Source organism: Caulobacter segnis (assembly GCF_003243465.1).
Lineage (GTDB): Bacteria > Pseudomonadota > Alphaproteobacteria > Caulobacterales > Caulobacteraceae > Caulobacter > Caulobacter segnis_A.
Genome location: NZ_QFQZ01000005.1, coordinates 1 through 55,858, shown reverse-complemented (window position 1 = coordinate 55,858; position 55,858 = coordinate 1). Strand labels below are relative to the sequence as shown.

At 67.1% G+C, this 55,858-nt stretch carries 57 protein-coding genes and 4 tRNA genes (1 of these 61 cut by a window edge); 24 read left to right on the top strand and 37 right to left on the bottom strand.

Features of this window, described 5'->3' with window-relative positions; all coding sequences use genetic code 11:
- Positions 1–158: the start of a thioesterase family protein gene (locus DI526_RS02965; RefSeq protein WP_297515753.1), read on the bottom strand. The gene continues 346 nt to the left of window position 1, outside the view; 158 of the gene's 504 nt are visible here — the first part of the coding sequence; its start codon is at positions 156–158; its stop codon lies off the left edge, out of view.
- The gene (locus DI526_RS02960) at positions 155–778 is read right to left on the bottom strand and encodes a TetR/AcrR family transcriptional regulator (protein ID WP_184721700.1); all 624 of its coding nucleotides are present in this window, start codon (positions 776–778) and stop codon (positions 155–157) included. The genes DI526_RS02965 and DI526_RS02960 overlap by 4 nt, the downstream gene beginning before the upstream one ends.
- Positions 779–1,432: 654 nt before the next feature.
- Between DI526_RS02960 and DI526_RS02955 the strand changes: the two genes are divergently transcribed.
- The 14 genes from DI526_RS02955 to DI526_RS02890 all read left to right on the top strand — a co-directional run bounded on the left by DI526_RS02955 (position 1,433) and on the right by DI526_RS02890 (position 12,323).
- Positions 1,433–2,119: a TetR/AcrR family transcriptional regulator gene (locus tag DI526_RS02955; protein WP_304273871.1), complete on the top strand. Its 687-nt coding sequence runs from the start codon at positions 1,433–1,435 to the stop codon at positions 2,117–2,119.
- A gap of 52 nt (positions 2,120–2,171) precedes the next feature.
- The gene (locus DI526_RS02950) at positions 2,172–2,375 is read left to right on the top strand and encodes a hypothetical protein (protein ID WP_304273869.1); all 204 of its coding nucleotides are present in this window, start codon (positions 2,172–2,174) and stop codon (positions 2,373–2,375) included.
- Between the two features lie 101 nt (positions 2,376–2,476).
- A complete protein-coding gene (locus tag DI526_RS02945; protein WP_304273867.1) occupies positions 2,477–3,913 on the top strand; it encodes a TolC family protein in 1,437 nt (478 codons plus the stop codon).
- Positions 3,910–4,956 (top strand): HlyD family secretion protein, encoded by a 1,047-nt coding sequence (locus DI526_RS02940; protein ID WP_304273865.1) that lies wholly within the window; start codon positions 3,910–3,912, stop codon positions 4,954–4,956. The genes DI526_RS02945 and DI526_RS02940 overlap by 4 nt, the downstream gene beginning before the upstream one ends.
- A gap of 2 nt (positions 4,957–4,958) precedes the next feature.
- Entirely contained in the window at positions 4,959–6,098 is a 1,140-nt protein-coding gene (locus DI526_RS02935; RefSeq protein ID WP_184721709.1) for an ABC transporter permease, read from the top strand.
- Positions 6,095–7,246 (top strand): ABC transporter permease, encoded by a 1,152-nt coding sequence (locus DI526_RS02930; RefSeq protein WP_304273863.1) that lies wholly within the window; start codon positions 6,095–6,097, stop codon positions 7,244–7,246. Before DI526_RS02935 ends, DI526_RS02930 begins: the two co-directional genes overlap by 4 nt.
- Positions 7,247–7,416: 170 nt before the next feature.
- A complete protein-coding gene (locus tag DI526_RS02925; RefSeq protein WP_369691865.1) occupies positions 7,417–7,623 on the top strand; it encodes a hypothetical protein in 207 nt (68 codons plus the stop codon).
- Positions 7,624–7,967: 344 nt separating this feature from the next.
- Complete coding sequence (locus DI526_RS02920; protein WP_184721715.1) at positions 7,968–8,276, top strand: putative quinol monooxygenase; 309 nt, start codon at positions 7,968–7,970, stop codon at positions 8,274–8,276.
- Positions 8,277–8,411: 135 nt separating this feature from the next.
- Positions 8,412–8,744 (top strand): DUF2282 domain-containing protein, encoded by a 333-nt coding sequence (locus DI526_RS02915; RefSeq protein WP_184721717.1) that lies wholly within the window; start codon positions 8,412–8,414, stop codon positions 8,742–8,744.
- Positions 8,745–8,815: 71 nt separating this feature from the next.
- Entirely contained in the window at positions 8,816–9,721 is a 906-nt protein-coding gene (locus tag DI526_RS02910; RefSeq protein ID WP_304273858.1) for a DUF692 domain-containing protein, read from the top strand.
- Between the two features lie 12 nt (positions 9,722–9,733).
- Positions 9,734–10,561: a DUF2063 domain-containing protein gene (locus tag DI526_RS02905; protein WP_184721721.1), complete on the top strand. Its 828-nt coding sequence runs from the start codon at positions 9,734–9,736 to the stop codon at positions 10,559–10,561.
- Positions 10,558–11,040 carry a DoxX family protein gene (locus DI526_RS02900; RefSeq protein ID WP_184721723.1) on the top strand — a complete coding sequence of 161 codons (483 nt, stop codon included), beginning with the start codon at positions 10,558–10,560 and terminating at the stop codon, positions 11,038–11,040. Before DI526_RS02905 ends, DI526_RS02900 begins: the two co-directional genes overlap by 4 nt.
- A gap of 18 nt (positions 11,041–11,058) precedes the next feature.
- On the top strand, positions 11,059–11,676 hold the full coding sequence (locus tag DI526_RS02895; protein ID WP_304273855.1) for a sigma-70 family RNA polymerase sigma factor: 618 nt from the start codon (positions 11,059–11,061) through the stop codon (positions 11,674–11,676).
- Entirely contained in the window at positions 11,676–12,323 is a 648-nt protein-coding gene (locus DI526_RS02890) for an NrsF family protein (protein ID WP_184721727.1), read from the top strand. The genes DI526_RS02895 and DI526_RS02890 overlap by 1 nt, the downstream gene beginning before the upstream one ends.
- Positions 12,324–12,433: 110 nt before the next feature.
- Here DI526_RS02890 and DI526_RS02885 read toward each other — a convergent pair whose 3' ends face one another.
- The 9 genes from DI526_RS02885 to DI526_RS02845 all read right to left on the bottom strand — a co-directional run bounded on the left by DI526_RS02885 (position 12,434) and on the right by DI526_RS02845 (position 20,254).
- A complete protein-coding gene (locus tag DI526_RS02885) occupies positions 12,434–12,850 on the bottom strand; it encodes a CopG family transcriptional regulator (protein WP_304273851.1) in 417 nt (138 codons plus the stop codon).
- Positions 12,851–12,857: 7 nt separating this feature from the next.
- A complete protein-coding gene (locus DI526_RS02880; protein WP_304273849.1) occupies positions 12,858–14,813 on the bottom strand; it encodes a conjugal transfer protein TraG in 1,956 nt (651 codons plus the stop codon).
- Positions 14,814–14,829: 16 nt separating this feature from the next.
- Entirely contained in the window at positions 14,830–16,545 is a 1,716-nt protein-coding gene (locus DI526_RS02875) for a DUF3363 domain-containing protein (RefSeq protein WP_304273847.1), read from the bottom strand.
- Positions 16,546–16,774: 229 nt separating this feature from the next.
- A complete protein-coding gene (locus DI526_RS02870) occupies positions 16,775–17,611 on the bottom strand; it encodes a lytic transglycosylase domain-containing protein (RefSeq protein WP_304273845.1) in 837 nt (278 codons plus the stop codon).
- Position 17,612: 1 nt separating this feature from the next.
- Positions 17,613–18,125 carry a S26 family signal peptidase gene (locus DI526_RS02865; protein WP_304273844.1) on the bottom strand — a complete coding sequence of 171 codons (513 nt, stop codon included), beginning with the start codon at positions 18,123–18,125 and terminating at the stop codon, positions 17,613–17,615.
- Complete coding sequence (locus DI526_RS02860; protein WP_304273842.1) at positions 18,122–18,580, bottom strand: DUF2840 domain-containing protein; 459 nt, start codon at positions 18,578–18,580, stop codon at positions 18,122–18,124. Before DI526_RS02860 ends, DI526_RS02865 begins: the two co-directional genes overlap by 4 nt.
- 8 nt (positions 18,581–18,588) lie before the next feature.
- A complete protein-coding gene (locus tag DI526_RS02855; protein ID WP_304273840.1) occupies positions 18,589–18,879 on the bottom strand; it encodes an AlpA family transcriptional regulator in 291 nt (96 codons plus the stop codon).
- Between the two features lie 116 nt (positions 18,880–18,995).
- Positions 18,996–19,751, bottom strand: a complete 756-nt coding sequence (locus DI526_RS02850; RefSeq protein ID WP_304273838.1) for a DUF2285 domain-containing protein — start codon at positions 19,749–19,751, stop codon at positions 18,996–18,998.
- Positions 19,752–19,909: 158 nt separating this feature from the next.
- Entirely contained in the window at positions 19,910–20,254 is a 345-nt protein-coding gene (locus DI526_RS02845) for a helix-turn-helix domain-containing protein (protein WP_304273836.1), read from the bottom strand.
- A 132-nt stretch (positions 20,255–20,386) separates the two neighbouring features.
- Here DI526_RS02845 and DI526_RS02840 point away from each other — a divergent pair, with 132 nt between their 5' ends.
- The 4 genes from DI526_RS02840 (at position 20,387) to DI526_RS02825 (ending at position 27,561) form a co-directional block, all read left to right on the top strand.
- Positions 20,387–20,911: an RNA polymerase sigma factor gene (locus DI526_RS02840; RefSeq protein ID WP_304273834.1), complete on the top strand. Its 525-nt coding sequence runs from the start codon at positions 20,387–20,389 to the stop codon at positions 20,909–20,911.
- Between the two features lie 14 nt (positions 20,912–20,925).
- Positions 20,926–21,912, top strand: a complete 987-nt coding sequence (locus DI526_RS02835) for a FecR domain-containing protein (RefSeq protein ID WP_304273832.1) — start codon at positions 20,926–20,928, stop codon at positions 21,910–21,912.
- Positions 21,913–22,102: 190 nt separating this feature from the next.
- A complete protein-coding gene (locus tag DI526_RS02830) occupies positions 22,103–25,075 on the top strand; it encodes a TonB-dependent receptor (protein WP_304273830.1) in 2,973 nt (990 codons plus the stop codon).
- 35 nt (positions 25,076–25,110) lie between these two features.
- On the top strand, positions 25,111–27,561 hold the full coding sequence (locus DI526_RS02825; protein ID WP_304273828.1) for a prolyl oligopeptidase family serine peptidase: 2,451 nt from the start codon (positions 25,111–25,113) through the stop codon (positions 27,559–27,561).
- On the opposite strand, the gene DI526_RS02820 is transcribed toward DI526_RS02825, so the two are convergent.
- The 4 genes from DI526_RS02820 to DI526_RS02805 form a co-directional block, all read right to left on the bottom strand.
- Positions 27,447–29,321 (bottom strand): lasso peptide isopeptide bond-forming cyclase, encoded by a 1,875-nt coding sequence (locus DI526_RS02820; RefSeq protein ID WP_304273826.1) that lies wholly within the window; start codon positions 29,319–29,321, stop codon positions 27,447–27,449. The two genes, DI526_RS02825 and DI526_RS02820, sit on opposite strands and share 115 nt — an antisense overlap.
- A gap of 2 nt (positions 29,322–29,323) precedes the next feature.
- Positions 29,324–29,974, bottom strand: a complete 651-nt coding sequence (locus tag DI526_RS02815; RefSeq protein ID WP_304273824.1) for a lasso peptide biosynthesis B2 protein — start codon at positions 29,972–29,974, stop codon at positions 29,324–29,326.
- A 534-nt stretch (positions 29,975–30,508) separates the two neighbouring features.
- Positions 30,509–30,637 carry a hypothetical protein gene (locus DI526_RS02810; protein WP_304273822.1) on the bottom strand — a complete coding sequence of 43 codons (129 nt, stop codon included), beginning with the start codon at positions 30,635–30,637 and terminating at the stop codon, positions 30,509–30,511.
- A 70-nt stretch (positions 30,638–30,707) separates the two neighbouring features.
- Positions 30,708–31,286, bottom strand: a complete 579-nt coding sequence (locus DI526_RS02805; protein ID WP_304273820.1) for a GntR family transcriptional regulator — start codon at positions 31,284–31,286, stop codon at positions 30,708–30,710.
- A gap of 334 nt (positions 31,287–31,620) precedes the next feature.
- Here DI526_RS02805 and DI526_RS02800 point away from each other — a divergent pair, with 334 nt between their 5' ends.
- On the top strand, positions 31,621–32,115 hold the full coding sequence (locus tag DI526_RS02800) for a helix-turn-helix transcriptional regulator (protein WP_304273818.1): 495 nt from the start codon (positions 31,621–31,623) through the stop codon (positions 32,113–32,115).
- Positions 32,116–32,128: 13 nt separating this feature from the next.
- On the opposite strand, the gene DI526_RS02795 is transcribed toward DI526_RS02800, so the two are convergent.
- The gene (locus tag DI526_RS02795) at positions 32,129–32,464 is read right to left on the bottom strand and encodes a DUF736 family protein (RefSeq protein ID WP_304273817.1); all 336 of its coding nucleotides are present in this window, start codon (positions 32,462–32,464) and stop codon (positions 32,129–32,131) included.
- 369 nt (positions 32,465–32,833) lie between these two features.
- Positions 32,834–33,151, bottom strand: a complete 318-nt coding sequence (locus tag DI526_RS02790) for a DUF736 domain-containing protein (protein ID WP_304273816.1) — start codon at positions 33,149–33,151, stop codon at positions 32,834–32,836.
- 700 nt (positions 33,152–33,851) lie between these two features.
- On the opposite strand from DI526_RS02790, the gene DI526_RS02785 reads away from it, so the two are divergent.
- Positions 33,852–34,271: a thermonuclease family protein gene (locus DI526_RS02785; RefSeq protein ID WP_304273814.1), complete on the top strand. Its 420-nt coding sequence runs from the start codon at positions 33,852–33,854 to the stop codon at positions 34,269–34,271.
- On the opposite strand, the gene DI526_RS02780 is transcribed toward DI526_RS02785, so the two are convergent.
- The 4 genes from DI526_RS02780 to DI526_RS02765 form a co-directional block, all read right to left on the bottom strand.
- A complete protein-coding gene (locus tag DI526_RS02780; protein ID WP_304273812.1) occupies positions 34,268–34,561 on the bottom strand; it encodes a hypothetical protein in 294 nt (97 codons plus the stop codon). The genes DI526_RS02785 and DI526_RS02780 overlap by 4 nt on opposite strands.
- A gap of 167 nt (positions 34,562–34,728) precedes the next feature.
- Positions 34,729–36,840, bottom strand: a complete 2,112-nt coding sequence (locus DI526_RS02775) for a ParB/RepB/Spo0J family partition protein (RefSeq protein WP_304273809.1) — start codon at positions 36,838–36,840, stop codon at positions 34,729–34,731.
- 259 nt (positions 36,841–37,099) lie between these two features.
- On the bottom strand, positions 37,100–37,438 hold the full coding sequence (locus DI526_RS02770; RefSeq protein ID WP_304273807.1) for a hypothetical protein: 339 nt from the start codon (positions 37,436–37,438) through the stop codon (positions 37,100–37,102).
- 263 nt (positions 37,439–37,701) lie between these two features.
- Entirely contained in the window at positions 37,702–38,034 is a 333-nt protein-coding gene (locus DI526_RS02765) for a DUF3768 domain-containing protein (protein ID WP_304273805.1), read from the bottom strand.
- Between the two features lie 503 nt (positions 38,035–38,537).
- Between DI526_RS02765 and DI526_RS02760 the strand changes: the two genes are divergently transcribed.
- On the top strand, positions 38,538–38,717 hold the full coding sequence (locus DI526_RS02760; RefSeq protein WP_304273803.1) for a hypothetical protein: 180 nt from the start codon (positions 38,538–38,540) through the stop codon (positions 38,715–38,717).
- Positions 38,718–39,159: 442 nt separating this feature from the next.
- Complete coding sequence (locus DI526_RS02755; RefSeq protein WP_304273945.1) at positions 39,160–40,830, top strand: recombinase family protein; 1,671 nt, start codon at positions 39,160–39,162, stop codon at positions 40,828–40,830.
- On the opposite strand, the gene DI526_RS02750 is transcribed toward DI526_RS02755, so the two are convergent.
- From DI526_RS02750 to DI526_RS02690, 13 genes are all read right to left on the bottom strand, one after another.
- A tRNA-Arg gene (locus DI526_RS02750) sits at positions 40,789–40,865 on the bottom strand. The genes DI526_RS02755 and DI526_RS02750 overlap by 42 nt on opposite strands.
- A gap of 27 nt (positions 40,866–40,892) precedes the next feature.
- Entirely contained in the window at positions 40,893–41,198 is a 306-nt protein-coding gene (locus DI526_RS02745) for an ETC complex I subunit (protein WP_013078830.1), read from the bottom strand.
- A 26-nt stretch (positions 41,199–41,224) separates the two neighbouring features.
- Positions 41,225–41,301: transfer RNA gene (locus DI526_RS02740), tRNA-Pro, on the bottom strand.
- Positions 41,302–41,364: 63 nt separating this feature from the next.
- Positions 41,365–41,835: a DUF192 domain-containing protein gene (locus DI526_RS02735; protein WP_304273798.1), complete on the bottom strand. Its 471-nt coding sequence runs from the start codon at positions 41,833–41,835 to the stop codon at positions 41,365–41,367.
- 59 nt (positions 41,836–41,894) lie between these two features.
- Complete coding sequence (gene cspD / locus DI526_RS02730; RefSeq protein ID WP_304273797.1) at positions 41,895–42,488, bottom strand: stationary phase survival cold shock domain protein CspD; 594 nt, start codon at positions 42,486–42,488, stop codon at positions 41,895–41,897.
- 170 nt (positions 42,489–42,658) lie between these two features.
- Positions 42,659–42,733 (bottom strand) — tRNA-Glu (locus DI526_RS02725).
- 46 nt (positions 42,734–42,779) lie between these two features.
- Positions 42,780–42,854 (bottom strand) — tRNA-Glu (locus DI526_RS02720).
- Between the two features lie 134 nt (positions 42,855–42,988).
- Positions 42,989–44,803 (bottom strand): single-stranded-DNA-specific exonuclease RecJ, encoded by a 1,815-nt coding sequence (recJ, locus tag DI526_RS02715; RefSeq protein WP_304273943.1) that lies wholly within the window; start codon positions 44,801–44,803, stop codon positions 42,989–42,991.
- A gap of 67 nt (positions 44,804–44,870) precedes the next feature.
- Positions 44,871–45,848: a class 1 fructose-bisphosphatase gene (locus tag DI526_RS02710; RefSeq protein WP_304273796.1), complete on the bottom strand. Its 978-nt coding sequence runs from the start codon at positions 45,846–45,848 to the stop codon at positions 44,871–44,873.
- Between the two features lie 60 nt (positions 45,849–45,908).
- Positions 45,909–46,862 carry a class II fructose-bisphosphatase gene (gene glpX, locus DI526_RS02705; RefSeq protein WP_304273794.1) on the bottom strand — a complete coding sequence of 318 codons (954 nt, stop codon included), beginning with the start codon at positions 46,860–46,862 and terminating at the stop codon, positions 45,909–45,911.
- Positions 46,863–46,935: 73 nt separating this feature from the next.
- Positions 46,936–48,225 carry a homoserine dehydrogenase gene (locus DI526_RS02700; RefSeq protein ID WP_304273792.1) on the bottom strand — a complete coding sequence of 430 codons (1,290 nt, stop codon included), beginning with the start codon at positions 48,223–48,225 and terminating at the stop codon, positions 46,936–46,938.
- Between the two features lie 37 nt (positions 48,226–48,262).
- Complete coding sequence (locus tag DI526_RS02695) at positions 48,263–49,483, bottom strand: LL-diaminopimelate aminotransferase (protein WP_304273790.1); 1,221 nt, start codon at positions 49,481–49,483, stop codon at positions 48,263–48,265.
- A gap of 109 nt (positions 49,484–49,592) precedes the next feature.
- Positions 49,593–50,033, bottom strand: coding sequence for a hypothetical protein (locus DI526_RS02690; protein ID WP_304273788.1), 441 nt, complete (start codon positions 50,031–50,033; stop codon positions 49,593–49,595).
- Positions 50,034–50,123: 90 nt separating this feature from the next.
- Here DI526_RS02690 and DI526_RS02685 point away from each other — a divergent pair, with 90 nt between their 5' ends.
- Positions 50,124–52,085 carry a class I poly(R)-hydroxyalkanoic acid synthase gene (locus DI526_RS02685; RefSeq protein WP_304273786.1) on the top strand — a complete coding sequence of 654 codons (1,962 nt, stop codon included), beginning with the start codon at positions 50,124–50,126 and terminating at the stop codon, positions 52,083–52,085.
- Here DI526_RS02685 and argC read toward each other — a convergent pair.
- From argC to rplM, 3 genes are all read right to left on the bottom strand, one after another.
- The gene (gene argC, locus DI526_RS02680; RefSeq protein WP_304273784.1) at positions 52,082–53,032 is read right to left on the bottom strand and encodes an N-acetyl-gamma-glutamyl-phosphate reductase; all 951 of its coding nucleotides are present in this window, start codon (positions 53,030–53,032) and stop codon (positions 52,082–52,084) included. The genes DI526_RS02685 and argC overlap by 4 nt on opposite strands.
- 65 nt (positions 53,033–53,097) lie before the next feature.
- Complete coding sequence (gene rpsI, locus DI526_RS02675) at positions 53,098–53,571, bottom strand: 30S ribosomal protein S9 (protein WP_004624294.1); 474 nt, start codon at positions 53,569–53,571, stop codon at positions 53,098–53,100.
- A 3-nt stretch (positions 53,572–53,574) separates the two neighbouring features.
- Positions 53,575–54,048 carry a 50S ribosomal protein L13 gene (rplM, locus tag DI526_RS02670; RefSeq protein ID WP_299005948.1) on the bottom strand — a complete coding sequence of 158 codons (474 nt, stop codon included), beginning with the start codon at positions 54,046–54,048 and terminating at the stop codon, positions 53,575–53,577.
- Between the two features lie 236 nt (positions 54,049–54,284).
- Here rplM and DI526_RS02665 point away from each other — a divergent pair, with 236 nt between their 5' ends.
- Positions 54,285–55,685, top strand: coding sequence for an alkaline phosphatase PhoX (locus DI526_RS02665; protein WP_304273769.1), 1,401 nt, complete (start codon positions 54,285–54,287; stop codon positions 55,683–55,685).
- The last annotated feature ends 173 nt before the right edge of the window (positions 55,686–55,858 follow it).

Genomic DNA, 55,858 nt, shown 5'->3' with positions numbered 1-55,858 from the left:
ACCCAAGTGGCGTTATTCACATGGCCCAGTTCATCGATGTGTTCGTCCTGGGCGCAGAACGTGAGGGTGAAGCGTCGCTGCGGATCAAGGCGTCCCAGAAGCGGCGCTCCAGCCGCGTCGCAACCAATCCGGCGGCGAGCGACCACGGCGCCTGTCATGGCCGCGCTCCTGCCGGCGCCCGCGCATCCAGGCCCGCCATGGCGCGAAAGAAGGCGACCAACATCTCCTCGCGCCCGATCGCGCCAGCCACCTGCCCCTGAACGGCTAGCCCCATCCACAAGGCGTAAAGGCCGATACCCGCCTGCAACGGCGGCAGGGCTGGGGTCAGATCGAACCGCTGGGTAAGGTCGGCGACGAGCTCACCGAACATCCGGTAGCACGAGGCTTTGCCCGCCTGATGTCGGGCGGCGAAGGCGGCGTCGCGCCGAGCGTGAAGCTGCAATTCGATCGAAAGAAGCGACCATTGTGGTTCGGCGGCCAGATTGGCGAGCCGGTCGGCCAGACGCCGAAGCGTCCGTTCGATGTCGCCGCTTTCGGAGCCGCGCACCAACTCGCGCAAAAGCGCGACTTCATCGTGGATGTGCGCCTCCATCACCTCGACCAGCAGGTCATCCTTGCTGGCGAAGTTCGAATAGAAGGCGCCTTGAGAGTGGCCAGCCGCACCGCAAATGTTGCGGATCGACATGCCGGACACCCCTTCCTCGACGATCGAGGTGTGCGCCGCGGCGATCAGCCGGTCGCGTGTTTGGCGCTGCGTTTCCTTTCGCGGAATCGGCATGTCGGAACCTCCAGCAGTCATGCTGAACCTTGGACCGGCCAGCATTGAGGACGAATCCAGATATCAAACGATATCCCAATTTGACGGATGGTCGAGACCAAAATCACGTCCCGCCACCGGACGGCCGGAAAGGGCGACCTTGACTAGACCTCGCGACATACGCACTTGATGGCGATCGAGCGCTCGACGCCCAGAGAGGCGGGGAATGCGCCGCGCTCCAGTGACTTTCGGCGCCGGGATCGCGTGGCCTCTGGAGCCCTACCCAAGCGCCCTATGAGCGTCCGCGAGCGCCGCCCTTGAAGATTGAAGCGCTCCCGTCGGCGATTTGAGGTAGATCAAGGCGGTTCAGAGAAGGCGGTCACCTCCTGCGGCGGAGGGACCGAGAAAATGCAAAAGACACGATTTGTTCGTATAGCCACGTCCATCGGCGTGGCGCGGAAAATTGCCGACCTGATCGACGACTGCGATCGGGCGATGGCCGACATGAGACAGCGCAACGACGATCGAGGACTGCGACGCTTGGCGGCGCAACGGCAATCGTCTTTGCTCACCAATTGGACTGCGCTTCCACGCGCGCCGAGGAGCGGCTTGAACTCGTCCAAAAATTATGAGTACGCTTATTTATGACTATGGTCATTTTTTGAGGGTTCGCGCATGAGTTCGCCCGACCTCGCGCCGCCTCTGGGCCGGCGCGACCGGAACATGCAGGACAAGCGGCGACGGATCGTCCAGGCCGCGACGCGCCTGTTCGAAGACCGAGGCTATGACGGCGTCACGACCCACGAAGTTTCCGAGAAGGCAGACATCGCCGTCGGTACGCTCTTCCGGTATGCGGCGTCCAAAAGCGAACTGCTGCTGCTTGTCTACAACGACAAACTGCGCGAGGCGCTGGCCCAGGGAACGACGCGCGCCGTCGGGGCGGACGATCCCGTCGAGGCGATCATGGAGATGGTCTCTCCCCTGCTTGAGCTTGGACGGATAAGCAGCGACAACGGCGCGGCCTACCAGCGCGAGTTGCTGTTTGGCGCCCCGACAACGCCCAACCGCCAAGAGGGGCTTGGCGTCATCGCCGATCTGGAAGCCGCGATCGCCTCGCGCCTGGCGGGGGCGGCTCGCGCCCATGGCCTGGCGGAGCACGCCGAGGCCGGACGGCTTGCGGCCAGCACCATTTTCGCCGCGACCCATCTGATGATCGCCAGGCAATATACCGGCGCGCACCGCGGGCATGCGCCGGAGACCGACCTGCGCGGTCAGATCACGCAGGTTGTAAGGGGCTATCTGGCCACGTTGCGCCTGGAACCCGCCGGCCCGACCTCCAAGGCTTTGCTCGAACAAGCTTAAGATCACCACCCAGACTCAGATTTCGCTTTCGCACGCGGCAAGAGATCCCATCGTGGACACCTTCATCTTCGTCTGCATCAGCGACACACAGAGCAGGACCATGGTGGATCTGCAGGAACTGCCGCTGACCGGCTATCGCGATCACGCGATCAAGATGTTGAGAAAGCACGCCAGCGCCGTCGCCGTGGAAGTCTGGCAAGGTGAAAAGGTGATCGACACCGTCAAGCGCGACGACCACATCTTAGGGAGGGATTAGGCCATGGCGACCGTGATCCGCTCCCGAGGTTGGCTGGCGTGAAGACTCTTCCATTTTCGAGGCTCGTGATCTGCCAACCCGCTTCGTGGCTTGTCGCGGCCATGATGCTGGCTCCAAGCCTTGGCCTTGCGCAAACGACCCGCCCACTGAGCTTCGAGGAAGCCCGCGCCCAGCTCGAGCGCAGTTCCGATCAGATCGCCGCCAGCCAGGCTGGCGCTCGCGCCAGCCGCGCCCAGGCCGACGCTCTGACGCGTTTGCATCTGCCGGTCATCACGCTCGACGCTCAAGCCTTCGAATATCAGAAGAGCATCGACATCTCGCTGCAGCCGGCCAAGAACGCGGTGGGCTCGGCCGCCGACGGCTTCATCGCCAATCTGCCGGGCCTGCTGCCCAACGTTCCCAGCGACCTGACGGCCGCCATCCAGTCGGGCCTGGCCAGCAAGGTCCAGGACGCGCTGGCCCTGACGCCGAACACGCTCGATCTGCAGACCCGCCAGAGCGTGTTGCGACCGACCGCTAGCGCCATCATGCCGCTCTATACCGGAGGCCTTATCTCCGGCGCCCAAAGCGCGGCCAAGGCCGAGGCGGCGGGAGCCGAGGCCCAGGCTCAGGCCACCGGCGACATCGCGCTGCTACGGCTCATCCAGGCCTATTTCGGCCAGCAAATGGCCGCTCGCCTGCTGACGGTCAGCCAAGAGACCGAAGCCAGCTTCGCCCATCACCTGGATAACGCCCGCAAGATCGAAGCCCAAGGGGTCATCCCCAAGTCCCAGCGCCTTCAAGCCGAAGTCGCCTATGACAGCGCCCGCCGTCAGAGCCTGGCGGCGGCCGACGCCTACCAGACCGCCAACGAGACCCTCGCCCTGCTGCTGCGTGAAGACGGCGCGCTGACGCCCACCACGCCGCTGTTCGTGTCGACCGCGCCCCTGCCGCCGGCCCAGACCTTCGTGGAGGCCGGGCTGGAAAATCAGCCGGAGCTCAAGCGTCTAAAGGCATTGCGCGAAGCCGGTCAGGCCGGCGTCAAGATCGCCAAGAGCGCCATGCTGCCCAAGGCCTATGCTTTCGCGTCCTACAACCTCAACCGCGACGACGCGGTGATCATCGACCCCGACTGGATCGTCGGCGTGGGCGTCCATTACACGCTCTTTTCCAACATCGACCGAGGCAAGACGGTGACCGCCGCCCGGGCCAAGAGTGAACAGGCCTCCGCTGCGGTCGGCGCGGCCCAAAACGACCTGCGCGTGGTGATCGCGACTGCTTGGCGCCAGGTCGAAACCGCGCGCAAGCAGTTCCTGCTGCTGGACACCAACATCGCCGCGGCGACGGAAAATCTGCGCGTCCAGGAGATCGCCTTCAAGGAGGGCGAGGCGACCGCCTCGGCCGTCATCGATGCGCGGACCGCGCTCAGCCTGGCCCAGACCCAGAAGGTCACCGCCGCCTATGCTTACGACCTGGCGCTTGCCCAGTTGCTGGCCGCCAGCGGCCAGATCCAGACCTATGGCGACCACATCGCCCGCGCCGACAAGGATGTCCGATGAGCGAGCCCGCAGCGCCGCAGCAAGCCCCGCCCGCCGCCAAGCCGCCCCGCCGCCGTGGACAGCTCATCGCCGGCGGGATCGTCGCTCTGGCGGGCCTGTTCATCATCGTGGGCCTGTGGCTGGCCTATCGCCCGGCCGCGGGACAACTGCAGGGCATGGTCGAGGCCGAAGAACTGACCATCGCCACCAAGGCGCCTCTCAGCCGCGTCGAGCGCCTGCTGGTGGACGAGGGCGCGCAGGTCCGCACCGGCCAGCTGCTGGCGCAACTGGCCAGTCCGGAAATCGCGGCCAAGCAGACGCAGGCGGAAGGTCTGCTCGACAGCGCTCGCGCCGTCAATCAACGCGCCGTCAAGGGCGCGCGCGAGGAGGACATTGCCTCACTCAAGGCCGTCTGGAACGCCTCCCAGGCCGCGGCGGATCTGGCGCAGAAGACCTATGTCCGGGCCTCCAACCTTTACGCCCAGGGCGTGGTCGCAGCCCAGCGTCGCGATGAAGCTCTTGCCGCGCGCGACGCCAGCGCCCGCCAGGCCGAGGCCGCGCGTCTGCAATATCTGAAGGTTGCTAGCGGAGCCACGGTCGAGGAAAAGACCATCGCCGCCTCGCAGGTGCGGATCGCACAGGCGGGCATGGCCGAGACCGCGTCGCTCCAGGCCGAGACCACCCTGCGCGCCCCGGCTGACGGCGAAATCGGCAAGAAGCTGGTCAACGACGGCGAGATCGTGCCGCTCGGCTTTCCGGTCTTCACCCTGACGCGCCTGTCCGATCCGTGGGTCACCCTCAATGTTCCCGAAAGCCAGTTTCATGGCCTGCGGACCGGCCAGATCTTGACCGGCGAGGTGCCCGCGCTGGACCTGAAGAACGTCCGGTTCCGGGTCGACTACATCAGCCCGGCCGGCGAGTTCGCCACCTGGCGCGCCACCCGTCAGTCCAGCGGCTACGACATTCGCTCCTTCGAGGTGAAGGTCCGGCCGGTCGCGCGGATCGGGGGCCTGCGTCCCGGCATGAGCGTGCTCTTCGCCTGGCCGCAGACCAGGACATTCTGACCGTGGCGGCGTTCGCTCGCGCCTGGCGTCGCGAGATCGCCTTTCTCGTCGCCAGCCCCTGGGATCTGGGCGTGGTCGTGGTGGGGCCGTTGCTGCTGCTGGTGGTGATGGGCTGGCTGTTTCTCGCCGGCAGCCCCCGGCATCTGCCGGTGGCTCTGGTCGACGCCGACCACTCCACGCTCAGCCGACAACTGGCGCGCGATCTGGACGCCTCCGGCGCGATCCGCCTGGCCGCCGAACCGGCGGATCTGCCCTCGGCCTTCGCCCTGGCGCGCCAGGGGAAGGTCTGGGCCGTGGTCTACGTGCCCAAGAACGCTGACCGCGACGCCCTGTCCGGCGTCGGGGCGACCATCGTCGTCTACGACAACGCCTCATACTATTCGCTGGGCGCCCTGGCCGCGCGCGGCGTGGCCGAAGCGATCGGCGGCCTGTCAGGCCAGATCGCCCCCAGGCTGCAGCGCATCCACAATCTGCCTCAAGCGCGGTTTACCCCTCCTGCCGTGCAGGCGACCGTGCTGTTCAATCCCGGCCTCAGCTACGAATGGTTCCTGGAAGCCCTGATCCAACCGGGCGTTCTGCACCTGATGATGAGTTGTGCGATCGTTGTGACGATCGGCCGCGAGTTTCGCGACGCCACGTTCAAGACCTGGATCGCCGCCCCGCGCGAGGTCGCGCCGGCGCTCCTGGGCAAACTCGCGCCCTATGTGCTGGTGTTCACCGCCTGGAACCTGGCGGGCACGGCTTGGTTGTGCGGCTTTCGCGGCTGGGGCGTGCATGGCAGTCTTTTGCTGCTGACCGCCGGCCAATTCCTGATGTACGCGGCCTACGCCGCCCTGGCCGCCTTCGTCACCGTGTTGATCAAGGACATCCCCACGGCCCTGTCGGCGGCGGCGATCTATGGCGGGCCGGCCATTACCTTCTCGGACGCCACCTTGCCCACCCTGACCGCACCGCTGTTTACCCGGGTGCTGTCGAACCTTCTGCCGTTCACCAGCTATGTGCGCCTGCAGATGGAGCAGATGTTCATGGGCTCGCCAGGTGCGGACTCCCTGCGATGGCTAACCGTCCTGGCGCTCTTCTGCGCGGTCCTCTTTCCCGCCGCCTGTCTCCTCCTGCGCAAGCCCCCGAAGGCGGCCGAATGAACCGGTTCGCGCGCGCCTATCTTGGCACTTGGAAAGCGATCCTGGCCAGCCGGCCCGCGGTCTCGCTGCTGCTGCTGGCGGTGATCGTCTACGCCTTCTACTACCCCGCCGCCTACCGCTCGCAAGTGGCGACCCACCTGCCCGTCGCCATCGTCGATCAGGACCAGAGCGCGGTCAGCCGAGCCCTCGTCGAGCGTCTTTCGAGCGCGAACCGGGTTCGCATCGTTCTTCGCACCACAGACTTTGGTGAAGCCCGCCACGCGCTGGAAAGCCGGCGCGTGGACGCCATCATCGTGGTCCCCGAAAGGCTCGAGCGCGGTCTGCTCACCGGCGCGCCGGCCGCGGGTCTGGCCATCTATGTCAACGGCGCCTATCTCGTCCGCGCCAGTACGGTGGGCGCGACCGTTCAGTCGGTCTTGACCGGCGCGGTCGCCGAGACCCTGGCGCCCCTCGCGCGCGCCGCGGGGATCAGAGCGCTCAGTCCGATCCAGACCGACACCCGCCCCCTGTTCAACACCGCCCAGGGCTATGGAAGCTATGTCGTGCCCGGCGTGGCGGTGCTGATCATTCAACAAACCCTGCTGATGGGCGTGGTGCTCCTGTCGGCCGGTCGGCGTGGCAAGATCGCCCCGTCCCGCATCGACTTCCTCGGCGCGGCAGCCGCCTTCTGCACCATCGGCGTGGCCGGATGCCTGTTCTATTTCGGTTTCGTGTTCTGGTTTCAGGACTATCCGCGCGGGGGAAATCTGGTGGGCATGCTCCTGGCCACGGCGCTCTACGTGCCGGCGGTCGTCTTCTTCGCCCTCTTGCTGGGCAGCGCCTTTGACCGCCCCGAGCGCTCGGCCCAGGTGCTGGCGGCCAGTTCCGTGCCCTTCTTCTTCCTGAGCGGCCTGGCCTGGCCTTTCTCGGCCATGCCGGTCCCTCTGGCGCTGGCGGCGCACTTCATTCCTTCCACGTCGGGCATCCAGGTCTTCATCAAACTCAACCAGATGGGCGCAAGTCTGGCCGAGGTCTGGCCTGACCTGGCGGGGCTGTCCGTGCTCACTTGCGGGTACGGCCTTTTGGCCTGGATTCGGTGGAAGCCCCAAAAGGACTTGGCGCGGCTCGAGCCAGCCCCATCGCGCTCACCGGGCGAACCGACGCCTTAGCTTGGCGCCAGTTCAAGCTGACCGTGGCGCCCAACACGCAGGCGTCATCATGCCGCTCTTAGCGCGTTGGCCTTCACAGGCGCGCCCGACGTCGCAATCTCCATTTTCGCTGCAGCGCTATCGGCGGCGTCGAGGATCGGCGACTGACGACCGTCAAGAATGTCGGCGGCATGACCACGGTGGACGTCAATGGCATCTACGCCTTCCGGCAAAGCGGCGCCCTTCATGGCCTCGAATTCTCCCTTGGCGTCCGCAACCTCTTCAACGCGCCCCCAGACACCATCAACACCACCCAGCCCTATGATGTGAGCTACGACAGCGTGAACTATTCGCCGATGGGCCGGATGATCAGCGTCGCCGTGCGTAAACGCTGGTAGGGGGCGCCGCCGAGAGGTCGACGGCCTCTCGGCGATAACCCACGCAGCACAAACGGGCTTGGCTCGTTCGATCTGTGGTTTTGGTAACGCAAGATATGCGCACTGAAACCAGGATCGAGGTTGTTGCCGGGCCGCGGCATCAACGGAAGCTCGCCCCCTCCAGCTTCCTGACATTTGTTACAGTCGTCCGTCCAACCCTAGTGGCGACAAAATCACCGGCCGCCGCGCACGTTTGAGCGCGGGTCGACCCGTTACCTTTCAGCGGCTGCAACCGAACTATTCCCCCAGGCGCGGGCCACACGGCTGGGGCCGGATCAGTCCTTTCACTGACAGGGAATGCCAACATGACCACCGTCGCGGGCGTCATCGTCTTCAAAGCAAAACCGGGCCTCGGAGAAGAGGTCGCTAGGCGCGTCGCCGCCGCGCTGCCCGCCGTAGAGACCGAACGCGGAACCCTCCTGTGGCTCGTCCTGCGTTCGAACGCCGATGCCGACCGGATTTTCCTGGTGGATCTCTTCGATGGCGAACAAAGCCTCACCAATCACATGAACGGCGACGCCGCCAGCCTGATCTTCGCCACCGTTCCCGGACTGCTGGCTGAAGATCCCGAAATGCATCCCAGCACCGTCGTCGCTGCCAAAACTACCCGCTGACCGGCCGCAGACGTCCCGGAAAAATTCAAACCAGGCGTTACCTCCCTCCCGCTCCCGTCGAACCTCTCTTCAGACGCGCCAATAGGGCGTCAATCGCCGGTATCTTCGCGCCGGCGCCATTTTAAGGAGAATACCATGTCGGATCGTATGAAGTCCGCGCTCGTGGCCGGCGCTCTGGCCACTGCCCTCGGCGCCCTGGCCAGCGTGCCTGCGAACGCCGAGCAGTTCACGGCCCACCAAAAGAAGATCCAGGCCGCCAACACCGTCAAGGTGAAGTCGGGCAAGGTCCAGCCCTGCTTCGGCGTGGCCCTGAAGGGCCACAACGACTGCTACGCCGGCGCGGGCACCTCGTGCGCGGGAACCGCGACCGCTGACTATCAAGGCAACGCCTTCAAGCTCGTGCCGACCGGCACCTGCACGGCCATCAACACCCCCCATGGCCCGGGCAGCCTCAGCCCCAAGGCCTGAGCTTGACGGGGCGACCGGGCAAAGCCCCCCCCGCCCGGTCGCCACACGTTGAAACGCCGCGAGAGTCCGCCATGCCAGAATCCCTTCCCCCCCGGGTCCGCGCCCAGATGGCTTGCCGCGCAGGCGTCGGGCTGAAAGCCGAGCATCTGCGCACGATCTTGGAGACGGCTCCCGATGTCGGCTTCTTCGAGGTGCATGCCGAGAACTACATGGGGAAGGGCGGACCGCCGCACCGATACCTAACGGCGATCCGCGAGCGTTACCCGCTGTCGGTGCATGGCGTAGGCCTATCGATCGGCGCGGCCCGTCCGCTGGACCAGAACCATCTGCACCGACTGCGAACCCTCGTCGATCGCTACAGCCCCACCCTCGTTTCTGAACACCTCGCCTGGTCCAGTCACGACACTGGTTTCCTGAACGATCTGCTACCCCTGCCCTACACCCACGAAACCCTCGACCGCGTGGTCGATCATGTCGATCAGGTGCAGGAGACTCTGGGTCGCCAGATCCTTCTTGAAAACCCATCCACTTACCTGGCCTTCGCTGAAAGCACTTACGGCGAGCCCGAGTTTATTACCCAGGTGGCGCGTCGGACCGGATGCGGCCTGCTGCTGGACCTCAACAACGTCCACGTCGCATCGACCAATCAAGGCTGGGATCCGATCACCTATTTGGCAGCCTATCCGCTGCGCCTGGTCCAGCAGATCCATCTGGCGGGCTTTGCGCCCGACGCGGACGAGCACGGCCGGCCGCTGCTGATCGACGCTCACGATCGGCCAGTATCGCGCGCGGTCTGGTCGCTGTTCGCCCACGTCATCAAGCACATCGGTCCCGTTCCAACCCTGATCGAGTGGGACACTGACCTACCCAATTGGCCGACGCTGAAGGCCCAGGCAGAGCAGGCCGACGACGTAATGGCCAAGGCCGGCCGCCCGCTGGAAGTCGAGCCGTCTTATCGCGCGATCGCTCTTTTCTGAAAGATCCGGATCATGCCCGACCGCACTCATCCCGACACGCCATTCGCCGAGCGCCTAGAAGCCTTCGCCGACGCGTTACTGGATCCCGACGCGCCGCCTCCTGAAGGTCTGGTCGGACCGGACGGCCATCCCAGTGCCCGACGTTTCGCGGTTTATCGCAACAATGTCGTCACCGGCCTGATCGAGACGCTGAAGGCAGCCTTTCCCGTCACACGGCGCCTAGTCGGAGACGACTTTTTCGCGGCCCTGGCTCGGGCTCACGCGATCCAGATCCCGCCGACCTCGCCGGTCATGCTGGACTACGGGGCGACATTCGCCGACTTCGTCGGCGGCTTTGAACCGGCCGCGCCCTTGCCCTATCTGCGTGATGTCGTTCGGCTGGAGCGCGCCTGGACCGAAGCCTATCATGCCGCCGAGGCTTTGCCGCTGTCGCCGGGTTTTCTGGCAAGGATCCCTCTCGACGAGCTACCTCGCGCGTGCCTGCTTCTCCACCCGTCCGTCCGCCTGGTGCGGTCGATCTTTCCGGCCGGCACGCTCTGGTCGCTGCACGAAGATGTCGAGGCCTTGCGCGACCTGGATCTGAATCGCGGGGGCGAGGACGTCATGCTGTCCCGTCCCGACGCGGACGTCGCGCTCAACATCCTCCCCCCCGGTGCGGCGGACTTCATCGCCGCGTTGCGCGATGGGATCACGATCGGAGACGCTCTCACGCTGAGCCACGCGGTCGATACCCGCTTCGACATGGCGGGCGGCCTGGTTGGGTTGTTTGAGGCTGGCGTCGTCGTGGGCATCGGCGTCCAACAGGATGGGAACACCCTGGCGGCGAGGGAGGCTGCATGATCTGCCGCCTCGACGATCTGGCCCGGCGGTTTCGTGGCGGGCTCGAAAGTGTCACCGCGCTAGCGGCCAAGGCCGCGCCACCGTTAGTGCGCCTGGCCCTGGCCCTTCCGTTCCTGCGCTCGGGCCTGACGCGTTGGGACGGCCCGGGGGGGCTGTCGGCCGGCACGCTCTATCTCTTCAAGGAACAGTTCCGGCTCCATGTCCTGGGCGCGGAATATCCTTTGCCGGCGCCCGATCTTCTGGCGTGGCTGACGGCTTGCGCCGAAATCGGCCTGCCGGTCCTGCTGTTGTTGGGCTTTGGGACTCGGCTGGCGGCCCTTGGCCTGCTGGTCATGACTGCCGTGATCCAGCTGGTTTTCCCCGATGGCTGGGCGAATTTTCACCTCTATTGGGCCGCGCTTGCCTTGGGCGTCGTCACCCTGGGCCCTGGCGGCCTGTCGATCGATCGCTGGATTGATCGCGCTCTTCCCAGCCCCTGAAATCCAGTGGGCTAGCCGATGAACACCGATAAAGAGCCACGTCTGCGTCTGGTCAGCGCCGAGCGGGAATCCGATCGGCCGGATGGGAACGCGCGCGACATCGACTGGACGATCCTGATGGCCCGCGCCCAGGATGGCGACAAGGCGGCTTATCTGCGCCTGCTGCGCGAGATCACGCCCTATCTCCGGTCCCGAGTGCGCCGGTGGCACAAGGAAGCCTGGGACATCGAGGACACGGTTCAGGACATCTTGCTCACCCTGCATTCCATCCGGCACACCTATGATCCGTCCCGACCGTTCGGGCCCTGGCTGGTCGGGATCGCCGACCGGCGCGCCATCGACCGGCTACGACGACTGGGCCGGACCATCCGTCGGGAGACGGAGATGGACATGGAGCATCACGCCCCGACCACCCTACAAGAATCCCACATGGTGCTGGACAAGGGGCGCCTGGAGGAGGCGATAGGCAGTCTGCCCCCGGTCCAGCGCAAAGCCATCGACCTGCTCAAGCTAAAGGAACTGTCGTTGAAGGAGGCGTCGTCCGAGACCGGTCTTTCGGTCGCGTCCCTCAAGATGGCGACGCATCGCGCGCTTCAGAGCTTGCGCGCCATGCTCGCGGATCGGAAGGATTCGTGATGGACACCTCCGACCTCGTCCGTTCGTTGGCCGAAAGCGCCGCCCCTGTCAGACGGCTGCGTCCGCCGCTTTGGCGCGCCTTCATCTGGCTAGCGGTGGCCGCCGTTCTGATGACCCTGATCACGTTGGGGCACGGCGTGCGTCCTCAGTTCGCCGAACGCATGCGCGACACGGTCTTCGCCCTCAACATGATTTCGTGCCTCCTGACCGGCGTGCTGGCCGCCATCGCCGCCTTCATGGCCAGCCTGCCCGATAGGTCGCGCTGCTGGCTGCTGCTGCCCGCGCCGACGCTCATCGTCTGGCTATCTACGATAGGCTATCAGTGCTTCGCCGCCTGGACGCCGGTTCCGCCCGGCGCGGTCACGGTCAGCGCGGCGTCCAGCTGCCTATCGACAATGGTCCTAACCAGCCTGCCGCTTTCAGTGCTGATGCTAGTCATGCTGCGCCACACCGCCGCCTTACGGCCAACGCCCGTGATCCTCATGGGCAGCCTGGCCGTGTCGGCCATCACCGCCACGGCGCTGTCGATGTTCCATCCACTGGACGCCACGGCCATGGTCCTGGGCTGGAATCTGGGGACGATGCTGCTGTTCTTGGGCGCGGCGGCCCTTTTCAGCCGCCAGGTGAACCGATCTTCCGATCGATGACCTCGGCCAAGCACTGGACGTGATGCGCCCGATTATGCTGGCGCTCACGTCCGTGCAGTAGCCTCCTCCCACCTTGCCATAAAGCAGACCTTCCCAACGGAGGCGGTGAGTCACGTTGCGGCGTTCGGAGGGCGATCGTCCAGTACCTCGGTACGCAGTAGTCGGCCCGATGCCAACCGCCGCGCCAGAGCATCCAGAAATCCCGAGTATCGCTCCTGCCCCTTGGCGTTCTGGGCTTTCTGATCCCCAGCGCTCAGGCTCGGCGTCGCGGTCAGCCACGCCTTCACGAAGAGGGCGATCGCCTCGTTAGAGATCGTCAAGTCTCTTCCCTGGCGCTCAAGCTCCCGGCCAATACGATCCAGGCGGCGCACCACCGCAGCCTCGGCCGCCTCGTCTCCGTCAGGGGAGAGATAACTGGCGACCGCGGCCTGAACGATCTCCGACTTGGACCGCTTCATCCGTCGCGACGCCTCGTCGAGCGCCAGGACGAGGTCACGCGCCAAAAAGACCTTGGTCTGAACCTTCATCGCACCCTCACAGCGGAATACCGTCGTCAGGGTCGAGGCTGGCCTGCCTGGCCGCAGCCCGGAACCGGCGGGCTTGCTCGGCCTGGACGGACTCGTCGGCGTCGGGATTAGGGTCCAGCCACGTCTCGGGCGCAGGCGGTTCCGGCGCCGGCTCGGCCGGCGCTTCGAATTCCGGCTCCAGCCGGTGGCCACCTTCATCGGTGGCCTCGCCAGGGCGGCTCCCGGACGACGCCACCGCCGAGATCGTCGTGGTCCACATGGCGGCCGCGCCGGCGCTAAGCGCCTGCAACTGCTGGGGCGGATCAGCCACCCGGCTGGTGAGCTCCGCGTCGACATAGTATCGGACCTTCGTCGCCCGGATGGGCGGCACGCCAGACACCTGAATGATCGCCTCGTCCGGTGGAAGCTGCATCACCTCCCCTGGCGTAAGGAGCGGCCGGGCCGTTTCCTGGCGGCTGACCATCAAATGGCCAAGCCAGGGGGAAAGCCTGTGCCCGGCGTAATTCTTCATCGCCCTCATCTCTGTGGCGGTGCCCAGGCTGTCGCTGATGCGGCGCGCGGTGCGCTCGTCGTTGGTCGAGAACGCTACCCGGACATGGCAGTTGTCGAGGATGGAGTTGTTCTCCCCGTAGGCCTTAGCGATCTGGTTGAGCGATTGCGCGATCAAAAAGGCCTTGATCCGGTAGCCGGCCATGAACGCCATGGCCTGCTCGAAGAAGTCGAGCCGCCCCAGCGCTGGAAACTCGTCGAGCATCATCAGCAGGCGCGGACGATGGCGCGCTTTCTCCAACCCCTCGGTCAGTCGCCGGCCGATCTGATTGAGGATCAACCTGATGAGCGGGCGGGTGCGGCTGATATCCGACGGCGGCACGACAAGGTAGAGAGTCACCGGCCGACCGGCTACGACGAGGTCGTCGATGCGCCAGTCACACCGCGCGGTCACCGCCGAAACGATTGGATCGCGGTAGAGACCTAGAAACGACATAGCCGTGGACAGCACGCCCGAGCGTTCATTGTCGCTCTTGTTCAGGAGTTCGCGGGCAGCGCTGGCCACTACCGGGTGGACGCTGTCACCCAGGTGCCGCGTGGCCATCATCGCCCGAAGCGTGGCCTCGATGGTCCGCCGCGGATCGGCCAGAAAGTTGGCGACCCCGGCCAGCGTCTTGTCGGCTTCCGCGTAGAGAACGTGTAGGATGGCCCCGACCAACAAGCTGTGGCTGGTCTTGTCCCAGTGCGACCTACGCTCTAGCGCACCATCGGGATCGACCAGGATGTCGGCGATATTCTGCACGTCGCGGACCTCGGTCGGTCCTCGCCGCACCTCCAGCAAAGGGTTGTAGGCGCTGGACGCGGCGTTAGTCGGATCGAACAGCAGAACCGGTCCCACCTTTGCGCGGCAGGCCGCCGTTAGCTGCCAGTTTTCCCCCTTGATATCGTGGACGACCGCGGAGCCCGGCCAGGTCAGCAGGGTCGGCACGACCAAGCCCACGCCCTTGCCCGACCGGGTCGGCGCGAAACCGAGGATATGCTCAGGACCATCGTGGCGGAGGTAGTGATCCTTCATCCGGCCGAGCACCACGCCATCGGCGCCGAGCAGCCCGGCTGCCCTGGCCTCCTCCACCGTCGACCATCGCGCCGAGCCATAGGTCGTCACTTTCTTGGCCTCGCGCGCGCGCCAGATCGACATGCCGATCGCTACGACGACGGCGATCAAGGCGCCGCCGGCCGCCATGAACGCGCCGCGCGCGAACACGTCTGGCGCATAGGCCTCGTAGACGAACCACCACACGAAGAAGGCCGGCGGCGGATAGATCGGCCAGCGCCCGAGCCAAAACCAGGGCGGCCCCAGCTGCGGCTGGAAGCCCAGCCGCCAGGCCGTCCATTCGGTGGCCAGCCATATGCCTGCCAGCGCCAGAAGGCCGACCACGAGGATCTGGCCCCAGAGGATTTTCGTACCGGTCATCTGCGGATCTCGCTCTTCAAAGCCCGATCCCCCGCTTGCGCCCCAACGCCCAGTCGATGCCGCCGCCCGTGCTGACGACGCCCCTCACCTCCCGGCCCAGCTGTTCCTCCAGCCCTCGCGTCCAGGGCACGAGCTGGAAGCCCAGTCCGTCCTCGATCATCGCGAACCGGCCCGACACCAGGTCGAGCCGCCGTTGATAGATGCCGGCGATCGGGTCGCCGGCCTTGACCGGGTTCCAGGTCCCGCCGGTCTCGGCGGCGATGTTGCCGGCGACGCGCGCCAGCTCCTGGGCGCGAAGACCCGCCACGAGCCCCGCCCGCGGTCGGCCCAGGCGATCAGCCAGGCCGCTGGCCTGCAGGTGCGTGCGACGGCGCTCCAGAGCGTCACGAACCTCTCGTCCGAACCCGCCGTCGGCGAGCGGCGTCGGCTCGCGGACGACAAGCTGTCGATCCAGCCAGGTCGCACCCGACGCGCTGACCTGGCGATCAAGCGAGAGGTCGGACCGATGGATGAGGTCGAGGCTCGGCTTCTCGCCGGGGGCCTGGCGCGAGCGGACCTCGACGAGACCGCCGACCGGCGTGTCACCCGTCGCGCCGAGGTCCTTGAACCGAAAGTGATGCAGGCGCCCGTCGACGCCATCGACCACGACATAGGCCCGGCCGCTGTGCTCGTCGTGGAGGCCGCGATCGACCAGCCGACCGACGATCGGCGCATCCAGGGGTTCGGCCTGGATCGCGAGGTCGGCCAGATCACGATCGGCGTCACGGATCGCGCGGTGCAAGGTCTTGATGATATCGCCCCGCTCGCCCAGCGCGCGTAGACGAGGTTCGAGGTCATCGGCAAGCCGCCACTGGCCGCCATGCTCGTCGGCTAAGCCCAGGCGTTTCAGGTGTTGGGCCCGCCCGATCAGGCGAGGCGGCACACGGTCGCCACCGTCGGCGGAGGGACGAAGATCGACCAAACCGTCAGGGCCGATGCGCCCCCGCAGCGTTCGGTCCAGGTTGGTCCACCGGTCGACGTCAACTTCACGATCCAGGCTCCTGGCGATCTCCTCCGGCGAGCGCGGGCCCAGTTCCAGCGAGACCAACGCCTCAGCCTGCTGGCGCAGGCCCTTGGTCATGTAGTCGGCGTCGATGATGAGGTCGCGGCCATCGGCGCCGACGCCGCGGATCAGAACGTGGACATGCGGGTGGTCGGTGTTCCAGTGGTCGACCGCCACCCAGTCCAGGCGCGTGCCCAAGTCCTTCTCGGCCTGAGCCATCAGATCGCGCGTCGTGGCGCGCAGGTCGTCCAGAGAGCCGGCGTCCTCCGGCGAGACGATAAAGCGAAAATGGTGCCGGTCGTCCTGGCAACGCTCGGCGAAGGCGGCAGGGTCTGCCGCGCCGTCACGGTCGAACATCTCGGCGGGGGCGCCGTCGCGAGTCACGCCCTCGCGCCGCAGGTAGCGCATGTGCATGGCCAGCGGCGCGGCCGTGTAGCGGCTGCCTCGGTGACGGACGATCCTGGCCTTGACGATGACCCGCCGGCTGCCGCCGCGGCTCCGGGCCGCTGCGTCACGCCCCCGTCCGGAACGGCGACGGCCTTGGCGCCCCTTCAGGTCGAACGCCCCCTGCCCGCTTCGGCGCGAGGCGCCCAGAACCTCTTGGACAAATCCGCGAGGACGGGGCGCGATGCGCGCGCCCTGGTCGTCGATGCGACCCAGCCGAAGGAAAAACTCGTTCTCGTCGGTCATCGGGACCGCCTTGGCAGCCAGGTCCCGGACAAGCCCCTGAACGCGCTGAAAAACCTTGGAAATCCGGGACCTGGCCTCCAGCCGAGGTCCCGGAATTTCCTGAGCACCATCAAGGCCATGGACCCAAAAGGTCCCGGCCCTTTAATCTCGCCATCTTCCCCTGCCCTGTTTTGCCTCCCCTTCTGCGACCCTCCCAGCGATCTCAGCAACGCTGCTTCGAGCCGTGCGGTCATGGACGAACCGCCTCGTCGGAGGGCTCGATGACCGTGATCATGACGCCCGGCTCGACGCCCTTTGACGGGGCCTTCCGAGACGGCACAAAGATCTCGGCGGTTCGCCAATCGAGGGGCTTGGGCGGAATTTGGCGACGCGCGCCACCAGCCGAGCGCTCGATCCGCGCCTCGACCACCGCGACATAGGCGAGCGTCTCGGCGGGGAGCTTGCGCCCACCGTCGAGCATCGCCTGATAGCGTGCGGGGCCGGCGTTATACGCAGCCAGGAAGCCGCCACGCCCAAAGCGATCGTAGAGCTGTCGAAGGTAAGCGGCGCCCGCGATGATGTTGTCACGGCGGTCCCAAGGGTCTGCGCCAAGACCGAGTTCGGCACGGAGTTCGCGCCAGGTGATCGGCATCAGCTGCATCAATCCCATCGCGCCCTTGGAGGAAATCGCCCTCGGATCGCCGCCGCTCTCGGCGGCGATCACCGCCTCAATCCAGCTGACCGGTAACCCGAAGCGACCCGACGCTTCCTCGACCGCAGCGCTGACTAAATTGGTCGGCGACGCCGGCGGCGGTTGTTGCGCCGGCTCGGCCAGGGCTGGCGGAGCCGCCGTCAGCAGAAGGAAGACGGCTGTGGTCGCGCGCCAGGCGCGCGGCGTCCTTGCCGAGATCCCGGCGCTGAAAAGCGTGCGGCCGTGCTCGCCGTCGTCAAGGCGAGCGCGCTCAGCGCGCCGGCCCGGGGGCCGTCCTTGACCACGACTGCGCGCAACCGCCGACGCGGTCTTGGCCGGGACGGGGAAAGGCCACTGCAGACGACCGAACAGGGAAAGGATGCTCGCGGCGGTCAACTCAGCGCCCCCAGGTCCACAGCGGATGCAGGCGGCCGACAATGCACTCGCGCGATACGGGGCCGAAGTAGCGGCCGTCCAGGCTTCTGGGCGCGGCGGGATTGAGGAGAAAGACCTCCCCATCACCTAGTCGGCGACACGTCCCGGCCGCGTGCAAAGGGCGGCCGACCAGGTCGCGCTTCAAGATAGCGCCGACGACCCGGCCATCTATCGCCACCACCTCGTCACGCGCGCAGACGGACTGACCTTCGACCGCCGCCACGTGCTTGATCAGCGGCACATTGAGCGGAAGGTAGCCGCGAACCGCGAGCCACTGCGCCAGCCCTGGGGGCGGCCGAACCAGCGCCAGATCGCCAACGGCCGGGGGTTCGTCGGTCAGCCAGTAGAAACCGATCGGCGCACTGGCCGTGGTGTTGAGCACCACGCGCTTGACCGGCGCGAAGGCCGAGCCCGCCGCCAGCAGCGCGCACGCAAAGCCGCCAAGGACCAGCGGACGGCGATCCTGGCCGCTCATCGCGCAAGCCTCCGCCGCAACAACCAGGCGCGATGACGAGCGCGGTCATAAGGTCGAGCCGGCAGGCCGACACCGATCCGGGCGCCGACATGGCGCCAATGATCGGGCGCGGCGTCCTCGGGCCGCAGACCCATTCCTTCGATGACGTCGATCGCCCCGAGCACGGCCTGAACCCTGGCCCATCCGCTGAGATTGAGCAGGATCTCCGCGCCGGGCGCGACGAAGGGATGGGTGGTGAAGGCCTCGCCTTGACGGACCGCCCGCAGGATCGCGATCCGGGACTCGACGGTGCCGTAGTCGCCGGCGCGCCAGCGGACCAGGGCGAAGATCGCTCCGGGCGCGAACTCGACGACGCGATTTCGGCGGTCGATGATGCGCTCGCCGACCGGTCGGCCGAAGCGGATCCAGCGTTCGATCTGGCCCTCGAGCCATAGAAGTTCGACCCGGGTTGTCACGGACCCGCTCACTTGGGATCGCTTTCGTCGGCCGCATCGGGCGGCGTGATCGCGGCGTGCAGCTTGGCGGGGAGGACGACGTCGGCGGCGGCTTCCTTGGTCGAGATGCGGGCTCCCCGCTGCGACCAGGCCTGCAAGTCGTCGAGCGTGTAGACCACGCGGCCGCCGATCTTCCGATAGACCGGGCCGGTGCCGTAGCAGCGATGTTTTTCCATCGTTCGATCCGACAAGCCCAGGAAGCGCGCGGCCTCGGCGGTCTTCAGATGTCGTGGAGGGGTGGTTCCGTCACTCAGACTCATCGGCGTGTCCTCGGCGACGTCCGGATACGGCCGGCGTCGTCGGGATAGGCTGGCGTAGCGTCTTCGCCCGAGGGGATGACGAAGACCGGGGGCGCCGTCTTCGTCACCCCCAGGGGTCAGAGGCCGCCGCGCAGAAGCTTGAGGTATCCGCCGTTCATCAACGCCCTGCCCGTCTGCACGAGCCGGATGGTCGCGCCCCGGATCGCGGCCGTTTTCCAAGGCTCGCCGACCAGGGCGCGGCGCCCAAAAATCTTCTCGGCGATCGTGCGGTAGCTTTGGCCGGCCAAGGTGCCGTCGAGCGCCACCAAGCAGCGGTCGAGCCGTGCGAACTGGGCGCGGGTCAGGTGCGATTTCGGCGGCGGCCGCCCCGCCGACAGTCGCTCCAAGGCATCCACCGCCCTCACCCGGAGGCGCAAGTGCTCGTCATAGGTCAGAGCGACAACGAGCGGCCGATCGATCGGGTCGCCGCCGCGCACCAGCACCTGAAGACCCCACGCGGTGCGCAGATGCAGCCCATCCTCGGCGCGCATCAATTGGCCGGTAGGCAGGGACTTGGCGGCCGCAGCAGACCCGCCCTCGCCCGCTTCCAGCCGCAGAACGACGCCTGGTGCGACTTCCGGCAGCCAAAAGACGGCGGCCTCCTCGGCGCCCAACCGAGGATCGGCCGCGAACCGTAGGCCCCAGCGTCGGTCGATGGGCGCGGTCGGTTCGCGCCGTTCCTGCCGCCAACCGGCATAAGTCAGGTGATATTCGGGATTGCGCCGCAAGAATTCCCACGCCAAGCCCGGCGCGCCGATGTCATGCCGCCGACCACCGCCTCGGCGCTCACCGGGCGGCTGTCCTGCTTCCGACGCGGCGGCGGACACGGCCATGCTTCCATGGCGCCAGACGGACCTCCGCCCACGACAGCGTGGCCATAGAAATTTAGGGCTGCGGCAGAAGCGAACCCGCGCTTTCGCAGCGAGTCGGCAAAGGCACGGCTAGATCGCCGCGTCGGTTTGTTCAAATGGCTGCATGAAAGCTGGCAGTGTTACTGCTTCGATTTCCGGCTAAGCGCTGCGGAGACCAACCTGTCGATCCATTCGACATCGTCACCCGAAAGCTCTGTCAGACGCCCGACTAGACGGACCAGAGGATCGTCGCGACCTTCCCGCGCGGCCATATCTCCGATCTCGAAGAAGTCGCGAACCTCGACGTTCAACGCGCCAGCGAGATCGACCAAGGTCTCAAAGCTTGGAGCTAGGAGGCCCCGTTCGATCCGACTGATCGTCTCTTGCGACATTCCGATCTGATCAGCGAGCTGCGTCTGATTTAGACCGGCGCGATCGCGATGGTGGCGGATCAAATCGCCGACCTGTTCCCGCAAACTCGCCATCGGTACTCGCCCCGCTCAATCGGCGAGAACTTTCCGCTTGGCCGCAAAAGACACACAGGGCTTCAAAATACGTATAACTGCGTTTTACGTATTCACACATCATAAAATCCGTAGGATTCTGTGGGCAGATCGTTGATCGGACTGTTGCTCGTGGACGTCACCACCCCGCCTGCCCCGCCCCGCCCGTCGCTCGCCGACTCGTTGGAACTGCTCTTCACGCGCCACGACGGTTGGTTTCGGCCGATGATGCGGCGTCGTCACGGCGACAACGCCGCCGAGGATCTCGTGCACGAGAGCTACATCCGCGCCGCGCCCTATCAGGCGGCCGGCACGCTCCGCCACCCCGAGGCCCTGCTCATTCGGATCGCCGAGAACCTGGCGTCGAACCTGCGTCGCGATCGCTACCCGGAGGTCGCACAGGATCTTGGCGCATCCGCGCTCGAAAAGCAGTCGCTCAGCGCCGTCCAGGATCACGCGGTGACGTTCAAACAGATCGTGCTAGCCCTCCCGCCTGAGTTGCGCGATGTTTTCGTGCTTAATCACGTCCAGGGGATGACCTACGAAGAAATCGCCATCCACCTGGGCATTCCGCGCACCACGGTTCACCATCGGATGCGCAAGGCCCTGGAGCGAACTTCAAAGGCCATGCAGGACTGAAGCGGACGCTCGACATGATCGCTGACCAACGCAAGACCGACCGCCAGGACAAAGAGGCGGCGGCATGGTTCACGCTGCTGAGCGACACGGAAGTCGAGAACGAGGATCTCGAGAAGTTCGACGCCTGGCTGCAGCGTGGCGATAACCGCGCGGCCTACCATCGGATTGAAGAGATCAGCGAGCTTGGACGGACGCTGCGCGACGATCCGGATCTTCGCGCCGCCGCGCGCGAGGCGCTGCATCGGCCGAGGCGCGTTCCCGCGCCACGTCGGACGCCCTGGCTGCGGATCGGCGGCGGACTGGCGCTGACCGGCGGCCTGGCCTGCGCGACGGCGCTGCTGTGGGCTGGCCCGATCAAGACCTTCCAAACCGATGTTGGACAGCGCGACACCGTGCGTCTCGAAGACGGTTCGGCCGTGGAGTTGAACACCGACACCACGCTGCGCGTCCGCTTCAGCCGCGGCGCGCGCCGGCTCGAACTGGTCAAGGGGCAGGCGTTCTTTGACGTCGCCCACGACACGGCACGACCGTTCCTGGTCAAGGCCGGACAGATGGAAGTACGGGCGGTCGGGACCCGTTTCGACGTTCGGCACGATGGTCCGGGCGCTACGGTCGCTCTGGCCCAAGGCCGCGTGAAGGTACGTCAGCAGGACGCGGGCAAGACAGACTGGACGCTGTCTCCCGGTCAGGCCCTGGCTCTGGCGCCCGGAGCGACCGGAGCGCAACCAAAAGCGATCGACCTGGCCGTCCAGACCGGTTGGCTGAAGAACGAGATCATCTTCCACGACGTGGCCCTGGCAGACGCCGTGAAGGAAATGAACCGCTACGAGCGCGCCAAGATCACGCTCGCCCCGGGCGTTCCGGCGCAATCCCGGGTCAATGGCGTCTTCACGCCAGGCGAGGAGGAGGAGTTCGTGGCCGCTGTCGCCACGAGCTTTGGCCTTCAAAGCCGCCGCAGAGCCGACGGCGGCATGGAACTACAGCCGCGCTCCGGCGCTTGATGACATAATTATTTCGCAGGTCCGCTACCAACGGGCCGCCCCTGCCGTGTCTCCACCCGAAAGGCCGCCGGTCATCAGCGCATCATGAGGATCGCGCCCGGCGCCGCCGGGGGTTTGTATGGGTCGGTTCTCAAAGCGTCTTTTCGTCAGCACGGCGTTGACTGTGTTGGCCTTCAGCATGACGAGCGGCGTGATCGCCGCTCCCACCGTCGCCGAGCAGCGCACGACGATCTCCCTGCCGGCCGACACGCTCGACCAGTCCCTCATCAAGCTTGGACAACAGGGTCATACGCGGATCTTCTTCCAGAGCGAGCTCGTGGCTGGTCGCCGCGCGCCAGCGATCAGCGGCCAGATGACGGTGCGCGAGGCTCTGGATCGCCTGCTGGCCGGCAGCGGCATCGAGGTGCAGACCGCCCGTCCCGGCGTTCTGGTCCTACGGCCGTCGCGCCAGCCGATCGCCCTCCGCCCGGCAAGGGGGGCGCCTTCGCTCCCACTGCAGACGGGCGATGAACGCCCATCGTCTCCGACCAGAACCGACGAGGTCACGCAGCTGGAGGAGGTGGTGGTGGGCAGCCACATTCGCGGGGTGAAGGACGGTCCCTCGCCGGTCATCGTGCTCGGGCGCGAGGATATCGACCGCGGCGGCTACGCCACCGTCGCCGACGCGTTGACGAGCCTGCCCCAGGCGTTCGGCGGCGCGATCAGCGACGACGTAGCCATGGCCGGGTCCGATCCGACCAACACCAACAGCGCCTTCTCCACGGCCATCAACCTGCGCGGCCTGGGCCCCGACGCCACCCTCGTGCTCGTCGACGGCAAGCGCATGGCCGGCGCCGGTTTCATGGCCGACTTCAGCGACGTCTCGATGATCCCTCTGTCGGCCGTCTCGCGCATCGAGGTCCTGACCGACGGCGCCTCGGCGCTCTATGGCTCGGACGCCGTCGGCGGCGTGGTCAATATCGTCATGCGCGATGGCTACGAGGGCCTGGAGACCAGGTCCCGCATCGCCGGCTCCACGCGCGGCGACCTGGCGCAATATCAGTTTGGCCAGACCTTCGGCCGTGCCTGGGACGGCGGTTCGCTGCTGATCAGCGGCGAGTACCAAAGACGCGACCGCACGCCCGCGTCGGCCCGCGACTACACCGCCAGCAGCGATCTGCGGCCGCTCGGCGGAACGGATCATCGCGTCTACTACAGCCAACCGGGTACGGTGCTGGTGCTCGATCCCGCGACCTATTCGCTGGCGCCGGGCTATGCGATCCCGGCCGGCCAGGACGGCACGCATCTGACGCCCGGCGACTTCCTGGCCGGACAGAGCAACCTCTCCAACCTACGTTCGACCATCGATCTTCTGCCCACGCAGGAGCGCGGTAGCCTGTATCTTGCGGGCCGCCAGGCGGTGAGCTCGCATGTCACTCTGAACGCCGAGGTGCGCTACAGCGACCGCCGCTCGACGGCCTATGCCTATGCGCCGATGACGGTGATGACGGTCACGCCGAACAATCCCTACTTCGTCTCCCCCAATGGTTCGTCGGTCGACTACATCGCCTACTCGTTCGCCAATGAGACCGGCGGCTCCAAGTCGACCAGCGAACTGCAGGATCGCAGCCTGAGCCTGGGGGCCAAGGTTGATCTGCCTGCCGCCTGGCAGCTCAACGCCTACGTCCTCCATGCCGAGGAGATCGGCGACTACCGCAACAGCGGCATGCTCAATTCGACCTTCCTGGCCGAAGCCCTGGGCACCACCGGCGACAACCCGGCCACGAGCTACAGCGCGGCGCGCGATGGCTACTTCAATCCCTTCATCGGCACGGGCCGCAACAACCCCACGGTGCTGGCCTTCGTCACCCAAGGCTTCGAGGCCACCCACACGGTCGGCCGGCTGGACGCGGCCAGCGTGACCGCCGACGGGCCGCTGTGGCGCCTGCCGGCCGGAGCCCTGCGCCTGGCGGTCGGAGCTCAGGTCCGCAGCGAGACGCTAAAGAATGTGGGCTGGTCGTTCACCTCGGGAAGCGCGCCCAAGGCTGTGTCGCCCCGTCACGGCGACCGGACCGTGGGGGCGCTGTTCGCGGAACTGCGCGCGCCGCTGTTCGGACCCGACTATCGTCGCCCCGGCCTGGAGCGGCTGGAAGTGTCGGCGGCGGTACGCACCGAGCGTTATGAAGGGGGCCTGGAAAGCACCGTGCCCAAGTTCGGCGTCGTGTGGTCGCCGATCAGCGCGTGGACAATGAAAGGCACCTACGGCAAGTCGTTCCGCGCGCCGTCGCTCAGTGAGCTGAACGACCCGCAGAAGGCCACGCCGATCAACCTGACGGCCAACGGCGGCAATGTTCTGACCTTGCTGCTCTACGGCGGTAACCCCAACCTGCGGCCCGAAACCGCTGTCTCCTGGACGGCCGGCCTGGAATACGCCCCGCCCAGCCATCCTGGGACGCGGATCAGCGCCACGCTCTTCGACACCAAGTTCCAAGACCGCATCGGCCAGCCGGCGATCAACAACCTCTCCACGGTGCTGACCGCCAGCGACCTGGCGCCCTTCCGCCAGTTCATCAATCCGGCCAGCAACACCAGCGACCTGGCCCTTGTGCAAAACTACCTGCAATACGCGTCGGCCAGCGTCGCATCGCTGTACCTGCCCGCCGCCTACCGGGCGATCGCCGACGCCCGCTACGTCAATACCGGGACATTCGAGGTCAGGGGCCTGGACCTGACCGGCAGCTACGGCCTGTCCATCCATGACAACCCGGTGATGCTGAGCGCCAATCTCTCCTGGCTGATGTCCTATTCGCGCAAGGTCACGACCGTGGCCAAGAAGACCGAGTTGGTCGGGATGGCGGAGAACCCCGCCGACCTGCGCGCGCGGGTGACGGCGGCCTGGACCCATGGCCCGCTGACCACCAGCCTGACGCTCAACCACGTCGGCGACCTGACGACCAGCGCCGGGGCGCGCCTGCCGAGCCAGACGACGGCGGATCTTCAGTGGCAGTACGTCGCCCCGGCCAAGGCCGGGCCGCTGCGGGGCGTGAGCTTGGCCCTTACCGTCCAGAACCTCTTCGACAGCGACCCGCCGTTCTATGACTCGCCGCAGGGCGTGGGCTATGCCGCGGCCAACTACGACCCCACTGGCCGGCTGGTGGCCTTGCAGCTGACCAAGGCCTGGTAGGCCACTCCCGCTCCTTTGAATTTCAGGAAGACGTCATGCGATTTTCCGCAGGGCTCGCGCTTGCCTGCGCCCTGGCCGCTGGCCAGGGCAAGGCCGACGGCCGCCCCTTCACGATGAACGACCAGCTGGCCTTGGAAGACTTCGGCCGGGTCGCCTTTTCTCCCGACGGCCGCTGGCTGATCGCCGAACGCTACGGCCCCTTCAAGGACGCGCCCAATTTCGACCATGAGGCCTACGGCCATCAAGGCGGCAGCCGGCTTCTGATCACCGATGTCCAGGCCGGCGGAGCGCCCAGGAACCTACTGGCTGAAGATCCGAAGGCCGGAGACACCTTCGGCGAATTCTCGCCGGACGGCGCCCGCGTCCTGGTCTTTCGGTTGAAAGATCATCGCCGCGAGGTCGGCGTGGCGGTGATGGCGACGGGCGAGGTCACCTGGTCGGGCCTGACGGCCGATCCGGAGATCTGGACGGCCCAGGCCAGGTGGCGCAACGACCATCAGGTCGTGGTGATCGCCCGACCACCAGACGCGCCATCGATGTTGCTCGGCGGGGGTTGGCAGACCCAGGCGCGAACGCAGGCGGCCTGGGCCGCCAGCAGTCGCGGCGACTATTCTGGCGTGACCTTGGGGGCCGGGCGGTACGCCCGCGTCAACCCAGGGCCGGCCGACTACGCCCTGGCGCTGTTTGACGTCGAGCAGCGCCAGGCGCGGGTGCTGGCGCACGGCGCGTTCCTGGACATGCTGATCTCACCAGATCGAAAGACGGTGGCGCTTTCGCGGGAAGCGGAATTGACCGCTCCCGAGGACGGCGGCGTTATCCGCCTGTCCTACCCGCATCGCCGCCGGCGCCTGCTTCTCGTCGATCTCGACACCGGGTCCACCGCGCGCCCCTGCCCGGCTTGCGACCTGGCGCAGAACATGTGGGCCTGGTCGCCCGACAGCAAAACGATCGTCGCCGCGGCGCGCGACCAGCCTGGGTTCAACGCGACCTACGGCTACTGGCGCCTGGGCGCCGATGGCAAAGCCACGCCGCTGGCCAGCCAGCTGCGCGTGGGGCTGGTCTCCGCGGGCAACATGGCCGTGCCGACAGGCCAGACAGTATGGTTGGGACCTGATCCCGTCGTCCTGGCCCAGCCGGAAGGGAGCAAGCGGTTCGACTGGTGGCGCCTGACCGTCAAGGGGCCGATCAATCTCACCGCCAGCTTCGAGCCGCCGCTGGGGACGGCCCTGGCGGCCGACGCCAAAGGCGTGCTGATCAGCACGGCGTCGGGTCTGGTTCGCCTTCCGCCGCAAGGCGCGCCCCGTGTCCTGGCGCCGCCCACGGTGCAGTGGCAGCCGGCCCGCCTGCTTCCGGGTCAGGCGGCGACGCTGCTCCTGGCCGACCAGGACGGCCGTGGGCGCCTGGTTTCCACGGCAGGGACCGAAGGGCTGGCCGCCGCGCCGCCCAAGGAAGCCGGTCTGCGCGCCTTCTCGTCCAAGGGCGACGCCGCCGCCGTCTTGAAAGACGAGCATGGGGTCAAGACCCTGACACTCTATCGTCCGCGCACCCGGTCCAGAGCTCTGGTGACGATCAACGCCGGTCTCGCCGAGGTCCAGTTCAGCCGCCCCCTGGCGGTCAAGCATTCCGGTAAGTCTGGCGAGGCGCTGACCAGCTGGCTCTATCTGCCGGCAGACCACAAGGCGGGCGACGACCGGCCGATCGTCGTCGTGCCCTACACCGGTGAACGATACGACCAGCCGCCGGCCTATTTCATGCCGGGCTCGGTGTTTCCCACCGTCAATGTCCAACTGCTGGTCGCCCAGGGCTATGCGGTCATCGCACCAAGTCTCCCCGTCGCGCCGGCCGCCGAGCCGGCAGACGGCCTGGCCGACGCTATCTTGGGCGTTGTCGATAGCGCTCGGGCACAGTATCCGGGCCTATCGGACACGCGCTTGGCCCTTTGGGGGCAGAGCTTCGGCGGCTGGAGCGCGCTGATGGCGGGCTCGCAGTCGCCGCGCTTCAAGGCGCTTGTCGCCACGGCCCCGGCAACAGATCTGACGACCTTCCACAGCGCCTTGCGGCCCGTCGCCCTGGCCGTGCCGGAAGTGGCCATGTCGCTGACCAACATGGCCGGCTGGGCCGAGGGCGGTCAGGGTCGGATGGGCGCGCCGCCCTGGGGCGCGCCTGAGCGCTATGCCCGCAACAGCCCGTTGCTCCATGCCGACACCATCACTGCGCCCGTGCTGCTGGCCTATGGCGATATGGACTTCGACACCACTCAGGTCACAGCCATGTTCATGAGCCTGTCCCGGCAGGGCAAGGACGTGGAGCTGTTGTACTACCGGGGCGAGAACCACCAGATTATTGGTCCGGCCAATGTCCGCGATCTCTATCAGCGGGCCTTCGCCTTCCTGGCCGACGCCTTGGGGTCGGCGTCGGGACCGGACACCACGATCGCCCCTGCCCGCACGTCCGGCGTAGCGGTTGAAAGCCGACCTTCCCAGTGACGTACCCACGCCTCCAGGGTCGCTGCGGCGAGGATCTCCCTGGAGGCGTCTTTCCACACCATGGCCTCGGGCTCGAGCGCGGCCTCGAACCAGGCGCGATCGACTAGACCCTCGGTGGCCAGGCGTCCGTCCAGCAGGAACGCTCGGAAGAAGTCGGCGCTCGCCGCGAGGGTCCGCCCCATGAAGACGCTGACGTCCCCCTTGGACCGGCGCTGAGTGATGATCGAGGGCAACCGGTCGCCGAAGGCCTCGCGGGCGAAACTGCGTTCGCCTTCACCGGCGCTCAGCACTGGCGCGGGAATGGCCAGGCCCATCTCCACGACCGGTTGGCAGAGCAAAGGATGGACGATGCGGGCGCGCCGGGCTCTTCCTGTGTCGCCATTGGCGATCAGGTTGGCGGCCAGGGCGGCGATTTGCTGGCGCTTGGCGAACGAGACCCCCTTGAGGTTCAACAGCCACGGATGCGACGGCCCAGATAGCCTTTGCCGCGCCGCCTCGGCCTGGAGCACCTGGCCATCCAGGGAGTTGCGCGAAGGCCGGCCGGTGATCGTTTCTCCCGCCAGGCTCCAGAGCGATCGGCGTGTCCGCCTGGCAACCTCCTCCAGCCGGCGTAGCCTGGAGCCCTCGCAGGGTGCGCCGCGGAGGAGATCGACGGCCAGGGCGCTGGCGGCGATCTGAAAAAAGACCGTATCCCCGCCCTGGCCGGTGAACAGCACCTTGGCGCCGCAAGCGTCGAGGGCGGCGATGATCCCCTCGTCATAGCCCGGATCGAGGCCGTTGAAATTGGGGCGCGCACTGATCGCCCCGGCCTGCAAAACCGCCTGGGTCACGGTAAAGGGCGGCCGGCGAACCGTGCGCAGCGCCACGCCCGCGCGGTCGGCGACGGCTTGGGCGTAGACCCGCTCGTCGGCCTCCGCTTGATCGCGATAGAAATTGACGGCCGCGTGGGGGCCAAGGCCGCTGGCGGCGAGGCTGGTGGCGATGATCGCCGAGTCCAGTCCGCCGGAGATCTCGCAGAGGATGGCCGCCTCGTCGGCGGCCAGGGCGCGCACGCAGGCGTCGATCGTCTGCCGCATTTCCTGCCGCGAGGGCCAGCCGCGTGGCTTGGCCTCGCGGCTCTTTGCGGCGCGGACGACTGCGGCTGGACTCCACAGCACCGTCTTTTCAGCAAGGTCGGGACCGTGCCGCACACTGCCGGGCTCCACCGACAGCAGGCCGGTCAGCGGTGGCGGAGCCATGGCCGCGCTGGTTGGATCGTCGAGGGTGCGCTTGACCCGGGCCCAATTGATCGAGAGCCCCAACGGCCCGGCTCGCCCGGTCAGGGCATGGGAACTGACCACCGTGACGTCGTCACGGCGCCAGGCCAGCACCTCCAACGCGCCCGATGGGTCGCGAAGAATGGTCGGACCGTCCTTGGGCCGACCTATCCAGAGGGCGACATATCCGCCCCAGCTTTCGAAGACGAGGCGGCGGCAGGCGTCGAGGGGGTCGCCCTGGTCGAGACCGTCGAGCCTCGCCGCCGCCACTTCGCCTCGATCGGTGGTGGCGCGATCGAAGATCCGGCCGATCAGCACGCCGGCAACGCCGTCGTAGCCCGCGATCGGCGTGACCCTGGGCGCAAGATCACCATTGGTGAGCACGGCCAGGCGAAAGGCGCGATAGGCCAGGGTCCAGGTCCCAGCGGCCTGAAGCTCAGCGACCATCTCATCGAATGCTTCGCAGGCCCGGCCGGCGGGATAGGTGAGGATCACATAGCCCATGGCTAGCGCACCATGATCGGATGGTAGGCCGCCAGCCGCTCAGCCTCGTCGTCCAGCGCCACATCGCCAGCCTGCAGCCAGCAATGGGCGGCGAACGGCCACGTCCTGACCCCAAACACCCAGTCCACCCGGTGCCCCAGCGCGGCCAAATACCGTCGCAGGAGCCCGCTGCGATAAAGACATGCCCCATCGAACGGAAGCCACGGCGCTAAGCCCCGAAAGGCGGCCAAGTCTTGCAGGAGTGTCGGGTTCGGCGTGTCCGTTCGCACGCCATTGGGTGGGGGCAGTCGAGTGGCGAAGCTGCGACGCTGGTCACGGGCGTTGCCGAGGCCCGCGAGAATGGCCGCGCGCCAGTGGCGCCATGCCGGCGCAAGACGAGTTGTAGCGGGAAGCGCTTCGATAAGGGCGCGTGCCGTATGAACCGGCGCCTGGGCCATCACGCCTTCGCTGGCGACCGGCGCGTCGCATGCCAGGCCGGCCCCCAGGAGATCCTCACCGAGCGGTTCGGCCAAGACGATCATCTTGCGACCTTCGAGACGTAGAGCAGCGCCGATCGCCGGAAGGCAGAAATAGGCATTGGTGGCGACGTCGAGGAAGACGGCGTCCTCGTCGATCATGGTCGCGTGCACGCCGTCGCTCAGCCAAAGCTCCACGAGCCTGCTCCTGCTGGAGGAATGTGGCGTCCAAAGCCCACTCCGAACGTCGCCACATCCCCTGAGGGGCTGAGCGGTCAGTGAGCGCGGACGGTTAGGTCGGGTCGTACCGAGCCGCGGTGACGTCCTCGACCAACAGCCCCAGGATCGAACCGAGCGTGAGACGATCAGCCTTGCCCAAGCGGATCAGGCGGAAAGAAGGGGTCACCGGCTTTACTCCCTGTCAGCGCCAACGGTGGCGGCGGTGACAAGCAGGCGACGGCGCGGACGTATATTCAAACCTATATTTGACGACGTCCGCGCCGTGCCCACGAGGGCTACTGGGGATAGTAGTAACCCCAACCGATGGCCTCGGGGACGGGACCCATGATCGAGCCCTGAGTGAGTTGGTGGGCCTGGCCCACGCGGATCAGTCGAACACGACGCTTCATCGTCTTGGTCCTTGTGGCGGCGGCCGTCCAGACGGCCGCGTTGCGGGAAAAACGACGGCGCGGCCGCCAGGGTGTGACGGTCGCGCCGTCGCGGCGAGGCCGCTCAGGCCGGGGTGTAGCGGCCCGGCTGGAAGTCCTCGGAGTAGAGCCCGACGATGGAGCCCTGGGTCAGCCGGTGCGCGTCGCCCACGCGGACCAGGCGCCGGCGTTGAGCGGTGTGGGTCTTGGACATGATCGTCTCCTTTCGAAAGCCGCTGGTTGCGGCCCGTCCATGACACGACCTGGGATTGCTATATTCAAACCTATATTCGGGAAGATTTGATCAGGCCCAGGGCGACGGCGAGAATCCGCCCGCTCTGGGCGGCGCGCCGCGCGAAGTGCCGGCGCACGGCTCGGGTCAGGGCGGCCTTGTCCAAACCCTCGCGGTCCGGCCCGCCAGCGCCGCGCGCCAAAGCCGGCGCTCCGAAGAGCTTGGCTTCGGCCGCAGCCAGCGGGGCTAGCTGAGCTTCGACGCGGCCGCAGGCCCGCATCAGGGCCCAATTGGCCGCGCCACGCGCCGAGGCCAGCGGGTTGTCCAGATCGAAGGCCGTCAGGTCAGCGCCGCGCGCCTGGACCACGGCGATGACCAAGACGCCCGCCAGGTCGTAGAGTTCAGCCACCCGGACCGGGTCGTGCAGCAGCGCCGCGTAGCCGTGGGGCGTGCGCACGACGAGGTCTTCGCCGGCCAAGCGCGCCAACACCTCGCGCACCGGCGTGGTGCTGACGCCCAGCTCCTCGGCCAGACCCGCGATCGGCAAGGCGGCGCCCTGCAGCGGGCCAGCCCGCGCCAGGCGCTGGCGCAGGGTCTCGAGCGTTCGGTCGAAGGGGTCGCGATCGCGCACCAAGGCGGGCTCCAGGGAAAGGCTTTCGATGCTGAGAGCCTCCTGCGGCCGCGTCGAGCCGACAGCGGCAATCCGGCGCGAAACCCTGTGGATCAGGGGCAGGGACGACTCACCGCGCGGCGTATCGATCCGGTGTCGCCGATTTCCTGCCTGCCAAATTGCAGAACATTGCCGGTTTTGCCGCAGCGGGCATCGCCACGAGGACCCTTCGGTCAAATTTGACAGCACCCTGACAGTGTAAATGTAGATTTATGCATTTCAGGTTGCACTGACGGGCTAGCGTTCAGGCTATGTGATCGACAATCATCTAGAAGTTGTTGGCTTGGAGCTTTGCATGCTCAGCTCGCCTACGGCGCCGCTGGCGCGCCAGGCCCGTTTGCTTTCGCGCACCCTGAAAGAGGTCAAGAAGGAGCGACGCATGACCTCGATCGAGATCGCCTTGAAGATGGGCGTGGCCCTTCGGACCTATCAAGACTTCGAGAAGGGAAAGGGCGACTTTGACCTGTGGAAGATCCGACGCTTCGCCAAGGCCACCCGCAGCGATGCGATCGGGATCGTCCTGGCGGTGATGTACGGCAATCCGCGCATCGCGATCATCACGATGCGGTCCAAGTTCCTGATGACCGGGTGGCTTGGGTTCATGGAGATGTGGCGGGCCCTGGGCGACCGGCTGCATCTGATACCGGCCTCCCAGGTCCTCTTGGCGTTGCGCAAGGTGGCCGAGCACCTGCGCGACTATCTGGATCGCCGCGCTGACTCCATGGAGGCGTGGCTGGAGACGTCACTGGACGAACTCTATGAGGACCCCACGGACGGCGAGGAGGACTAGGTTCGCCACCCGATTAGCCGGGTGCGGGCGGCGGGGGCGACGTCGCCGGCGTGTCGACCTTGCGGATCCAGACCAGTGGGAGTTCGCCATCCTCACTAGCCATGGCGCGCGCATTGATCGGCTCAGGCCAGCTGGGATCGTCGAGCTTGAGACTGAGAACCGCGCCGCTGGTGTCGTTCACCCGCCAGGCCGCGCCGGCGTCGGCCGTCCCGGCGGTGATGTCGAAGTCTGGCGCCCTGGCCGAGAACTTGGTGGCCGGGACAAGGCGCAGGTCGACGGCGAGGCTCAGGGTGTCCAGGCGCCCGACGAAGCCGGCGCCGTCGCGACGCAGATGGCCGATGGTGGTCATGTTCATTCCTTCCGCGAGAAACCCGCCGGTCGTTTGCCGGTCGGCGGCGGCTCGATCGCGGCGGGGGGAGCGCCGGGTTGAGGATCGAGCCGCCGCCTTGCCGATCACCGCGGGGGAAACGGGATCGGCGGCGCGCGGGGAGCGAAACGGACGCTTCGGCGGGCGGTGGAAGCGTCCTCGCGGGTCCCGCGAAAACCGTTGTGTTCCGCCTTCCAGCGCGCCTCAAGACGCCCAGGGCGTCCGGCGTAGAAAGACAGGCCCTAGCGTAGAGTCGGCGGTTTTGGCCCTCGTCGGATTCGCGCCGAGGCCCGCCAAAGGACCAGCGCCGCGCCCGCCCCGCCGGGGGGCGGGGCGGGCTGGCCGTGATCGTCAGTCCTCGCGGGGACCGTTGCTGCGCGACCAGACCAGGGTCTGGACGCCGTCGATGTCGACCAGGGCGACGTTGATGGCGGCGGCGAAGGACGGGTCGTCCAGCTTGACCGACAGATAGTCCTTTTCGTCCTTGCTCGTCTTCTTCCAGGCCGCACCCAGCTCGGCCTTGCCGGCGTAGATGCGGAAGTCCGGGCTCTTGTCGCTGGTCTTCTCGACCGGACGGAATTGGACGGACTTGACGTTGATGGTCAGGGTGTTGATGGCGCCGGTGAGCGAGCCGTTTTCGTGGGCGACGAAGGTGCCGATGGTAGCCATTGTGGTCTCTCCGATCTGAACCGGGCCGCGCCGATCGCGGCCTCGATGGCGATCCGAAGGACCCGGGCCGACGCCGGCCCGCAGAGCGCGCCCTGCCCCCAACCGCTGCTGGGGGCGCGCTCCCGAAGCCTCGGCGAAGGACCGAAGGCGGAGAGTTTCTTGTCTCGCGAGGAATGGGGCCGTCAGGCTCCAGGGGAAGAAAGTCGATGGACAAGGTTGCGGTGACGGACCGGACCCGGTCCAGATCAGGCCAGAAGAGGACGCGGTCGGCGAGCCCGGCAAAGATCTCTTGGAGAGACCGCCATGGCTGGCGTCGGCACCTTCGTCGTCCATGAAAGCCGCTCGCCGCCGGCGCCCTCGACGCCCTGGCCGACGACTTCAAGGTCGGCCAGGGCCGTCCGACCGAGAGGACCAGCGGCCAGAGCCCTGGCTTCCGCATCTTCGCCGGCAAGGTCGAGCTGAGCGCGGCCCGGAGAGGACCGAGGCAGGACTTAAGGACATCCTGTCGGTCGAGCTGAACGCCCCGTCCTTCGTCGCCGCCCTCAACGTCGCCCTGGTCGACAGCGACGGCGTCCAGACCCTGGTCTGGTCGCGCAGCAATGGTCCCCGCGAGGGCTGACGATCACGGCCGGCCCGCTCCGCCCCCCGGCGGGCGGGCGCGGCGCTGGTGTCGGCGCCGGGCTCGGCTATAGGAGACGCCATGCCCGCCACCCCACTTCTCGCCGCCGCCGTCATCGCCTGCACCGCGCCCCAGGTCCACGACGGCGACACCTTGCGATGCGGCCCCGATCGCATCCGACTCTACGGCGTCGACGCCCCCGAGGTTAAGCGTGGAAGGACCCCGGCCGAGCCATTCGCCTACCAGGCGCGCGACCTCCTGGTCGGCCTGACGCGCGGCCGCGTGGGCTGCCGGGTGGTCGCCCACGACCGCTACGGCCGCCATGTGGCTCGCTGCTGGTCGGACGCGACGCCCGACATCAACGCCGCCTTGATCCGGTCGGGCCTGACGACGGAGTACCGTCGCTACAGCAAAGGCGCCTATGCCAAGGCCCAGGACGAAGCCCGCCTGGCAAGACGAGGCGTCTGGGCGCCGGGCGCGCCGCCCCGTCCGTCGCGCTAGACCGCAGCGTCCTCAAGGCTCTTGAGGTCCTCGAAAGGCTCGCCATTCTGGCCGGCAGCCGCCGCCTCGCCCCGCGTCCAGACCCGGGTTTCCCGGTCCTTGCTGACCAGGATCCGAATGCCGCGATAGCGGATGCCCCGCCAGATCGCCGTACAGCAGGTCGGCAGGTTCTTGCCGACCCAATCGTCCGTCTGAAAGGTGATGACGCCCGGCCGATCGGCGTCGTCGCCGGTCTTTTCAAATTGGTCCTGCATGGCTTTCAGCAGGCTGTCGATCTCGGCTTGGGTCATGGCAGGGCGATAGGCGATTCCTCGCCCCAGCGCGCCCCTCCCAAGCCAATCCCTATCGTCGGACGGCTGCCCCGTGACGGGCCATCAACGAAAAGCGGCCGATCCCAAAGGATCGGCCGCGCCCGCGCACGAGAAAAGTGGGGCGGCCCGAAGGCCGCCCCACACGCTCAGGTCTCGATCTCGGCCGGGGCCTCAAGCTGGGGCTCGACCTCGTCGGCAGACGCCGCCGCGTCGGCCTCCTCGTCCCCTGGCGCCGTCGCCCCGACCTCGACGGGCGGCCCTACCCGATCGCCCTCCCCGCCCTCGTCGGCCCGCGCTGCTTGGGGCTTGGCAGTCCGCAGCACCGAGGGCAACCAGCGCGCCGCCAGCAAGACCGGCTCGGCGACCTCGACCATCTGACCCTTCTTGAGCTTGGCCATCCGCTCGGCGTCCTCGGGCTTGGACGCCTCGGCCACCGCCGCCAGGACGTGGGCCTTGGTCACCGCGTTCAGATAGCGGTCTGCGCTCGGGGACCACCAATCACGCATGTCCAGATCGAGGGCCGTGGCCAGCTGGTCGCCGTGCAGCCAGACGCCAGGACGGTTCTCCCAGCCGCGCACGGCGTCGAGGCTGCGGCTCAAGCAATGCGCCAGCAGCGACAGACGACTATCGGCGTCCAGGCCCACCACGAAGGCCCAGAAGTCCACCGGGTTTTCCGGCATCTGCCGCGCCCAGGCCGCATGGCGCTCGGCATTGGCCAGACCCGCGCGACTGTCCTCGATCCCCTCGCCGTCATTGGCCAGTTCATGCGAGCCCATCCGAACGTCCAGGCACGAGGGGATCGCCCCGCCGCGCGAGAAGGTGCGAAGCGCCAGCACATGGACCAGGGCGGCCAAGGCGATGTCGGGGCTTTCGGCCAGGACGCAGCGCAGGGCCGCGCTGCGGTGAGCGGTCAGGTCGGCCAGGATGCGCACTGGCAGCGGCGCGGCCGCATCACCCAGCGGCTCCTCTTCGGGCTCGTCCGAGCCCGAATTATCGACCAAGGGCGCCGCGCCCTCCGAGGAGGCGACAGACGAAGCCTCATCGGCTTCATCCTCCTCGTCCGGTTCGGGCTCGGGCGGCAGGTCCTCGGGACGGACATAACCGCGCTCGATGCGGACCTCGCCGTCCTGACCAAGCACCAGGAAGGCGCCCGCCCGCGCCTTTTCGGCCGGGTCGAAGCCGTAGTCGTCGGCCAGGGCTTCCAATTCGCGGTCGATCAGGTCGAGCCGCGCCTCCACCTCCTCGGGCAGGTCTTCCAGATCGGGATAGCGGTCGATCAGTTCGTCACGCTCGCCGTAGAGGCCTTGGCGCATCGCCACCTCATCGGCAGGCCGTGGGAGCACCCTTTCCCAGACGCGCGACCAGCCGTGGCCGTGGGGGTGGCTGAGATAGGCCTCGACCCACTTCCACCCCTCGGCGGCCTGAACGCGGGCGGCCTCGACGGCGAGCTTGTCGAAGACGAGGCGTTCCAGAAGCGCCACGTCTTCGGCCCAACCGCCGCCCGCCGGGGTGAACAGGTCGCGCAACACCGGCCCGCCCGCCGCCTCGTAGGCGTCCAGGCCGACATAGACGACGCGGCGGTCGTCCCCGGCGACCTTGTCCTCGACCATCATGCGGCGGATCACATGAGGATAGCGCTGGTGCTCGGGCAGTTGGTCGAAGACCTGCTGCTGGCGGACGACGTCCGGGTTGACCGCGAAGGCGGTCACCTGCTCCAGGGTCACCGCGCCCTCCCGGTACAGGTCGAGCAGACCGGGCGCGACCGAGCCCAGGCGAAGACGCTGGCGCACGGTGTCGGGCTTGAGCCCGAACCTCGCGGCGATCTCCTCGGCGCTCCAGCCGCGACGCTCGGACAGTTCGCGGAAGGCTTCATACGCGTCCGCCGGGTGCATCGGTTCGCGGCTGGAGTTCTCATCAAGCGAGACCTCCACGGGGTCGTTGACCGTATCGACCACGCAGCGGACCGGAACGGCCTTGGCCAGGACGCGCCGCTTGGCCAGCAGGCGCAGGGCTTGGCGCCGCCCCTCCCCTGCGCTGACCAGATAGTAGCCGGTCGCGCGCCCGTCCTTCAGTTCGGGCTCCACGACCAGCGGTTGGAGCACGCCCTTGGCCTGGATCGAGGCGGCGCGAGCCTCGATCACCTCGGCGGGATGGCCCACGCGCCGCGCGTTGCGCGGCGAGGCCTTCAGGCGATTGAGGGGGATTTCCCGCACATCGCCATATTGGGCGCTGGCGGCGGTCTGGGTGTTGGCAGACATGGTAGCCTCCTTGGGCTCACGGGTTCAGGCGCAAAAGGCGCGCCTGAACCCGGCGCCCGTCGGCGAGACCGGGTGTGCAAACGGAGGGACGGCTTCGCGGGGACCCGGCTGCAGGACCGAAGGTCCGAAGCTGGGCGGAAGGCGTTGCGAAGTGCGCCGAGGGCGGAGCCCTAAGCCACACCGGCGCGATAAGCGCCGGCTAGGCAGGGATGGGCCCGCGCCAGCGGGCGGCGGCGGCGACGACGATCGCGCCGCCCCGCTAACACCCGAGGAGGAAGAGCGTGACCGGATCGGGCTCAACGCCCGTCAGCGCCGTCTCCAAAGTGTCGATCCGGTCCAGCAGCACCGCCTTTTCCGACGCTAGGCCATGGATGATCAGGGCCACGCTGTTGAGTCGCACGCGGACAATCTCCAGGGCTTGATCGACCTCGGCCAGCGCGAGCGCGATAGCGGGGGTGGCGACGGTCTTGGCCCGGATCTCGGCCAACGCCCAGCCGATGCGATGGAGCCTGACGCGCGGATCGATGTCGCGGTCCAGGCGGTCGACAGCCTGGCGGGCGGTGTCGAGGTAGGTTTTCAGGAGATCTTGGAACGTCATGTGCGGTCCTCGTTTCAGGGGACCTTTTCAGTAGCGTCACGACGCGGGCGGGAGCGACCGTTTGGATAGCTATGCCGGACCCGGCCGCGCATGCCGGCCGAGTCTGGCCGTCGCAGAGATGGTCCCTCGTCATGCCCGTTCCCCCCCGGACCCCGCAGCGCCGGATAGACGAAAGCGGCCGATCCCAAAGGATCGGCCGCCGGGCCTTGCCGCCATCCATCGAAAGATGGACGCCGCGCCCGAAAGCGCGGCGTCCTCGCCGCCTAATATTCCTCGGCGAGCATGAGGGTCAGAACGCGCTTGGTCACGGCCGGGTCGGCCGGATCGGGCGAGGCCATGCAGAGGTCGAGATCGTAATAGTCGATCTTCCAGAAGAGCCGCGCGCCCCCGACCTCGAACGCACCGAAGTCGCGTTCGCCGTGGGGGTTGTTGTCCTCGGAAAAGTCGGCGAACGCCTTTACGGCGGCCACGACCTGGGCCAACTGCGGCTCGGAGAAGGCCTGGACGCCGGGCGTCAGCACCCAGCCCGCGCCGGGCTCGGCGCGGCAGGCGTCATTCAGCACCGCGATCGCGGCGGTATGATCATCCTCGGTCATAGAAGTTGCTCCTTGGGAGTTCGGGGTCAGGCGCAAAAGCGCGCCTGGCCCCGGCGCCCGTCGGCGAGACCGGGTGTGCAAGCGGAGGGGCGGCTTCGCGGGGATCCGGCTGCAGGACGGCCAAGGGCCGGACGAAGCTGGGCGGAAGCCGATCCGAAGCGCGCTGAGGGCGGAGCCCTAAGCGGTGCGCGCGCGCAAATGCGAGCGCTCATGACCAATGAAGCGTGCAAGGAGACCGCGCGAAGCGCGTGTCGGAACGTCCGCGTCGAGCGGCTGGCGGCAGGCCAAAGCCTGCCCGAAGGCGGCGCGCCCGTAGGAGAGCCGAAAGGCTCGGGACCGAGCGTGACCGCCAGCCGCTCTCCTTGTCGGGTGGAGCCGACCGCGCAAGCGGCCGGCGGGAACCCCGCTCGGATCGGGCGGAGCCGGTAGCTTCCGCATCTAGCGCTCTGCTAGAATGACGACGGCGACCGTCGACGACGGCTCGCGATGAGGAGGGACCTCGATTGAGCGTTGAACCCGAGTTTCGCAAGATGGTGACCGGCTTCGCGAACGGCGAAACAGATGCGGTCCTGTTGCACATCGACACGGCTAAGCTCCTCACCGTTGAGGAATGGGAGCTGCTCAAGTCAGCCGGCGCCGGCGTGGTCGTCGTCAACAAACAGCTGCCCGAAAACGACGACTGAGCGTCGGATCCGGGCTTCGACCTAGCAACGGCCCGCCCGCGCCCAACGGGCGGTGCGACCAAGACTGGCGACCACCGCCCCACGACGCCGCCCCCTGGCCCGGTCGGGTCGAGGCGCTTTCGCCGTTCCCCTGTCTTTGTACGCCAGGGTACGCCACGGGGCTGATCGCGTTTGCATCCGCGGGCCTGGGGGCGACCATGGGCCTATGCCGAGAAAGTCCCAGCCCCGAGACCTGCCTACGGATCTCCACGACTACCTAAATATTCTGCCGCCGCCGCTACCAAGACCCCCTCCCTCCCGTGTCTCCTTTGCAGTCACGGACGTCTGGTCGGCCAAGGTCCCCTTCGAGATCGATGAGCTCCAGTTGGTCGAGGCCTATCTGGAGACGGTGCTGGCCGAACTGCTCGGCCCTTTGCCCTGATCCACGCAAGGAAGGACAGAGATGGCCAAGCGCCGAACCCCACCACCGCCCGCCAACCCCAGCGCCGCGCTGTACCTGCGCGTCTCGACCGGCCGCCAGGCCGACAGCGACCTGTCCATTCCCGACCAGGGCCGGCAACTGCGCGCCTATAGTGACGGCAAGGGCTGGCCAGTGGCCGACGAGTTCGTCGAGCCCGGTAACACCGCTACCGACGACAAGCGGCCCGCGTTCCAGGCCATGATCGACGCGGCCATGGCCAAACCCCCACCGTTCCAAGTCATCCTGGTCCACTCGTTCTCCCGCTTCTTCCGGGACCAGTTCCAGTTCGAGTTCTACGCTCGGAAGTTGGCCAAGAACGGGGTGAGGATCGTCTCGATCACCCAGGAGGTCGGCGACGACCCCATGGGCGTGATGGTCCGCCAGATGATGAACCTCTTCGACGAGTACCAGTCGCGGGAGAACGCCAAGCACACCCTGCGCGCCATGAAGGAGAACGCTCGCCAAGGGTTCTGGAACGGCTCTCACCCGCCGCTCGGCTATAGGGTCGTCGCCGCCGAGCAACGGGGCGAGCGGATCAAGAAGAAGCTGGAGATCGACCCGATCGGAGCCGAAACGGTCCGCCTCATCTATCGCCTAGCGCTTCATGGCGCTAACAACAGCGGCCCCATGGGGGTCAAGGCGATCGCGACCTACCTCAACGACAACAAGATCACCACCCGCGGCGGCGGGCGCTGGAGCAACGGCACGGTCCACTACACCCTGACCCGTCCGACCTATATCGGCGAGCACCGCTTCAACAGCCGCCACTACGCCAGTCAGGAGCCCAAGGACGAGTCCGAGCACGTCATCATGGCCGTGCCGCCGCTTGTTGACCGAGATACGTTCGACGCCGTTCAGCGCGCGATGTCCCAGCGCAACCCGCTCGCCATGGCGCCGCGCTTCGTCAACAGCCCGATCCTGCTCGGCGGCATCTGCTTCTGCGGTGGCTGCGGCATGGCGATGACCCTGCGCACCGGCAAGCAGTCCGCCTACCGCTACTACACCTGCAGCACCAAGGCCCGCCAAGGCGAGACAGGCTGCAAGGGGATGAGCGTGCGGATGGACCTGCTGGATGCATCGGTGATCGACCACCTTGAGAACCGCTTGCTCAATCCCGAGCGGCTGGCCGCCATGATGGACAACATCATCGATCGTCGCTCGGAGTGGATTGAAAAGCGGCACCGTCACGTGAGCGATCTACGCAAGCGCGCGACCGAAGCCGATCAGCGCCTTCAGCGGCTCTACGCCTCGATCGAACAGGGCGTCGTCGACCCAGGCGATCCTTCGCTGAAGCAACGGGTCACGGAGCTTCGGGCCCATCGCGACAAGGCCCAAGGTGACGCCGAACGCGCCGCCAAGGCCATTGAGCACATCATGCCCGCGCTCACGCCCGACCTACTGCGCCGTTTCTCGGACGCGACACGGGCGCTCTTTCGTGCTGAAGATGGCGCATTCCGTCGGGATCTAATCCGAACGGTGGCGCAACGGGTGGAACTGCTCTCGCCGCACGAAGCCAGAATCTGTGGTTCGCGGGTCGAGTTGCTGAGAACCCTGGCCGTCAACAACGGCGTAGAATCGGCGGCTCTTGTCGTTCCAGGTTTTGTCCGGGATTGGCGCGCCCTGCAGGATTCGAACCTGCGACCGTTCGCTTAGAAGGCGAATGCTCTATCCATCTGAGCTAAGGGCGCGCGCTCGCCGGCCCAGCCTGGAGGCCCCTAGTGGGTCCAGGGCTGCTTGCGGTTGGCCGCGAAGTTGTCGGCGTAGGCCTTGATGATGCGCTTGGGCGTCTTGGGCTCGAACAGCTGGAACGCGATCTCGTGACGCTGCGCATAGGCCACGGCCTCGTCGCGCGTGTCGAAGGTCAGGCGGATCTGGCCGTTCATGTCGCTGGACTGGGTCCAGCCCATCAGCGGATCGGGCTTGCGGGCCGAGGCGGGCTCGAACTCCAGCACCCAGTCCTTGGTCTTGGCCTTGCCGGACTGCATGGCGTTCTTGGCGGGGCGATAGATGCGGGCCAGCATGGACCTCTCCCAAAGTACCTGACCGATGGTCGGAGCGGCAGGATTTGAACCTGCGACCCTCTGCTCCCAAAACAGATGCGCTACCAGGCTGCGCTACGCTCCGAAACATCAGCAGGCGGCTGCTCTACAGGGGTTCGGCCTGCGGATCAACGGAGCTGAGCATCATTCATTTGGGGAAGATCCTGTGCAACACCCGATCGCCCGGCAGGATGCCGAGCTGGGCGGCGCGCCCGCCGGCGATCTCGAGAACGCCCAGAACCATGCCGCCCGACGGCAACGGCGTCTGGTCATGCGGCCGCGCGTTGCGGACAATCGAGAGAATGCGCCCGTCCGGCTGGATGAAAATGATGTCCAGCGGGATCAGCGTGTTCTTCATCCAAAAGGCCGCGGGTTGCGGCCGCTTATAGGTGAAGAGCATGCCGCGGTCGGCCGCAAGCGACTTGCGGAACATCAAGCCCCTCGCCTGCTCGGCCTGGGTGGCGGCGATCTCGACCTGAAACCGGGTCCGGCCGCGGACGGTGACGACCTCGACCGTCTCCAGCCGGGCCTCCGCCGCCCAGGCCTCAGCGAAGCCAAGCCCGAAGGCCCCGCCCACCAGGGACAGGGTCGCGCGTCTGCTCAGCCTGGGTCCTGACACTGATCACCTCGTCCGAAAGCTCGCCGGGTAGACTAGCTTCCGGAGCGCCATGGCGAAAGTCAGGCGTCGCTAGCGGTGATCTCGGCGACGACAAGCCCCTTAGGGCCTCGGGCGAACCGGACCAGCACATCGTCGCCGGGCTGGAGATCTTCAAGACCGCCGCGCCGAAGCGTCTCGATATGGACGAAGATGTCGCCAGGCTCGGCGTCGCGGACCACGAAGCCATAGCCCTTGGTGCGATTGAACCATTTGACCTTGGCGCGCTCAGCGGGCCCCTCGGGCGCCAGCAGATTCCGCCCATGACTGTCGCCACGCAGACCCTCCCGCCGAGGCGGGCTATCCGCGAACGTTCGCTTCTGCCGCTCGATCGGCGCCGGGGCGGACGTCTCGTCGAGGTTGACGACCTCGCTCACCTGCCAGCCCTTGGGCCGCCGCACCACGTCACAGACGATGACAGCGCCCTCCATGGCGGTCTCTCGTCCGCAGTTCCGCAGCGACGTGACGTGCAGCAGCACGTCCTTCAGCCCGGTCTGACCAGGATCATCGGGTATGATGAAGCCATAGCCCTTGCCGGCGTCGAACCACTTCACTCTTCCGCTGATGCGCACGAACTCCTCATGCGCCGCGGCATTCTCAAAATCGTAACCAGACATCCCACCCCTCTGGCTCGCTTGATCAGCCCATCGGAGCGAGCACACGAGAACAGTGTTCTCGCGTAAGGAGAACCGTCAATGACGAAATCGCGTCAAACGGCCACGCAAGGGGGGTCCGCGACATTTCGCCGCAGACACAATCTAGAAACATTCGGAAATACAGCCGAAGATGGCAGTCCCTAGGGGAGTCGAACCCCTCTCTCCAGATTGAAAATCTGGCGTCCTAACCGATAGACGAAGGGACCACGTCGCCGCCAATGGCGGAACATCGTCGAGATATGGCCTCGCGGGTGGCAGTCCCTAGGGGAGTCGAACCCCTCTCTCCAGATTGAAAATCTGGCGTCCTAACCGATAGACGAAGGGACCACGGCCCCGCGAGGAAGCGGGTGTATAGCCGCGCCGTTTGGGGTGCGCAACCCGGCAAAAGTCATTTTTTCTGTCCGTCCACATCCGCCTGCGGCCAGGACACGGATCGGCGTGTTCGGACGCCCAGGCCGCGGCTAGGCGTAGCGCGCCCGGGGGTCGTGGGCGTCCTCGATTTCGAACTGAACGCCATTGCGTCCCATGTAGTCGTCGGGCTTGAGCCTTCCCGCCACGTCGAGCGCGCCGCCGCCGGCCAGCAGCCGCTGGCCCAGCGGCGTCTCGGCGCTGCGCCAGCTGACCGCCTTGATTCGATCGCCGGTCGGCCCGACGAGATCGAGCCGCACATGCCCGCCCTTCAGGGCCGTCACCCGGTCGGGGCGCACCTGGGTCATGGCGAACATCGGCTCGGGATTGCCGGGCCCGAACGGCGCGAGGCGCTGGAAGTCGTCGTGCAGGGCCCGGCTTGCGGCGCGGGGCTGCAGCAGGACGTCGATCTCCACCGCCTCCGCGCCGGCCGCCTCCATCTCGCCGGCCAGGCGCTCCTCAAGGAAGGCTCGGAACTCGGGGATCATCTCAGGCCGAATTGAAAGGCCCGCGGCCATGGCGTGACCGCCGCCGGCCATCAACAACCCCGCCTCGAAGGCGGCCTGGATGGCCTGTCCCAGGTTCACGCCCGGCTGCGACCGGCCAGAGCCCTTGCCGACATTCGCGGCCCGGTCGATCCCGATCACCACCACCGGCTTGCGATAGCGCTCGCGCAAGCGGCCGGCGACAATGCCGATCACGCCGGGATGCCAGTCTTCCCCCGCTACGACGATGACCGGCGCGTCGGGATTGAAATTGCCACGCTCCAGCACGCCGGCGGCTTCTTCCACGACCGCCGCCTCGACCGCCTTGCGCTCAATGTTGAGCGCGTCGAGCTCCTCGGCCAGGGCGCGCGCCTCCAAGGGGTCGTCCGTGGACAGGAGTCGCGCGCCAAGATCCGAGCGCCCGATGCGTCCCCCGGCGTTGATTCGCGGTCCAAGGATGAAGCCGGCATGGAAGACCGATGGCGGGCCGGAGCCCTTGCCCACTTCGAACAGCGCCTTGAGACCTGGATTGGCCCAGGCGCCCATGGTGCGCAGGCCCAAGGCGGTCAGAGCGCGGTTGAAACCGACCAGCTGGGTGACGTCACAGACCTCGCCCAGGGCGACAAGATCCAGCCACTGGCGAGGGTCGGGCTGCGGCCGCGCCTCGGTAAACAGGCCGCGCTTGCGCGCTTCGCGATTGAGCGCGGCCAAGAGGACGAAGGTCACGCCGGCGGCCGCCAGGACGCCCTGCCCGCTCTGGCACCCGGGGCGATTCGGATTGACGACGGCGGCCGCGGCGGGCGGGTCCTCGCGCATCAGGTGGTGGTCGATGACCACCACCTCGAGGCCGATCTCGGCCGCGCTGGCGACGGCGTCATAAGCGGCGGCGCCGCAGTCAAGCGTCACGACCAGCTCGGCCCCGCTGTCGCGGATCTTGCGGAAGGCGGCGGGACTTGGCCCATAGCCCTCGGTCAGCCGGTCGGGGATGTAGATCGGCAGCTCGACGCCCATGTAGCGGAACCAGCGGACCAGTTGGGCGGCGCTGGTGGCGCCGTCGACGTCGTAGTCGGCGAAGACCATCGTTGGCCGCCCCTGCTCCAGCGCGTCGATCAGGATCTCGGCCGCCCGGTCCATGTCCGTGAAGCTTGAGGGGTCGGGAAACAGCGCCTTGAGGGTTGGGCGCAGATAGTGCTCGGAATGCTCAAGTGAAACGCCGCGCGCCGCCAGGGCGCGCGCCAGGGGCTCGATCAGCCCATGGCGCTGCTGGATATCGCGCACGACCAACGGGTCGGCCGCGCGCTCGCGCCAGGCGCGGCCGCTGAGCGAGCGTTCAACGCCGAGGAAGGCGCTGGGAACGAGATTCGAGACACCGTCGGCGGCCATGGCGGCAGAGTATCCGGTCATGCGGATTCGCTCCATGCGACACCGCCATGACAGTCCCGGACGCAGGTTAGCCGCGCGCCATCTCTGAGCGGACCTCTTCCACCTCGTTGGCCGAGCCAAGGACCACCGGCACGCGCTGGTGCAGCTTGGTCGGCTGGATGTCGAGGATGCGCCCGACGCCGTCCGTGGCCTTGCCGCCGGCGCGCTCGACCACGAGGCCCATCGGATTGGCCTCGTACATCAGGCGCAGCTTGCCGGGCTTGCCCGGCTCGCGGGCGTCCCAGGGGTACATGAAGATCCCGCCGCGCATCATGATGCGGTGGACGTCCGCCACCATCGAGGCGATCCAGCGCATGTTGAAGTTCTTGGCCCGAGGGCCGTCCTTGCCCTGCAGGCAACCGTCGATATAGCGCCGGACGGGCTCGGCCCAGTGGCGCTGGTTGGACATGTTGATCGAGAACTCGGCCGTGTCTGACTTGATGCTCAGCGCCGGATGGGTCAGCAGCCACTGGCCGTCGGCGCTCAGCGTGAAGGCGTTGACCCCGCCCGACAGCGTGAGGACCAGCATGGTTTGCGGGCCATAGACGGCATAGCCTGCGGCGACCTGGTTGCGTCCTGGCTGCAGGAAGTCGGCTTCGGCGGGCGCATGACCGACAGGCGCCGGCAGCACCGAGAAGATCGTGCCGACCGAGACATTGACGTCGATATTGCTGGAGCCGTCCAGCGGATCGAAGGTGACGAGATAGCCGCCGACGCGGCCCGTCGGCTCGACCTCTTCCAGCTCTTCCGAGGCCAGACCGGCGACCGGGCCGCAGGCCTTCAGGGCGTCGCTGAGCATGTCGTTGGTGATGACGTCGAGCTTCTTCTGCTCCTCTTCCTGAACATTGGTGCTGCCGGCCGCGCCCAGGCTGCCCGACAGGGCGCCGGACGCCACCACGCCGCTGATCCGCGCGCAGGTGTCCGCGATCGTCTGGACGACGTCCTTCAATGCGGCGTCGGCGGGCTCGGTGGCGAGCCAGGCGGACAGGTCGACAAAGTTGGACATGCGAACCTCAAGAACCGTGAGCATTGGCCGCCCTTACCGGGCGGTCATGACAGGAAGGTTTCAAACCTTCCGCTTCATACGCACCTCACGGACCGTGCCCGTCGAGGAGTTCATCACCAGGGTGTGGGTGTGGACGCAGCCGTCGCGGAACACGACGCCGTCGACCAGGCCTCCCCGCGTCACGCCCGTGGCCGCGAAGATCGCCTCGTCCCGAACGATCTCGTGAAGGTCGTACTTCTTGTCGAGGTCGGTCACGCCCCACCGCGCGGCGCGGGCGCGCTCGTCGGCGGTGCGGAACAGGAGCCGACCCTGGAACTGTCCGCCGACGCATTTGAGCGCCGCGCAGGCCAGCACCCCTTCCGGCGCGCCGCCGGAGCCGAGATAGAGGTCGATGCCCGTCGAGGGATCGGTCGTGTTGATCACCCCGGCGACGTCGCCATCGGTGATCAGGTGGACCCGCGCGCCGACCGCCCGCAGTCCGGCGATAATCTCGGCGTGACGGGGACGATCCAGCACGCAGACCGTGATTTCAGTGAGCGGAACGCCCTTGGCCTCGGCCAGCCTCCGGACGTTCTCGGCCGGCGAGCGATCGAGATCGATCACCCCCGCCGGCAAGCCCGGCCCGCAGGCGATCTTGTCCATGTAGGTGTCGGGCGCGTTGAGCAGCGTTCCCTTGGGCGCCCAGGCCATGACGGTCAGGGCGTTGGGCTGCGACTTGGCCGCCAGCGTGGTCCCCTCGAGAGGATCCAGCGCGATGTCGATCTGGGGCCCCTTCCCGGTCCCGACCTTCTCGCCGATGTAGAGCATCGGCGCCTCGTCACGCTCGCCCTCGCCGATGACGATTTCACCGTCGATGTTCAGCTCGTTGAGCGCATTGCGCATGGCGTCGACGGCGGCCTGGTCGGCGGCCATCTCGTCGCCACGGCCCAACATCGTCCAGGAGGCGATGGCGGCGGCCTCGGTCACGCGAACGGCGTCCAGGACCAGCGAGCGGTCCAGGGTGTTCGAACTCATCCGTTTCTCCTAGCCCCCGCAGCCGAGGGCTTAGTTCCCAATGTCGCCCTCGGCGCCCGGATTTTCCGGGTCGTTAGATGCGCGCGACGCGCAGAAGGCGGGGACGCTCTAGCACGGTCTGCAGCTTTTCGATGCGGCTAATCGCATCCAGCAGCTTCGATTCCGGCGTCGCATGGGTAACGAGCACGATCGGCACGCCACCCGCGCCTTCGATAGGCTTTTGCAGGAAGCTGTCGATCGAGACACCGCATTCGGCCAGGGTTTCCGAGATCGCCGCGATGACGCCGGGCTGGTCCTGGACCATGATCCGCAGATAGGCCTTGCCCACCGCGCGGGCCGGATCGATGGCGATGAACGGCTTCAGATCGCCGGCCGGGGCCTGGAAGACCGGGCGGACGGCGCGCGTCATCACGTCGGCGATATCGGCGGCGACGGCGGCCGCCGTCGGGCCAGCGCCCGCGCCCGGCCCCTGGATGAAGATTCTGCCGATCCGCGTGCCCTCGATGAACAGGGCGTTCAGCGCCCCACCCGCCTGGGCCAGAGGATGGTCCAGCGGGACCAGTGACGGATGCACCTTCACCGCGACGCCGTCCTCGGCCTTGGCCGCACCGGCGATCAGCTTGATCCGGTAGCCCAGATCCTTGGCCAGCTTGATGTCGAGCAGGTCGACATCGCTAATTCCCTCGATCTCGGCCGCCTCGAAGTTCGGGGCGCAGCCGAAGGCGAGAGCCGCCAGGATGCTGATCTTGTGGCCGGCGTCGAAGCCGCCGACGTCCATGGTCGGATCGGCTTCGGCATAGCCCAGGCCCTGGGCCTCGCGCAGCACGTCGGCGAACGAGCGTCCGGTCCTTTCCATCTCAGAGAGAATGAAATTGCAGGTGCCGTTGAGGATGCCGGCGACGCTGACGACGTCGTCCCCGACCATCGCCTCGCGCAGCATCTTCACCGCCGGGGTGCCGCCCATGACGGCCGCCTCGAACAGCAGCGGTACGCCTTGGGACTCGGCGAGAGCCGCCAGCTCGGCGCCATGCACGGCGATCAGCGCCTTGTTGGCGGTGACCACCGGCTTGCCGGCCTTAAGCGCGGTTTCGACCGCGGCCTTGGCCGGACCGTCGGAACCGCCGATCAGCTCGACGAACAGGTCGACGTCCGGCGAGCCGGCCAGGGCCACCGGATCGTCGAACCAGGCGAGGTTCGAGATGTCGACCGTCCGCGGCCGCGACTTGGACCGGGCCGAGACCGCGGTCACGACGGCCTTGTCGCCGGCCGGCGCGAAGCCGGGCCGCTCGGCCAGGAACTGCAGGAGGCCGCCGCCCACGGTGCCCAGGCCCGCGACGCCGACGCGCCAGGTCTTGTTCGTCATCTTCGAGTCCTCAATACGCCGTCGGGAAAGGCCTGCCTCAGGCCTGTTCCATCTTGTTGTGGGCCTTGGCCAGGATGGAGTCGGCGTTGGCGATGAATTTCTTCACGTTGCGCGCGGCCTGGCGGATGCGGTGCTCGTTCTCGACCAGACCGATCCGCACATAGCCCTCGCCATATTCGCCGAAGCCGATGCCCGGGGCGACGGCGACGCCGGCCTCCTCGATCAGCAGGCGCGAGAACAGCATCGAGCCGGCCTCGCGATACGGTTCCGGAATCTTCGCCCACGCGAACATCGAGGCCGGCGGGTTCGGGATGTCCCAGCCCGCGCCCTTCATCGACTTGATCAAGGTGTCGCGGCGGCTCTTGTAGATGCCGCGGATCTCGTCGACGCAGTCCTGCGGACCGTTCAGGGCCGTGGCGGCGGCCACCTGCACGGGCGTATAGGCGCCGTAGTCCAGGTAGGACTTCACGCGCGCCAGGGCCGAGCAGATCCGGCTGTTGCCCACCACCATGCCCACACGCCAGCCCGCCATGGCGTAGGTCTTCGACAGCGAATTGACCTCGACGGCGATATCCTTGGCGCCCTCGACCTGCAGCACCGACGGCGGCGGGTTGTTGTCGAAATAGATTTCGCCATAGGCCACGTCGCTGATCACCAGCAGGTCGTGCTTCTTCGCCAGCGCGATGGCGTCCTTGTAGAAGTCCAGATCCACCCACTGGGCGGTCGGGTTCGACGGATAGGACAGGATCAGCACGCTGGGCGGCGGCACCGAGTGCTTCACCGCGCGGCTGATGTTGGAGAGATACTCTTCCGGCGACAGGGCCGGCACGTGGCGGATGATGCCGCCGGCCATGATGAAGCCGAAGGCGTGGATCGGATAGGCCGGGTTCGGGCAGATGATCACGTCGCCCGGACCGGTCAGGGCCTGGGCGAGGTTGGCGAAGCCCTCTTTCGAGCCCAGGGTCGCGATGACCTCGGTGTCGGGATTCAGCTTCACGCCGAAGCGGCGGCCATAGTAGTTGGCCATGGCCTTGCGCAGGCCCGGAATGCCCTTGGAAGCGGAGTAGCGGCCGGCCTTGGGATCCTTGGCGGTCTCGATCAGCTTGTCGACGATATGCTGCGGCGTCGGCATGTCGGGATTGCCCATGCCGAAGTCGATGATATCGGTCCCTTCGGCGCGCAGCCGCGCCTTGATCTTGTTGACCTCTTCGAAGACGTACGGCGGCAGGCGGCGAATACGGTGAAAATCGGTGCTCATGACGGCTCGTTGCGCCGCGTCGGCGCTTTGGGAGCGAAAAGTCGGGCATGGATAGACCCCGAGCGGGGCCAAGCCAAGCCAGTTCAAGGAAGATTATGCCTCCGTCGCCCTATTGGGGCTGTGACGGAGGCGCGCTAGCTCGGCCGCGGGCTGCGCGGGCGAAGGCTTCGGTGTTGGCGCGGTCGGTGTCGGTCGGGGCTTCGAACGCCGGCGGCGTCACGTCCCGGCGCGCCTTGGCGGCGTAAGACTCGCTGTCCTTCAGCTCCCAGGTCGACGGGGCGGTGGCGCGCTCAAGAGCGGCGCCCGCCGCCTGTTGCTGGGCCACGGCTGAACGGATTTGGTCCGCGCTGGGGATGTCGCTCGGGATCACCGGGATTTCCGAGAGCTTCAGACGCGCGCCCTTGGTCTTGGCCGCGCTGGCGGCGGCGGCGGCCACCGGCGAGCTCGGATCCACGGGAGCGGTCTTGAACGGGTTCGCGCAGGCGCTCGCGCCGGCCGCGAGGCCGACGATCAAACCGAGACGCATGATTTTGCGGGTTTCGCCGTTCATTGGTTCTGGTCTTATGCGATGATCGCGGCGAGCGGAAGGCGTTCGACGTCGCTTTTCGCGAACTGGCTTTGGACAAGCGGAGGAAACCTCATGGCCACGGCGAAGGCCGCCCCCAAGCCCAAGAAGAAGGCCGCGCCCAAGACCGACAAGAGTCAGGTCAAGGCCAAGCCAGAAGCTCCCCCTTCGCCCGAACCCGCCGCCCCACCGCCCGAGTCCGAGTCGGCGAGCGCGCCGCCGCCAGCGTTCGATTCGCTGCTGTCGCCCGAGCAGGTGAAGATGGTCGAGACGCTCTCGGCCAACCTGGCCCGCGCCGCCGTGACCGCCCAGGGCGCGATCGCCGAAGCGGCGCTGCGCCAGGCCGATCGGCCGGCCGCGCTGACGCCCGATCCTTTCCATGTCGCCCCGGCCCTCAACGAGGTGATGACCCGCCTCGCCGCCCAGCCTGACCGCCTGATGCGCGCACAGGCCGATCTGTTCTCGCGCTACATGGACCTTTGGCAATCGGCCGCCCGCCGCGCGGCCGGCGAAGTCGTCGAGCCCGTGGTGACGCCCGCGCCCGGCGACAAGCGCTTCAACGATCCCGACTGGGCCTCCAACCCCATGTTCGACCTGATGAAGCAGTCCTACCTGCTGTCGTCGAACTGGCTGAACAGTTTGGTGGCCGAGGTGGACGGCGTGGATCCAGCCACCAAGCGACGCGTCGAGTTCTTCACCAAGATGCTGACCGACGCCTTCTCGCCGTCGAACTTCCTGATGTCGAACCCGGCCGCCTTGCGCGAAGCGGTCCAGACCCAGGGCGAGAGCATCGTGCGCGGCATGGAGAATTTCGCCGCCGATCTCGAGCGCGGCGGCGGCCAGCTGGCGATCAGCCAGACGGATCTCGCCAAGTTCAAGGTCGGCGAGAACGTCGCCACCGCGCCCGGCAAGGTCGTCTATCAGAACGACATTTTGCAGCTGCTGCAGTTCGATCCGACCACGGAGACGGTGTGCGAGATCCCGCTGCTGATCTTCCCGCCGTGGATCAACAAGTTCTACATCCTTGACCTGCGCCCCGAGAACTCGATGATCCGCTGGCTGACCGGCCAGGGCTTTACCGTGTTCGTCGCCTCCTGGGTCAATCCGGACCAGACGCTCGCCGCCAAGACCTTCGAGGACTACATGATTGAGGGCGTCTATGACGCCACCCAGCAGGTCATGACCCAGTGCGGCGTCGATAAGGTCAACACGGTCGGCTACTGCATCGGCGGCACCCTGCTGTCGGTCGCCCTGGCCCACATGGCCGCCCGCGGCGACACGCGGATCAACTCGGCCACCTTCTTCGCCGCCCAGCAGGACTTCGCCGAAGCCGGCGACCTTCTGCTGTTCACAAACGAAGAGTGGCTGCGCTCGATCGAGCAACAGATGGATCAGGCCGGCGGCTTCCTGCCCAGCCAGTCGATGGCCGACACCTTCAACGCCCTGCGCGGCAACGACCTGATCTGGTCGTTCTTCGTCAGCAACTATCTGATGGGCAAGGAGCCGCGGCCCTTCGACCTCTTGTTCTGGAACGCCGACCAGACGCGGATGCCCAAGGCGCTCCACCTGTTTTATCTGCGCAACTTCTATAAGGATAACGCCCTGGCCAAGGGCGAGCTGACCATCGGCGGCGAGCGGCTGGACCTGTCCAAGGTCAAGGTCCCGATCTTCGTGCAGTCCTCCAAGGAGGATCACATCGCGCCCTATCGCAGCGTGTTCCGCGGCGCGAAGCTGTTCGGCGGCCCGGTAACCTTCATGATGGCCGGCTCGGGCCACATCGCCGGGGTGATCAACCCGCCGGGCGCCAAGAAATACCAGCACTGGATCAACGAGCAGAAATGCCAGTCGGTCGAGGTCTGGCAGGCCGGGGCCAAGGAATTCCCGGGGTCCTGGTGGCCCTACTGGGGCGAGTGGCTGAAGGCGCGCTCAGGCGACCAGGTCCCCGCCCGCGACCCCGCCAAGGGCAAGCTGAAGCCGCTGGAGGACGCCCCCGGCAGCTTCGTGCTTGTCAAATCGAACCCGGCGGACGCGGACTAGAGGCCCGCGTCCTCTTCCAGGCCCAGCGCGATGTTCAGGTTCTGCACCGCCGCGCCCGAGGCGCCCTTGCCGAGGTTGTCGAGCAGGGCGACGAGGCGCGCCTGGCCGCTGGTGTCGGAGCCGAACACGAAGAGCTTGAGGCTGTTGGTGCCGTTCAGCCCTTCAGGGTCCAGGGTCGTCAGCGCCTTGGCCTCATCCAGCGAGGCGACCTCGATGAACCGTTCGCCCTTGTAGTGCTTGTCGAGCGCCGCGTGGATGTCGGCCAGCGCCGCGCCGTTCAGGCTCGAAAGGTGCAGCGGCAGCTCGACGATCATGCCCTGGGCGTAGCGGCCGACGGCGGGCGCGAAGATCGGGCGGGTCAGCAGGCCGCCATGCTTCTGCATCTCGGGCACGTGCTTGTGGCTCAGCGACAGGCCGTAGATGAAGTATGGGGCGCGGGTGTGGTTCAAGGCGCTCTCGTCCTCGAACTGGGCGATCATCGCCTTGCCGCCGCCGGTATAGCCCGAGACGGCGTTGTAGGAGACCGGCAGCTCGGCCGGCAGGATGCCCGCGCTGACCAGCGGCCGCGTCAGGGCGATCGCGCCGGTCGGATAGCAGCCGGGGTTCGAGATCCGCTTGGACTTGGCGATCTTGCCCCGCTGTTCGCCGTCGAGCTCGGCGAAGCCATAGGTCCAGTCCTCGGCCGTGCGGTAGGCGGTCGAGGCGTCGATGATCACCGTGTCGGGATTGCTAACCAGCGAGACGGCTTCCTTGGCCGCGTCGTCGGGCAGGCACAGGATCACCGCATCGGCGCTGTTCAGCATCTCGGCGCGGGCGTCAGCGTCCTTGCGCTTGTCGGGATCGATCGAGATCAGCTGCAGGTCCGTGCGGGCCAGCAGGCGCTCGCGGATCTGCAGGCCGGTGGTGCCGGCTTCGCCGTCGATGAAGACCTTGGGGGCGCTCGCCATGGGCGGACTCCGATCCTGACAGAACAAGGAAAAAGACCAAGAAAAAGGGCGCTTCGGAGACCCGATTAGCGCTTCGAGAACTGGAAGCTGCGGCGGGCCTTGGCCTTGCCGTACTTCTTACGCTCGACGACGCGGCTGTCGCGGGTCAGGAAGCCGTGCGGCTTCAGGACCGGGCGCAGGCCGGGTTCGTAGTAGGTCAGGGCCTTCGACAGGCCGTGACGGATCGCGCCGGCTTGGCCCGACAGGCCCGAGCCTTCCACGGTCACGACGACGTCGAATTGACCGAGGCGATCGGTCACTTCCAGCGGCTGGGCGATCATCATGCGCAGCACCGGACGGGCGAAATAGACTTCCTGGTCACGACCGTTGATCGTGATCGAGCCCTTGCCCGGCTTGATCCAGACGCGAGCGATCGCGTTCTTGCGCTTGCCGGTCGCGTAGGCGCGGCCTTGGGCGTCGATCTTCGGTTCGGCCGGAGCGGCAGCTTCCGGGTTGCTGGACAGGCTGGCCAGCGCGTCAAAGCCTTGAGCGTCAGTCATAGCTTAGAGGCTCCGGATGTTCTTGGCGTTGCGGCCCGCGAAGTCGACGACTTCGGGGTTTTGCGCTTGATGCGGGTGCTCGCCGTTGTTGTAGATGAGCAGGTGGGTCAGCTGCTTGCGAGCCAGCGGGCTCTCCTTGGGCAGCATGCGCTCAACGGCCTTCTCCAGGACGCGCTCGGGGAAACGACCGCCCAGCACCTTGCGCGGGGTGGTTTCCTTGATGCCGCCCGGGTGACCGGTGTGACGGTAGTAGACCTTGTCGTCGAGCTTCTTGCCCGTGAACTTCACCTTGTCGGCGTTGATGACGACGACGAAGTCGCCGCAATCGACGTGCGGGGTGTAGTCAGGACGGTGCTTGCCGCGAAGACGCATGGCGATGAACGAAGCCAGACGGCCGACAACGGCGTCCTGGGCGTCGACCACGATCCACTTCTTCTCGACCTCGGCTGGCTTCAAGGAAGCCGTGATCTTCTGCATGGGATTGATCCGTAATTTCTAGGCGTCCGACCCCGAGAAATCCGGTTTCGTCCGTGTGAGGCGCGGCATTTACGGAAGGGCTGGCGGCCTGTCAACAACGGGACGCGAAAAACTTGCAAAACCCATTGAAAACAACGAGTTGAGCGATACGGTAATATAATACCGCAACCTTCGTTTTCAAACCGTCATGAAAGGCGTGCATAGCGCTGAACGTTACATACTAACAGGGGCGCTCCATGACCTTCTCCCGCCGCGGCTTCCTGGGCGCGACCGCCACCAGCCTGGCCTTCGCGGCCTTCTCCGCCCGCGCTCAGGACGAGGCGCTCGAGGCCGAGACCTACCTGAATGAGGTGCAAGGCTACGGCGCGCTGGTCCCCGACCCGAAGGGCATGATCGATCTGCCGCCGGGCTTCCGCTACCAGGTCATCTCCCAGGCCGGAGAGACGATGAGCGACGGCCTGCTGGTCCCCGGCAAGGCCGACGGCATGGGCTGCTTCGGCGTCGACGCCGAGCGCGTCCTGCTGGTGCGCAACCACGAGCTTTCGGTCAGCGACATTTACAACGGCGCCTTCGGCCTGGGCGAGCGGCTGATCGACCGCATCGATCGCTCCAAGGTCTGGGACTTCCAGAACGGCCAACGCCCCCTGCCCGGCGGCACGACGACTCAACTGTACAATCTGAAGACCGGCCAGACCGAGCGTCAGCACCTGTCCCTGGCCGGATCGCTGGTCAACTGCTGCGGCGGCGTGACGCCCTGGGGCTCGTGGCTGACGTGCGAGGAGACGACGATCGAGGCGGGCCTGGAGGTCGGCAAGGATCACGGCTGGGTCTTCGAGGTCCCCTCCTCGCACGTCGGCCTGGTTGAGCCCGTCGCCCTGAAGGGCTTGGGCCGCTTCAAGCACGAGGCCGCCTGCATCGACCCGCGCACCGGCGTCGTCTACCTGACCGAGGACGTGGCCGACGGCCTCTTCTACCGCTTCCTGCCGAATGACCGCCGCGACCTGGCCAAGGGCGGCCGCTTGCAGGCCCTGGGCCTGATCGACGCCCCCGAGGGCGGCGACACCCGAAACCAGGAGGAAAAGAGCTTCCCGATCGGCGGCTGGAAGGCCGCGCACTGGATCGACCTGGACGGTGTCGACAATCCCTATGACGATCTGCGCCGGCGCGGCCACGCCAAGGGCGCGGCGATCTTCTGCCGGGGCGAAGGCGTGTTCTTCGGCCAGGGCGAGCTCTACTTCGCCTGCACCGCCGGCGGCGCGGCCGGCTCGGGCCAGATCTTCCGCTACGTTCCCTCGGCCGTCGAAGGCCAGGCCGGCGAGAAGGATCGGCCTGGCAAGCTGCAGCTGTTCGTCGAAAGCCAGAACGATCGGGTCTTGGACTACGCCGACAACCTCGTCGTCGCGCCGTGGGGCCATGTGATCGTCTGCGAGGACCGCTATTCCGACACCCTCCGCAACCACCTGCGCGGCGTGACGCCCCAGGGCAAGATCTACACCCTGGCCCGCAACGTCTTCACCGGAAACTCGGAGTTCGCCGGCGCGTGCTTCTCGCCCGATGGCGGCACGTTGTTCGTGAACCTGCAAAACCCTGGCGTGACCCTGGCGATCACGGGGCCGTGGGCGAGCGTGAAGGCTTAGAACAGACACGACTTAGCGTCCTCACGCGATCGCTCGCGAAGGTCATGGGGAGGCGACGGAGCGGCCGGGCGAACCCGGAGACCGTAGAGTTTGTTTGCGTTTCGGCTCGAACGTCCGCTCCGCCAGGCTGTTGTTTCCATGAGGACGGCGGGCGTGAGCGTTATCTGCTCGGG

Coding starts and splice junctions, on each gene's coding strand:
- rpsI (WP_004624294.1), bottom strand. CDS start 53,571: ATGACTGACGCTCAAGGCTTTGACGCGCTGGCCAGCCTGTCCAGCAAC.
- DI526_RS02895 (WP_304273855.1), top strand. CDS start 11,059: ATGAACACCGATAAAGAGCCACGTCTGCGTCTGGTCAGCGCCGAGCGG.
- DI526_RS02960 (WP_184721700.1), bottom strand. CDS start 778: ATGCCGATTCCGCGAAAGGAAACGCAGCGCCAAACACGCGACCGGCTG.
- DI526_RS02910 (WP_304273858.1), top strand. CDS start 8,816: ATGCCAGAATCCCTTCCCCCCCGGGTCCGCGCCCAGATGGCTTGCCGC.
- DI526_RS02905 (WP_184721721.1), top strand. CDS start 9,734: ATGCCCGACCGCACTCATCCCGACACGCCATTCGCCGAGCGCCTAGAA.
- DI526_RS02745 (WP_013078830.1), bottom strand. CDS start 41,198: ATGCTGGCCCGCATCTATCGCCCCGCCAAGAACGCCATGCAGTCCGGC.
- DI526_RS02850 (WP_304273838.1), bottom strand. CDS start 19,751: ATGGCCGTGTCCGCCGCCGCGTCGGAAGCAGGACAGCCGCCCGGTGAG.
- DI526_RS02955 (WP_304273871.1), top strand. CDS start 1,433: ATGAGTTCGCCCGACCTCGCGCCGCCTCTGGGCCGGCGCGACCGGAAC.
- DI526_RS02820 (WP_304273826.1), bottom strand. CDS start 29,321: ATGGGCTATGTGATCCTCACCTATCCCGCCGGCCGGGCCTGCGAAGCA.
- DI526_RS02775 (WP_304273809.1), bottom strand. CDS start 36,840: ATGTCTGCCAACACCCAGACCGCCGCCAGCGCCCAATATGGCGATGTG.
- DI526_RS02915 (WP_184721717.1), top strand. CDS start 8,412: ATGTCGGATCGTATGAAGTCCGCGCTCGTGGCCGGCGCTCTGGCCACT.
- DI526_RS02855 (WP_304273840.1), bottom strand. CDS start 18,879: ATGAGTCTGAGTGACGGAACCACCCCTCCACGACATCTGAAGACCGCC.
- DI526_RS02920 (WP_184721715.1), top strand. CDS start 7,968: ATGACCACCGTCGCGGGCGTCATCGTCTTCAAAGCAAAACCGGGCCTC.
- DI526_RS02930 (WP_304273863.1), top strand. CDS start 6,095: ATGAACCGGTTCGCGCGCGCCTATCTTGGCACTTGGAAAGCGATCCTG.
- DI526_RS02785 (WP_304273814.1), top strand. CDS start 33,852: ATGCCCGCCACCCCACTTCTCGCCGCCGCCGTCATCGCCTGCACCGCG.
- DI526_RS02690 (WP_304273788.1), bottom strand. CDS start 50,033: ATGAACGGCGAAACCCGCAAAATCATGCGTCTCGGTTTGATCGTCGGC.
- DI526_RS02780 (WP_304273812.1), bottom strand. CDS start 34,561: ATGACCCAAGCCGAGATCGACAGCCTGCTGAAAGCCATGCAGGACCAA.
- DI526_RS02810 (WP_304273822.1), bottom strand. CDS start 30,637: ATGTCCAAGACCCACACCGCTCAACGCCGGCGCCTGGTCCGCGTGGGC.
- DI526_RS02875 (WP_304273847.1), bottom strand. CDS start 16,545: ATGACCGACGAGAACGAGTTTTTCCTTCGGCTGGGTCGCATCGACGAC.
- DI526_RS02845 (WP_304273836.1), bottom strand. CDS start 20,254: ATGGCGAGTTTGCGGGAACAGGTCGGCGATTTGATCCGCCACCATCGC.
- DI526_RS02925 (WP_369691865.1), top strand. CDS start 7,417: ATGACCACGGTGGACGTCAATGGCATCTACGCCTTCCGGCAAAGCGGC.
- DI526_RS02900 (WP_184721723.1), top strand. CDS start 10,558: ATGATCTGCCGCCTCGACGATCTGGCCCGGCGGTTTCGTGGCGGGCTC.
- rplM (WP_299005948.1), bottom strand. CDS start 54,048: ATGCAGAAGATCACGGCTTCCTTGAAGCCAGCCGAGGTCGAGAAGAAG.
- DI526_RS02665 (WP_304273769.1), top strand. CDS start 54,285: ATGACCTTCTCCCGCCGCGGCTTCCTGGGCGCGACCGCCACCAGCCTG.
- DI526_RS02765 (WP_304273805.1), bottom strand. CDS start 38,034: ATGACCGAGGATGATCATACCGCCGCGATCGCGGTGCTGAATGACGCC.
- DI526_RS02865 (WP_304273844.1), bottom strand. CDS start 18,125: ATGAGCGGCCAGGATCGCCGTCCGCTGGTCCTTGGCGGCTTTGCGTGC.
- DI526_RS02710 (WP_304273796.1), bottom strand. CDS start 45,848: ATGTCCAACTTTGTCGACCTGTCCGCCTGGCTCGCCACCGAGCCCGCC.
- DI526_RS02835 (WP_304273832.1), top strand. CDS start 20,926: ATGATCGCTGACCAACGCAAGACCGACCGCCAGGACAAAGAGGCGGCG.
- DI526_RS02700 (WP_304273792.1), bottom strand. CDS start 48,225: ATGACGAACAAGACCTGGCGCGTCGGCGTCGCGGGCCTGGGCACCGTG.
- DI526_RS02755 (WP_304273945.1), top strand. CDS start 39,160: ATGGCCAAGCGCCGAACCCCACCACCGCCCGCCAACCCCAGCGCCGCG.
- DI526_RS02695 (WP_304273790.1), bottom strand. CDS start 49,483: ATGAGCACCGATTTTCACCGTATTCGCCGCCTGCCGCCGTACGTCTTC.
- DI526_RS02800 (WP_304273818.1), top strand. CDS start 31,621: ATGCTCAGCTCGCCTACGGCGCCGCTGGCGCGCCAGGCCCGTTTGCTT.
- DI526_RS02790 (WP_304273816.1), bottom strand. CDS start 33,151: ATGGCTACCATCGGCACCTTCGTCGCCCACGAAAACGGCTCGCTCACC.
- recJ (WP_304273943.1), bottom strand. CDS start 44,803: ATGGCCGCCGACGGTGTCTCGAATCTCGTTCCCAGCGCCTTCCTCGGC.
- DI526_RS02685 (WP_304273786.1), top strand. CDS start 50,124: ATGGCCACGGCGAAGGCCGCCCCCAAGCCCAAGAAGAAGGCCGCGCCC.
- DI526_RS02885 (WP_304273851.1), bottom strand. CDS start 12,850: ATGAAGGTTCAGACCAAGGTCTTTTTGGCGCGTGACCTCGTCCTGGCG.
- DI526_RS02795 (WP_304273817.1), bottom strand. CDS start 32,464: ATGACCACCATCGGCCATCTGCGTCGCGACGGCGCCGGCTTCGTCGGG.
- argC (WP_304273784.1), bottom strand. CDS start 53,032: ATGGCGAGCGCCCCCAAGGTCTTCATCGACGGCGAAGCCGGCACCACC.
- DI526_RS02770 (WP_304273807.1), bottom strand. CDS start 37,438: ATGACGTTCCAAGATCTCCTGAAAACCTACCTCGACACCGCCCGCCAG.
- DI526_RS02890 (WP_184721727.1), top strand. CDS start 11,676: ATGGACACCTCCGACCTCGTCCGTTCGTTGGCCGAAAGCGCCGCCCCT.
- DI526_RS02940 (WP_304273865.1), top strand. CDS start 3,910: ATGAGCGAGCCCGCAGCGCCGCAGCAAGCCCCGCCCGCCGCCAAGCCG.
- glpX (WP_304273794.1), bottom strand. CDS start 46,862: ATGAGTTCGAACACCCTGGACCGCTCGCTGGTCCTGGACGCCGTTCGC.
- DI526_RS02945 (WP_304273867.1), top strand. CDS start 2,477: ATGATGCTGGCTCCAAGCCTTGGCCTTGCGCAAACGACCCGCCCACTG.
- cspD (WP_304273797.1), bottom strand. CDS start 42,488: ATGTCTGGTTACGATTTTGAGAATGCCGCGGCGCATGAGGAGTTCGTG.
- DI526_RS02825 (WP_304273828.1), top strand. CDS start 25,111: ATGCGATTTTCCGCAGGGCTCGCGCTTGCCTGCGCCCTGGCCGCTGGC.
- DI526_RS02880 (WP_304273849.1), bottom strand. CDS start 14,813: ATGACCGGTACGAAAATCCTCTGGGGCCAGATCCTCGTGGTCGGCCTT.